General features: G+C 63.1%; 55 protein-coding genes, 3 tRNA genes and 2 pseudogenes (2 of these 60 running past the window's edge). 35 read left to right on the forward strand and 25 right to left on the reverse strand.

Annotated features, from left to right (window positions below; translation table 11 throughout):
- The 3 genes from BDD18_RS03110 to BDD18_RS03120 all read left to right on the forward strand — a co-directional run.
- On the forward strand, positions 1–139 hold the 3' portion of the coding sequence (locus BDD18_RS03110; RefSeq protein WP_066698259.1) for a DUF3297 family protein. The gene continues 110 nt to the left of window position 1, outside the view; only the last 139 of its 249 coding nucleotides appear in the window; its start codon lies beyond the left edge, outside the window; it ends in the stop codon at positions 137–139.
- A 31-nt stretch (positions 140–170) separates the two neighbouring features.
- Positions 171–671: a ribonuclease HI family protein gene (locus BDD18_RS03115; RefSeq protein ID WP_142081329.1), complete on the forward strand. Its 501-nt coding sequence runs from the start codon at positions 171–173 to the stop codon at positions 669–671.
- Between the two features lie 250 nt (positions 672–921).
- Complete coding sequence (locus tag BDD18_RS03120; RefSeq protein WP_142081331.1) at positions 922–1896, forward strand: PhnD/SsuA/transferrin family substrate-binding protein; 975 nt, start codon at positions 922–924, stop codon at positions 1894–1896.
- Between the two features lie 26 nt (positions 1897–1922).
- On the opposite strand, the gene BDD18_RS03125 is transcribed toward BDD18_RS03120, so the two are convergent.
- Positions 1923–2867: a cation diffusion facilitator family transporter gene (locus BDD18_RS03125; RefSeq protein ID WP_142081333.1), complete on the reverse strand. Its 945-nt coding sequence runs from the start codon at positions 2865–2867 to the stop codon at positions 1923–1925.
- Positions 2868–2970: 103 nt separating this feature from the next.
- On the opposite strand from BDD18_RS03125, the gene BDD18_RS03130 reads away from it, so the two are divergent.
- Complete coding sequence (locus BDD18_RS03130; RefSeq protein WP_142081336.1) at positions 2971–3336, forward strand: FlxA-like family protein; 366 nt, start codon at positions 2971–2973, stop codon at positions 3334–3336.
- 26 nt (positions 3337–3362) lie between these two features.
- Here the strand turns inward: BDD18_RS03130 and BDD18_RS03135 are convergent, their stop codons facing one another.
- From BDD18_RS03135 to BDD18_RS03160, 6 genes are all read right to left on the reverse strand, one after another.
- A complete protein-coding gene (locus BDD18_RS03135) occupies positions 3363–5006 on the reverse strand; it encodes an ABC transporter ATP-binding protein (RefSeq protein WP_142081338.1) in 1644 nt (547 codons plus the stop codon).
- Positions 5006–6082 (reverse strand): ABC transporter permease, encoded by a 1077-nt coding sequence (locus tag BDD18_RS03140; protein ID WP_142081340.1) that lies wholly within the window; start codon positions 6080–6082, stop codon positions 5006–5008. Before BDD18_RS03140 ends, BDD18_RS03135 begins: the two co-directional genes overlap by 1 nt.
- Before the next feature lie 29 nt (positions 6083–6111).
- The gene (gene hepT / locus BDD18_RS03145; RefSeq protein ID WP_066692162.1) at positions 6112–6528 is read right to left on the reverse strand and encodes a type VII toxin-antitoxin system HepT family RNase toxin; all 417 of its coding nucleotides are present in this window, start codon (positions 6526–6528) and stop codon (positions 6112–6114) included.
- Entirely contained in the window at positions 6518–6952 is a 435-nt protein-coding gene (mntA, locus tag BDD18_RS03150; protein WP_082758637.1) for a type VII toxin-antitoxin system MntA family adenylyltransferase antitoxin, read from the reverse strand. The genes hepT and mntA overlap by 11 nt, the downstream gene beginning before the upstream one ends.
- Before the next feature lie 10 nt (positions 6953–6962).
- Positions 6963–7997, reverse strand: coding sequence for a microcin C ABC transporter permease YejB (locus BDD18_RS03155; protein WP_066692157.1), 1035 nt, complete (start codon positions 7995–7997; stop codon positions 6963–6965).
- Between the two features lie 73 nt (positions 7998–8070).
- Positions 8071–9906: an extracellular solute-binding protein gene (locus BDD18_RS03160; protein ID WP_142081342.1), complete on the reverse strand. Its 1836-nt coding sequence runs from the start codon at positions 9904–9906 to the stop codon at positions 8071–8073.
- Between the two features lie 102 nt (positions 9907–10008).
- Here BDD18_RS03160 and fabI point away from each other — a divergent pair, with 102 nt between their 5' ends.
- Positions 10009–10809 (forward strand): enoyl-ACP reductase FabI, encoded by an 801-nt coding sequence (gene fabI, locus BDD18_RS03165; protein WP_142081344.1) that lies wholly within the window; start codon positions 10009–10011, stop codon positions 10807–10809.
- A gap of 98 nt (positions 10810–10907) precedes the next feature.
- On the forward strand, positions 10908–11804 hold the full coding sequence (locus BDD18_RS03170) for a DNA ligase (protein ID WP_082759166.1): 897 nt from the start codon (positions 10908–10910) through the stop codon (positions 11802–11804).
- Between the two features lie 69 nt (positions 11805–11873).
- On the opposite strand, the gene BDD18_RS03175 is transcribed toward BDD18_RS03170, so the two are convergent.
- Positions 11874–14243: an arginine/lysine/ornithine decarboxylase gene (locus BDD18_RS03175; protein WP_066787292.1), complete on the reverse strand. Its 2370-nt coding sequence runs from the start codon at positions 14241–14243 to the stop codon at positions 11874–11876.
- Positions 14244–14400: 157 nt separating this feature from the next.
- Between BDD18_RS03175 and BDD18_RS03180 the strand changes: the two genes are divergently transcribed.
- On the forward strand, positions 14401–14826 hold the full coding sequence (locus tag BDD18_RS03180) for an NfeD family protein (RefSeq protein WP_066698072.1): 426 nt from the start codon (positions 14401–14403) through the stop codon (positions 14824–14826).
- A 119-nt stretch (positions 14827–14945) separates the two neighbouring features.
- On the opposite strand, the gene BDD18_RS03185 is transcribed toward BDD18_RS03180, so the two are convergent.
- Positions 14946–16058, reverse strand: coding sequence for an IS5 family transposase (locus BDD18_RS03185; RefSeq protein ID WP_142081346.1), 1113 nt, complete (start codon positions 16056–16058; stop codon positions 14946–14948).
- Between the two features lie 148 nt (positions 16059–16206).
- Between BDD18_RS03185 and BDD18_RS03190 the strand changes: the two genes are divergently transcribed.
- The 3 genes from BDD18_RS03190 to BDD18_RS03200 all read left to right on the forward strand — a co-directional run bounded on the left by BDD18_RS03190 (position 16207) and on the right by BDD18_RS03200 (position 18756).
- Positions 16207–16449, forward strand: coding sequence for a transposase (locus tag BDD18_RS03190; protein WP_211360657.1), 243 nt, complete (start codon positions 16207–16209; stop codon positions 16447–16449).
- Between the two features lie 68 nt (positions 16450–16517).
- Positions 16518–17719 (forward strand): IS3 family transposase gene (locus BDD18_RS03195; RefSeq protein ID WP_142082499.1). Its coding sequence is split into 2 segments (ribosomal slippage): positions 16518–16785 and positions 16785–17719, totalling 1203 coding nucleotides; the frame shifts between segments, so codons are not numbered across the junction.
- A gap of 62 nt (positions 17720–17781) precedes the next feature.
- A complete protein-coding gene (locus tag BDD18_RS03200) occupies positions 17782–18756 on the forward strand; it encodes an IS5 family transposase (protein ID WP_142081348.1) in 975 nt (324 codons plus the stop codon).
- A gap of 279 nt (positions 18757–19035) precedes the next feature.
- Here the strand turns inward: BDD18_RS03200 and BDD18_RS03210 are convergent, their stop codons facing one another.
- Positions 19036–20124 (reverse strand): IS5 family transposase, encoded by a 1089-nt coding sequence (locus BDD18_RS03210; protein ID WP_142081350.1) that lies wholly within the window; start codon positions 20122–20124, stop codon positions 19036–19038.
- 140 nt (positions 20125–20264) lie between these two features.
- On the opposite strand from BDD18_RS03210, the gene BDD18_RS03215 reads away from it, so the two are divergent.
- The 3 genes from BDD18_RS03215 (at position 20265) to BDD18_RS03225 (ending at position 21893) form a co-directional block, all read left to right on the forward strand.
- The gene (locus BDD18_RS03215; RefSeq protein ID WP_142081353.1) at positions 20265–20750 is read left to right on the forward strand and encodes an IS5 family transposase; all 486 of its coding nucleotides are present in this window, start codon (positions 20265–20267) and stop codon (positions 20748–20750) included.
- A 58-nt stretch (positions 20751–20808) separates the two neighbouring features.
- Positions 20809–21726 carry an SPFH domain-containing protein gene (locus tag BDD18_RS03220; protein ID WP_142081355.1) on the forward strand — a complete coding sequence of 306 codons (918 nt, stop codon included), beginning with the start codon at positions 20809–20811 and terminating at the stop codon, positions 21724–21726.
- Positions 21727–21816: 90 nt separating this feature from the next.
- A tRNA-Ser gene (locus tag BDD18_RS03225) sits at positions 21817–21893 on the forward strand.
- Between the two features lie 278 nt (positions 21894–22171).
- Here the strand turns inward: BDD18_RS03225 and BDD18_RS03230 are convergent.
- Together BDD18_RS03230 and BDD18_RS03235 are read right to left on the reverse strand one after the other, a co-directional pair.
- Positions 22172–23076 (reverse strand): annotated as a pseudogene (locus BDD18_RS03230) (ribose-phosphate diphosphokinase).
- A gap of 2 nt (positions 23077–23078) precedes the next feature.
- Entirely contained in the window at positions 23079–24674 is a 1596-nt protein-coding gene (locus BDD18_RS03235; RefSeq protein WP_142081357.1) for a thymidine phosphorylase family protein, read from the reverse strand.
- Between the two features lie 115 nt (positions 24675–24789).
- On the opposite strand from BDD18_RS03235, the gene BDD18_RS03240 reads away from it, so the two are divergent.
- Positions 24790–24879, forward strand: a tRNA-Ser gene (locus tag BDD18_RS03240).
- A gap of 127 nt (positions 24880–25006) precedes the next feature.
- Positions 25007–26314 (forward strand): IS4 family transposase, encoded by a 1308-nt coding sequence (locus tag BDD18_RS03245; protein WP_142081358.1) that lies wholly within the window; start codon positions 25007–25009, stop codon positions 26312–26314.
- A 118-nt stretch (positions 26315–26432) separates the two neighbouring features.
- Here the strand turns inward: BDD18_RS03245 and BDD18_RS03250 are convergent, their stop codons facing one another.
- Positions 26433–26921 carry a hypothetical protein gene (locus BDD18_RS03250; RefSeq protein ID WP_142081360.1) on the reverse strand — a complete coding sequence of 163 codons (489 nt, stop codon included), beginning with the start codon at positions 26919–26921 and terminating at the stop codon, positions 26433–26435.
- Between the two features lie 195 nt (positions 26922–27116).
- On the opposite strand from BDD18_RS03250, the gene BDD18_RS03255 reads away from it, so the two are divergent.
- The gene (locus BDD18_RS03255) at positions 27117–27374 is read left to right on the forward strand and encodes a helix-turn-helix domain-containing protein (RefSeq protein ID WP_142081362.1); all 258 of its coding nucleotides are present in this window, start codon (positions 27117–27119) and stop codon (positions 27372–27374) included.
- Between the two features lie 4 nt (positions 27375–27378).
- Here BDD18_RS03255 and BDD18_RS03260 read toward each other — a convergent pair whose 3' ends face one another.
- A complete protein-coding gene (locus tag BDD18_RS03260; RefSeq protein WP_142081364.1) occupies positions 27379–27882 on the reverse strand; it encodes a hypothetical protein in 504 nt (167 codons plus the stop codon).
- Positions 27883–28061: 179 nt separating this feature from the next.
- Between BDD18_RS03260 and BDD18_RS03265 the strand changes: the two genes are divergently transcribed.
- From BDD18_RS03265 to BDD18_RS03275, 3 genes and pseudogenes are all read left to right on the forward strand, one after another.
- Positions 28062–28391: a helix-turn-helix domain-containing protein gene (locus tag BDD18_RS03265; RefSeq protein ID WP_142081366.1), complete on the forward strand. Its 330-nt coding sequence runs from the start codon at positions 28062–28064 to the stop codon at positions 28389–28391.
- Between the two features lie 44 nt (positions 28392–28435).
- A complete protein-coding gene (locus BDD18_RS03270) occupies positions 28436–29614 on the forward strand; it encodes a type II toxin-antitoxin system HipA family toxin (protein ID WP_244938971.1) in 1179 nt (392 codons plus the stop codon).
- A 66-nt stretch (positions 29615–29680) separates the two neighbouring features.
- Positions 29681–30655 (forward strand): annotated as a pseudogene (locus BDD18_RS03275) (IS5 family transposase).
- Between the two features lie 629 nt (positions 30656–31284).
- Here BDD18_RS03275 and BDD18_RS03290 read toward each other — a convergent pair.
- Positions 31285–32373, reverse strand: coding sequence for an IS5 family transposase (locus BDD18_RS03290; protein ID WP_142081327.1), 1089 nt, complete (start codon positions 32371–32373; stop codon positions 31285–31287).
- Here BDD18_RS03290 and BDD18_RS22035 point away from each other — a divergent pair.
- A complete protein-coding gene (locus tag BDD18_RS22035; protein WP_170207370.1) occupies positions 32363–32521 on the forward strand; it encodes a hypothetical protein in 159 nt (52 codons plus the stop codon). The genes BDD18_RS03290 and BDD18_RS22035 overlap by 11 nt on opposite strands.
- A 36-nt stretch (positions 32522–32557) precedes the next feature.
- Here the strand turns inward: BDD18_RS22035 and BDD18_RS03295 are convergent.
- Positions 32558–33759 (reverse strand): IS3 family transposase gene (locus tag BDD18_RS03295; protein ID WP_142082499.1). Its coding sequence is split into 2 segments (ribosomal slippage): positions 32558–33492 and positions 33492–33759, totalling 1203 coding nucleotides; the frame shifts between segments, so codons are not numbered across the junction.
- Positions 33760–34387: 628 nt separating this feature from the next.
- Here BDD18_RS03295 and BDD18_RS03300 point away from each other — a divergent pair.
- Positions 34388–37285 (forward strand): valine--tRNA ligase, encoded by a 2898-nt coding sequence (locus BDD18_RS03300; protein WP_066782446.1) that lies wholly within the window; start codon positions 34388–34390, stop codon positions 37283–37285.
- 97 nt (positions 37286–37382) lie between these two features.
- Positions 37383–38270, forward strand: a complete 888-nt coding sequence (gene galU / locus BDD18_RS03305; RefSeq protein ID WP_142081373.1) for a UTP--glucose-1-phosphate uridylyltransferase GalU — start codon at positions 37383–37385, stop codon at positions 38268–38270.
- A gap of 132 nt (positions 38271–38402) precedes the next feature.
- On the opposite strand, the gene BDD18_RS03310 is transcribed toward galU, so the two are convergent.
- The 3 genes from BDD18_RS03310 to cysM all read right to left on the reverse strand — a co-directional run bounded on the left by BDD18_RS03310 (position 38403) and on the right by cysM (position 40222).
- Positions 38403–38630 (reverse strand): sulfurtransferase TusA family protein, encoded by a 228-nt coding sequence (locus BDD18_RS03310; protein WP_044401862.1) that lies wholly within the window; start codon positions 38628–38630, stop codon positions 38403–38405.
- A gap of 5 nt (positions 38631–38635) precedes the next feature.
- Entirely contained in the window at positions 38636–39205 is a 570-nt protein-coding gene (locus BDD18_RS03315; protein ID WP_142081375.1) for an NUDIX hydrolase, read from the reverse strand.
- 114 nt (positions 39206–39319) lie between these two features.
- On the reverse strand, positions 39320–40222 hold the full coding sequence (gene cysM / locus BDD18_RS03320; RefSeq protein WP_044401809.1) for a cysteine synthase CysM: 903 nt from the start codon (positions 40220–40222) through the stop codon (positions 39320–39322).
- Positions 40223–40263: 41 nt separating this feature from the next.
- Here cysM and BDD18_RS03325 point away from each other — a divergent pair.
- The 4 genes from BDD18_RS03325 (at position 40264) to BDD18_RS03340 (ending at position 42697) form a co-directional block, all read left to right on the forward strand.
- Positions 40264–40348, forward strand: a tRNA-Leu gene (locus tag BDD18_RS03325).
- Positions 40349–40830: 482 nt separating this feature from the next.
- Positions 40831–41832 (forward strand): IS1595-like element ISCsp2 family transposase, encoded by a 1002-nt coding sequence (locus BDD18_RS03330; protein ID WP_142081377.1) that lies wholly within the window; start codon positions 40831–40833, stop codon positions 41830–41832.
- Between the two features lie 78 nt (positions 41833–41910).
- Positions 41911–42219, forward strand: a complete 309-nt coding sequence (locus BDD18_RS03335; RefSeq protein WP_142081379.1) for a 3-hydroxyacyl-CoA dehydrogenase family protein — start codon at positions 41911–41913, stop codon at positions 42217–42219.
- Between the two features lie 295 nt (positions 42220–42514).
- A complete protein-coding gene (locus BDD18_RS03340) occupies positions 42515–42697 on the forward strand; it encodes a hypothetical protein (RefSeq protein ID WP_082759319.1) in 183 nt (60 codons plus the stop codon).
- A 75-nt stretch (positions 42698–42772) separates the two neighbouring features.
- On the opposite strand, the gene BDD18_RS03345 is transcribed toward BDD18_RS03340, so the two are convergent.
- The 4 genes from BDD18_RS03345 to BDD18_RS03360 all read right to left on the reverse strand — a co-directional run bounded on the left by BDD18_RS03345 (position 42773) and on the right by BDD18_RS03360 (position 46080).
- Positions 42773–43360 carry a hypothetical protein gene (locus BDD18_RS03345; RefSeq protein WP_244938972.1) on the reverse strand — a complete coding sequence of 196 codons (588 nt, stop codon included), beginning with the start codon at positions 43358–43360 and terminating at the stop codon, positions 42773–42775.
- Between the two features lie 155 nt (positions 43361–43515).
- Positions 43516–44550 carry an MlaD family protein gene (locus BDD18_RS03350; protein ID WP_142081381.1) on the reverse strand — a complete coding sequence of 345 codons (1035 nt, stop codon included), beginning with the start codon at positions 44548–44550 and terminating at the stop codon, positions 43516–43518.
- 67 nt (positions 44551–44617) lie between these two features.
- Complete coding sequence (locus BDD18_RS03355) at positions 44618–45418, reverse strand: MlaE family ABC transporter permease (RefSeq protein ID WP_142081383.1); 801 nt, start codon at positions 45416–45418, stop codon at positions 44618–44620.
- A 194-nt stretch (positions 45419–45612) separates the two neighbouring features.
- Positions 45613–46080, reverse strand: coding sequence for a Cd(II)/Pb(II)-responsive transcriptional regulator (locus BDD18_RS03360; RefSeq protein WP_142081384.1), 468 nt, complete (start codon positions 46078–46080; stop codon positions 45613–45615).
- Positions 46081–46156: 76 nt separating this feature from the next.
- Between BDD18_RS03360 and BDD18_RS03365 the strand changes: the two genes are divergently transcribed.
- The 9 genes from BDD18_RS03365 (at position 46157) to BDD18_RS03405 (ending at position 52342) form a co-directional block, all read left to right on the forward strand.
- Positions 46157–46801 (forward strand): cation efflux transmembrane domain-containing protein, encoded by a 645-nt coding sequence (locus BDD18_RS03365; RefSeq protein WP_066698503.1) that lies wholly within the window; start codon positions 46157–46159, stop codon positions 46799–46801.
- 159 nt (positions 46802–46960) lie between these two features.
- Positions 46961–47596 carry a YitT family protein gene (locus BDD18_RS03370; RefSeq protein WP_142081386.1) on the forward strand — a complete coding sequence of 212 codons (636 nt, stop codon included), beginning with the start codon at positions 46961–46963 and terminating at the stop codon, positions 47594–47596.
- 82 nt (positions 47597–47678) lie between these two features.
- The gene (locus tag BDD18_RS03375; protein WP_142081389.1) at positions 47679–48071 is read left to right on the forward strand and encodes a hypothetical protein; all 393 of its coding nucleotides are present in this window, start codon (positions 47679–47681) and stop codon (positions 48069–48071) included.
- A 178-nt stretch (positions 48072–48249) separates the two neighbouring features.
- Complete coding sequence (locus tag BDD18_RS03380) at positions 48250–48456, forward strand: hypothetical protein (RefSeq protein WP_338071779.1); 207 nt, start codon at positions 48250–48252, stop codon at positions 48454–48456.
- A gap of 14 nt (positions 48457–48470) precedes the next feature.
- A complete protein-coding gene (locus tag BDD18_RS03385) occupies positions 48471–48968 on the forward strand; it encodes a cupredoxin domain-containing protein (protein WP_142081390.1) in 498 nt (165 codons plus the stop codon).
- A 20-nt stretch (positions 48969–48988) separates the two neighbouring features.
- Positions 48989–49522 carry a DUF411 domain-containing protein gene (locus BDD18_RS03390; RefSeq protein ID WP_142081392.1) on the forward strand — a complete coding sequence of 178 codons (534 nt, stop codon included), beginning with the start codon at positions 48989–48991 and terminating at the stop codon, positions 49520–49522.
- Entirely contained in the window at positions 49519–49884 is a 366-nt protein-coding gene (locus tag BDD18_RS03395; RefSeq protein WP_142081394.1) for a copper-binding protein, read from the forward strand. Before BDD18_RS03390 ends, BDD18_RS03395 begins: the two co-directional genes overlap by 4 nt.
- Before the next feature lie 53 nt (positions 49885–49937).
- Positions 49938–50945: a P1 family peptidase gene (locus tag BDD18_RS03400; RefSeq protein ID WP_142081396.1), complete on the forward strand. Its 1008-nt coding sequence runs from the start codon at positions 49938–49940 to the stop codon at positions 50943–50945.
- A gap of 74 nt (positions 50946–51019) precedes the next feature.
- Positions 51020–52342 (forward strand): TAXI family TRAP transporter solute-binding subunit, encoded by a 1323-nt coding sequence (locus tag BDD18_RS03405; RefSeq protein WP_142081398.1) that lies wholly within the window; start codon positions 51020–51022, stop codon positions 52340–52342.
- A 56-nt stretch (positions 52343–52398) separates the two neighbouring features.
- On the opposite strand, the gene BDD18_RS03410 is transcribed toward BDD18_RS03405, so the two are convergent.
- Positions 52399–54780 (reverse strand): DUF1631 family protein, encoded by a 2382-nt coding sequence (locus BDD18_RS03410; RefSeq protein ID WP_142081400.1) that lies wholly within the window; start codon positions 54778–54780, stop codon positions 52399–52401.
- Positions 54781–54843: 63 nt separating this feature from the next.
- On the reverse strand, positions 54844–55072 hold the final stretch of the coding sequence (gene ettA, locus BDD18_RS03415) for an energy-dependent translational throttle protein EttA (protein ID WP_044401746.1). The gene runs 1433 nt beyond the window's last position; the window shows 229 of its 1662 coding nt (coding positions 1434–1662); its start codon lies off the right edge, out of view; the stop codon is at positions 54844–54846.

Genomic DNA, 55072 nt, shown 5'->3' on the forward strand with positions numbered 1-55072 from the left:
TGGCAAGGAACGTTTTGACGTGCAGGAATACTGCGTCAGCGAAGGCTGGGTCAAAGTGCCCGCCGGCAAGACGGTGGACCGCAAGGGCCAGCCCCTGCTGATCAAGCTCAAGGGCACGGTCGAGGCGTTTTACCGCTGACCCCGCCCGGCGCTGCCGCCTTCACGCCTGCATGACCCGTACCGCCGCTTTGCCCGTGGCGCAGCCCGCGCCGCCGGGGCTGTGGGTCATCCACTGCGATGGCAGCGCCATTCCCAACCCTGGCCGCATGGGCCTGGGCGCTACGCTGCTGGCTCCCGATGGGCAGCAGCACACCCTGTCGCACACCAGCAGCCTGGTGGGCTGCAACAACGAAGCCGAGCTGCGCGCCTTGATGGCCGCACTGCAACAAGCCCACGCCCTGGGCGCACGCGCGATTGCCGTGCGCAGCGACAGCAGCCTTCTCCTCGAACAATTGCGGCCGCCGCAACCAGGCCAGCGCCCCGCTGCCCCGATTACCCGGCTGGCCGAGCTGTTTGACAGCGCACGCGCCTGGCTGGCGCGCTTTGACAGCGTGCAGTGGCAGTGGATTCCGCGCCACCGCAACAGCGCCGCCGACACCCTGGCCCGCGCTGCCCTGGGCGCCCCGGCCAAGGTGGCCCCACACCCCAGCCACAAGAAAAAGAAGCGCTGAACCTCTGTTCAAAGGCACCGCCTGCACCGTGGGCCAGCGTGGCGATGTCGCTCCTGCGTCATTGAAACGTCACAAAGTTGACGTTTTTGCAACAATTTCCCTGCATACTTTGCTGGTTTGGGCTCTTCTGCACGTATCCCGCCCCAGGGCGCGGTGATGGGTGCAGGCGGTCTATCGAAGGCTGTGCAGCAGATGCTCTGCTCCTGCCCGGGTCTTGGACCTGTTCTCACATCTTCAAGGAAGGAACGACATGCGACGTAATGCACGCTGGGTGGTGCTTTTGGCAGGCGCTGGCGCGGTGCTAGGCACTGCCGTGGCACAGAACAACAACGCAGCCGCCCAGGCGCGCGCTGCAGCCGCCAGCCCGGCCCCCAACTTTGCCAGCAGCCCCCGCGAAAAGCTCGTGGTGGCCATGCCCAAGACATATGCGCGGGCCGAGACCATGCTGCTGTGGGGCGACTACTTCAACCACCTGGCACGCTGCGGCAACCTGGACTTGCAGAACCAGCATGGGGAATCGCTGGAGCGCAGCTCCAACATCGACCTGCTGGGCGAGAAAGAGCTGATCGATGGCATCACGTCGGGCAAGGTGCAACTGGCCCAGGTCAACCCCGGATTGGTGCCGCAACTGGTGGCCGCAGGCCAGCCCACGCCGTTCGCTGTGCCGGGCAACAAGGCGTCGGGCAAGCGCAACTCTTACCACCTGATCCTGATTGCGCGGGTGGACAGCCCCTACAAGGAACCCAAGGACCTGATCGGCAAGAAGATTGCCCACTCCACACCCACCTCCAACTCGGGCAACCTGGCGCCGCGCGCGCTGTTCCCGGCCATTGGGCTGGTGCCGGACAAGAACTACGAAGTGGTTTTCTCCAACGGGCACGAACGCTCGGTAACGGGCGTGATGCACGGCTTTTACCCCGCAGCCGCCGTGGCCAGCGACCTGTACCAGCGCATGGTGCTCAAGGGCGACGTGAAGGGTTCGAGCATTCGCACGCTGTGGGAAAGCGCCCCCTTCATGACCGAGACCTGGACGCTGGGCAAATCGGCATCGCCCGATGTGCAAAACCGCGTGCAGAAATGCTCTTACGCCTACAGCTTCTCACCCAAGCTCAAGCAATTGCTGCCGGGCAACGACACCATGCTGCCCATCAATTTCGAGCGTGATTTCGCGACGGTGATGGAGGTCTACAAAAAGACGCAGCAAGCCCAGGCTGCTGCGAAGTAAAGCCCCCCCGCGCCGGGCCCGCTGCGCTACCTGGGCTGGACGGTGTGGTCCCGGTCTGGCTTGCGCCAGGGGTCCACATGGGTCATCAGGTTGAGCACCCGGTGGCGCTGCATCACGCGCTGGCGGGCCTCCACCGCAATGTCGTGACCCTCTTCCACGGTGATCTGGGCGTCCACCTCCAGGTGGGCGTCCACCACCACCATGTCGCCCATCTTGCGGGTGCGCACATCGTGCACGCCAGCCACGCCGGGGGTGTCCAGCAAGGTCTGGCGAATGGCCTGCACCTCCTGCTCATCCACCGCGCGGTCCATCAGGTCGTGCATGGCGTCCCAGCCAAACTCCCAGCCCATCTTGCCCACCATGAAACCCACGATCAGCGCGGCTATCGGGTCCAGGATGGGGTAGCCCGCCAGGTTGCCCGCAATGCCCACGCCCACCACCAGCGACGAGGCCGCATCCGAGCGCGCATGCCACGCGTTGGCCACCAGCATGCTCGACTTGACCTTTTTGGCCACCGCCAGCATGTAGCGAAAGAGCAGTTCCTTGCCCACCAGCGCGCCCCCGGCCACCCACAGCGCCACCGAGTGCACCTGGGGCACGGATTCGGGGTTTTCGAGCTTCACCACCGCAGACCAGACCATGCCCACGCCCACGGCGAGCAGCAGCAAGCCCAGCACCAAAGATGCGGCGGTCTCAAACCGCTGGTGGCCATAGGGATGGTCTTCGTCGGCGTCTTTTTGCGAGTGGTGGTTGGCAAACAGCACCACAAAATCCGCCACCAGATCGGACAGGGAGTGGATGCCATCGGCAATCAGGCTCTGCGATTTGGCCCACACCCCCACCACGATCTGCACGGTGGACAGCACCAGGTTGACTACCACGCTGACCCAGGTGCTGCGCGAGGCGGCAGCGGCGCGCTCTTGCGGCGAGTGCTCGGTGTCTTCGGTGTCGTCCAGTTCGTTGAAATTCATGGGCTCTGATTCAAATTCAGTGAGGCCCCACAGGCTACACGCCCAGTCTTAAGAATGCATTGAGGCCCGTTCAGTTTTGCGCGAATATGCCGATAACCCTGCCATGCAAGTCTCTATCGCCTCCTCCGCCAGCAGCGCATCGGGCGCCCAGTCCTCCAGCGAAAGCGCCAAACTGCAAAAGCAACTGCGCCAGTTGACCGACGAACTCAAAAGCGTGGCCACCTCTGACCTGGACGCCAAGGCCAAGAAGCAAAGGGTAGAGGCCCTGCAAGCGCAGATCCAGATGGTGCAAGCGCAAATTGAGGCCATTCAGCGCCAGAACCAGCAAGCGCAGATCGAAAAGCAAAAGCAGGCCGAGCTTGCCAAGGCGCAAAAAGCCGCCGAAACCCAGACCAAGCAAAACAACAGCGCCACGCCCGGCCGCCAACGCACGCCCGGCCTGGGCGACAACGTAGACACCTTCGCCTGACTCGCCGCCCGACCGCGGGCCGCGAACTACGTTGGCACAGCGGTCACCGTGGCTGCCGCCACCAACTTTTGCGTGTAAGGGTGTGCAGGGCGGTTCAGCACCGCGTCCACCGTCCCGCATTCCACGATGGCGCCGTCCTTCATCACCAGCACGTCGTGCGCCATGGCGCGGATGACCTCCACATCGTGCGTGATGAGCAGGTAGCTCAGGCCCTTCTCTCGTTGCAGGCGCTGCAGCAAGGCCAGCACCTGTTGCTGGATGGTGACATCGAGGGCGCTGGTGGGCTCGTCCAGCACCAGCACCTGGGGCTGCACGATGAGGGCGCGGGCCACGGCCAGGCGCTGGCGCTGGCCGCCTGAAAATTCATGCGGGTAGCGCGCGAGCAGGCCAGGGAACTGCGCCTCCGTCAGGCCCACCTCGGCCAGGGCGGCTTCCACGCGGGTGCGGCGCTCGGCAGTGTGGATGCCAGGTTCATGCACCAGCAGCCCCTCGCCCACGATTTCTTCGACCGTGAGGCGCGGCGAGAGCGACGAGAACGGGTCCTGGAACACCACCTGCACCCGCTTGCGCAGTGCCTGGTTGGCGGGTGTGTTGCGGGTGGCTGGCTGCTGCCAGGCCTGGCTGTTGACCTGCAGATCGCCCTGCGACGGCAGCAGGCCCAGGATGGCCTGCGCCAGGGTGGACTTGCCCGAGCCCGATTCGCCCACCACGCCCAGCGTCTGCCCCGGCAGCAATTGCAGATCGGCCCCCTGCACGGCCACGAACTCGCCCCTCTTGAACCAGCCGCGCACGCCCGGCAGCGGCGTGGGGTACGCCACGCGCAACTGGCGCGCTTGCACTACGGGCGGTGTACCTGCGGGCGGGGCCGCCTCCACCACATCGCGCCGGGGCTGGCTGGTGATCAGGCGGCGCGTGTAGGGGTGCTGTGGGTTCGCAAACACCTCGGCCACAGCGCCCTGCTCTACCAGCACGCCCTGCTCCATCACCGCCACGCGGTCGGCAAAGCGGCGCACCAGGTTCAAATCGTGCGTGATGAGCAGCACGGCCATGCCGGTCTGGCGTTGCAGGTCAGAGAGCAAATCCAGAATCTGCCCGCGCAGCGTCACATCCAGCGCGGTGGTGGGCTCGTCGGCCAGCAGCAGCTGGGGTTCGCTGGCCAGGGCCATGGCAATCATGGCGCGCTGGCGCTGCCCGCCCGAAAGCTGGTGCGGAAAGCTGCCCGCGCGCCTGGCAGGCTCAGGAATGCCGGTTTTTGCTAGCAATTCAATAGCTGCTTGCGCACATTCTGCGCCGGTCAAACCCTTTTTTAGCATCAAGATCTCGGCGATCTGCTGGCCGATGGTCATGAGCGGGTTGAGCGCGGTCATGGGCTCCTGGAAGACCATGGCAATGTCTCCACCGCGCACGCCGCGCATTTCACGCTCGGAAAGCTGCAGCAGGTCGCGCCCGGCAAACAGGGCCTGGCCCTCCACCGCTGCATCACCCAGCAGGCGCAGCAGGCTGAGCGCGGTGATCGTCTTGCCCGAGCCAGACTCGCCCACCAGCGCCAGCTTTTCGCCCCGTGCAATCTCGAAGCCCACGCCACGTACCACCGACTTGGCGCCAAAGCGAACCTGCAGGTCACGCACCTGCAGCAAAGGGGTGGCGGGGGTTGTGCTGTGTGCCTGCATCACTTGTCGGCCTTTCGTGGATCCAGAGCATCGCGCAAGGCATCGCCCATGAAGGTCAGCAGCAGCAAGGTGACCACCAGCACCGCAAAGGTGGAGAGCGAAATCCACCAGGCGTCGATGCTGTTCTTGCCCTGGCTCAGCAGCTCGCCCAGGCTGGGGGTGCCGGGTGGCACGCCTAGGCCCAGAAAGTCGAGCGAGGTGAGCGCGAGGATGGCCGCGCTCATGCGAAACGGCAGGAAGGTGACCACCGGCGTGAGGCTGTTGGGCAGGATGTGGCGCCAGATGATGTGCCAGTTGCCCACGCCCAGTGCGCGGGCCGCCTTCACGTAGTCCAGCTGGCGGTTGCGCAGAAATTCGGCACGCACATAGTCCGACAGGCCCATCCAGCCAAACAGGCTCAGCAAAATCAGCAGCAGCGCAATGCTGGGCGCAAACACCGCGCTGAAGATGATGAGCAGATACAGCTCGGGCATGGAGCCCCAGATTTCAATAAAGCGCTGAAAGGCCAGGTCCGTCTTGCCCCCAAAAAAGCCCTGAATGGCACCGGTGACCACGCCCAGCACCACGCCCGTGGCCGTGAGCGCGAGCCCGAACAGCACGCTCACCCGAAAACCATAGAGCAATTGCGCCAGCAGGTCCCGCCCCCGGTCGTCGGTGCCCAGCCAGTTGTCGGCCGTGGGGGCCGAGGGGTTGGGCGACTTGGCAAAGTAGTTGAGCGTGTTGGGACCGTAGCGGTTGAGGGTGTAGAGCGCCCAGTTGCCATCAGCACTCAGCCGCTGCTGGATGAAGGGGTCGAGGTAATCGGTGGGCGTGTCAAAGTCGCCCCCGAAGGTTTTTTCGGAATAGTCCCGCAGCATGGGGAAGTAGGTTTGCCCCTCGTAGCGCACGATCAGGGGCTTGTCGTTGCTGACCAGTTCGGCACACAGGCTGACCAGTACCAGTGCGCAAAACAGCCACAGGCTCCAGTAACCCTGCCGGTTGCGCTTGAAACGCAGCCAGGCGCGGCGGGAGGGCGACAGTGAAGCGGATGCAGCGCTGTCAGATGCAGCGGGTAAAGAAGGTGTGGTGGAACCCATGGTGCGGATGGTTGCTTCGTCTTCCAAAGTCACACAGCGTCGTGCAGCAAGAGGGCCTTGCTGTACTGCAAAAATTCGTCCAGGTGCTTTTCAATGATGGCGACAGTGATGGGCAGTTGCAGGCTCTGGTAATCGTGCACCGCAATGTTGCGAAAGCCCACCATGCGCTGCAAGCCTGCAGCCAGCTCCTGTTCAATCCGGCCTGCACGGGCCAGCAGAGCAAACACATCCCGCGCACTTTGCGGAACGCCCAACCGGTCACGCCGGATCAGGTGCTGCCCCATGTCCAACGCGGCCTCACAGGCGCGTTGGATGTTCAAAATTGCGGCGTCCTGGCGGCTGAAATTGGTGGCAAAACTGGCGGGGTCACTGAAATACTCTTCGCGCGCGCGCTGCACGCAGCGCTCAATCGTTGCGGCCTTGTTAATCAGAACGTCATCCACCATACACGCTCCCACGCTGTTGAATGTCCGCCAGCAAGCCAGTCCGTGCAGCATCCAGCTCAGTCTTATCACTCAGGACAGCGCTCTCAAAAATAGCCGCCTGGGCATCTCTGGCCCACCAGCGCACGCCCTGCGTGATGACCTGGTACTGCATCACGGTGGAAGCAGCACGCAAATCCAGCAAATCGACAGGACAACCGGCCACATCAGCCAACTCGCCCGACAAGCTCCACAGCTGGTGCACATCGGCGTAACCAGCCACCAGGACTGCCAAGTCCAAATCACTCTGGGGCGTTGCCACACCGTGCACCCGGCTGCCAAAGGCATACACCGCCAACAGCCCAGGCAATTGAGCTTGTAGCAGGTGCACGGTGCGCTCTATCCCCTCAAGGGACAAAGGTGCGGGGAGCGTGTGCGTCGAGGGCATTACGAGTCTTTCAATCAAACTTCACGCGGGGGTCTACCCACACGTAGCACAGGTCGCTCACCAGCTTGGTCACCAAGCCGATCAGCGTGAACAAATACAGCGTGCCCAGCACCACCGGGTAGTCGCGGCGGATCACGCTTTCGTAGCTGAGCAGGCCCAGGCCGTCGAGGGAATACAGCGTCTCGATCAGCAGCGACCCGGTGAAGAACGCGCCAATGAACGCCGCCGGAAAGCCGGTGATGATGGGAATGAGCGCATTGCGCAGCACATGCTTCCACAGCACCTGCCGGTCGCTCAGCCCCTTGGCACGGGCGGTGAGCACGTATTGCTTGCGGATCTCTTCCAAAAAGGCATTTTTGGTAAGCATGGTGGTGACGGCAAAGCTGCCCAGTACCATGGACGTGATGGGCAAGGCGATGTGCCAGAGGTAGTCCGTCACCTTGCCCCACATCGACAGTTCTTCCCAGTTGGCCGAGGTGAGCCCGCGCAGCGGAAACCACTGCAACTGCCCGCCAAACACCACCAGCAGCGCCACGCCCAGCACAAAGCCCGGAATGGCATAGCCCACCAGCACCAGCAAGGTGGTGACCAGGTCAAACCGCGAGCCCGCCCGCACCGCCTTGGCCACGCCCAGCGGCACGGCCACCAGGTAGCTGATGAAGAAGGTCCACAGGCCCAGACTGATGGAGACCGGCAGCTTCTCTTTCACCAGTTGCCACACATCCTTGTTCTGGAAGAAGCTGCGGCCCAGGTCAAACCGTGCGAACTGGCCCAGCATTTGAAAGAAGCGCTCGTGCGCAGGTTTGTCGAAGCCGTACAGCGCCTTGATCTGCTCCAGCCGCTTGGGATCCACCCCCTGCGCGCCGCGGTAGCCCATGCCGCCGCCTTCGGCACCGCCGCCGCCCGCCATCCCGGCCTTGGCTTCGGCCATGTACTGCTCCACCGGGCCGCCGGGCACGAACTGCACCACCACAAAAGTGAGCAGCAGCACGCCCAGCAGGGTGGGAAACATCAGCAAAAAACGTTTGAGGATGTAGGCAAACATGGGCTGGTTGGGTGAAGTCCGAGCGTTGGGCTGTGGGGCAAGAAGGCGCTGGAGGCAAACGCTGCGCTGCTTCTCACTTCTTGTCAGGCGCCGTCTGCGGCGGGTTGCGCGCCCACCACGTGTCGATCGCCCAGCCCTCGCCACTGGCGTAGGGCGGCATGGCGTCCGGCCGCGCCAGCCGCCATGCGTTGTAGGCCATGCGGTGCGTGCCCGCCGTCCACTGCGGAATCAGGTAGTGGCTGTGGGCAATGATGCGTTCGAGCGCATGGCAGGCGGGCAGCAGTTGCGCCTCGGTCTTGGCCGAAGTCATGGCCTTGATCATCGCGTCCACCGCAGGGTTCTTCACGCCGGGGAAGTTGCCGGAGTCTTCCATGTCGGCCGCCGCGCTGCCAAACATGTCAGCAAACTCCTGGCCCGGGTTGTTGGTGCCCTGGTAGGCCATGGAGGTAATGTCGAAGTCAAACTTCTGCAGCCGCTGCTGGTACAGGGCAAAGTCCACCGAGCGGAACTTGAGCGTGATGCCGAGCTTCTCCAGCGCGCGCATCCAGGGCGTGACGGTGCGCACGCCGCCTTCGTTGCTGTCCATATACTCCAGCACCATGGCCTGACCCTGGGCGTTGCGCAGGGCACCATCGCGCACCTCCCAGCCCGCTTCCTTGAGCAAGGCCTGGGCCCGGCGAAGGTTGGCGCGCAGTGACGAGTCGCCATCGGTGCGGGGTGGCACCGTCATGGGGCCGAAAGCGGCTGCGGGGATGTGCTTGCGCCAGGGTTCCATCAGCGCCAGTTCTTCAGGCGACGGGGTGCCCCGGGTTTCGCAGGCCGTGTTGCCAAACAGGCCGTTCACCCGCTGGTAGGCACCGTAGAACAGCTGGCGGTTCATCCATTCATAGTCCACCGCCAGGCCCAGCGCCTCGCGCACGCGCACGTCCTGCAGGAAGGGGCGGCGGGTGTTGAGCACGTAGCTTTGAAACCCTGCGGGCAGCTTGTGCTTGAACTCGCCCTTGACCAGCTCGCCGGTATCGAACTTCTTGCCGTTCACGCGCCGGGCCCAGTCGCCCGCGCTGAAAAAGCGCATCAGGTCAAACTCGCCCGCTTTCAGGGCCTCGAGCCGTGCCGTGCTGTCTTTGTAGATCTTGACCAGGATGCGGTCAAAGTTGGCCGTGCCTTTGCGCACATTCAAATCGCGCGCCCAGTATTGCGGGTCACGCACGTAGGTGATGTCTTTGCCAAACTGCACCGGGCCGATCTTGTAAGGGCCGCTGCCAATTGGGATGTCCGTCACCACCTGATCGAACGGCTTGGCCTTGCCGTTTTCTACCCCCCAGTCGCGGCTGAACACCGGCAGGCCACCCACGGTGAGGGGCAACTCGCGGTTGGGCAGCTTGAAGCTGTAGCGCACAGTGCGGTCGTCCACCACGTCCACCCCGGCCACCTCGGCCAGCAAGGTTTTGTAGGCGGGCGAGGTAAAGGGGCCCACCAAAGTGTCGAAGCTGTGCTTCACATCCTGCGCCAGCACCGGCTTGCCGTGGTGAAAACGCGCTTCAGGCCGCAGGCGGAAGGTCGCCGACAGGCCATCTGCAGCCACGTCCACATCTTCGGCCAGCAGACCGTAGCCGGTGGCAGTTTCGTCTTGCGCCCCCACCAGTAGCGAGTCGAACATCAGCGACGACAGGTAGGCCGGCGCATTGCCTTTGATGGTGAAGGGGTTGTACTTGTCGAACGTGGACACGCGCAGGTTGCTCACCAAACGCAGCTCACCGCCCTTGGGGGCGGCGGGGTTCACGTAGGCAAAGTGATCAAACCCGGCAGGGTATTTGGGCTCGCCCCACAGGGCGTAAGCGTGCGCCGCCCAGGCAGGGGCCGCGCCCCCGACACATCCCGCCAGCAAAAAAGTAAGCCAAAACCGCATGCGACAATTCTGCACTACGTTCATTGGCCACCGCACCGCTTGGCGCATTCCCCTATGCGCTAAGCCCGTGGGCCCCACCCCCATCCCCGAAGGAGAAGAAACATGGGTTTTCTGACCGGCAAGAAACTGCTCATCACCGGCGTGCTGTCCAACCGTTCCATCGCCTATGGCATTGCCAAGGCCTGCCACGAACAGGGTGCCGAGCTGGCTTTCAGCTACGTGGGTGAGCGCTTCAAGGACCGCATCACCGAGTTCGCTGCCGAGTTCAATTCCAAGCTGGTGTTTGACTGCGATGTAGCCAGCGACGAGCAGATTGCCCGCATGTTTGCCGACCTGAGCCAGGTCTGGCCCAAATTCGACGGCTTTGTGCACAGCATTGGCTTTGCCCCTCGCGAAGCCATTGCTGGCAACTTCCTGGACGGCCTCTCGCGCGAGAACTTCCGCATTGCGCATGACATCAGCGCCTACAGCTTCCCTGCCATGGCCAAGGCTGCCCTGCCTTACCTGAACGACAAGTCGTCGTTGCTGACGCTGTCTTACCTGGGCGCGTTGCGCTCCATCCCCAACTACAACACCATGGGCCTGGCCAAGGCCAGCCTGGAAGCCAGCGTGCGCTACCTGGCCGAAGCCGTGGGCCGCACCGAAGACGGCCGCAGCATCCGCGCCAACGGCATCAGCGCCGGCCCCATCAAGACCCTGGCCGCCAGCGGCATCAAGGACTTTGGCAAGCTGCTCAGCCGCGTGGCCGACGCCTCGCCCCTGCGCCGCAACGTGACCATTGAAGACGTGGGCAATGTGGCCGCCTTCCTGCTGTCCGACCTGGCCAGCGGCATGACGGCCGAAATCACCTATGTGGACGGCGGCTTCAGCCAGACCGCAGGCCTGAGCGCAGACCAGGTGTAAAACTGCGCAGGGCTGAACAGGCTCCACATCAAATTGGCTGCTAGCGTTTATTTAACAAGCGCTAGCAGCTATTTTTTTGATAGCAACACACTTCCACGATGCACCGCAGACGCTGCCTGACCTGGCTGGGCCTGATGCCCCTGAGCCCTCTCACCCCCCTGCTCCCGCTGACTACCCCTGCAGCTTGGGCAGCCGATGCACCCGCCCTGCTGCTGGCCAACGTGTACCGCCCCGGAATGCCATTGGCCGACTACTGGGTGAGCGAGAAATACGACGGCGTGCGCGGCTATTGGGATGGGCACACCTTGCGCACGCGCGGCGGCGAAACCGTGGTGGCCCCCGCGTGGTTTACCGCAGGCTGGCCCACCACGCCCATGGACGGCGAGCTGTGGGCCGGGCGTGGCCGCTTTGCCCATGCCCAGTCCACCACCCGGCAACAGCAACCTGACGATGCCGCGTGGCGACAGATGCGCTTCATGGTGTTTGACCTGCCCGCCCACGGCGGTGTGTTTGACGAACGCCTGGCTGCCTTGAAAACGCTGGTCGCATCCATCCAGCAAGACTGGGTGCAGGCCGTGCCACAGCAACGTGTGGCCACCGATGCCGCCTTGCAGGCCCTGTTGCAACGCACGGTGCGATCGGGTGGCGAGGGGCTGATGCTGCACAAAGGCAGCTCGCTGTACCGATCAGGCCGCAGCGATGACCTCATCAAGCTGAAGACGCATGACGACGCGGAGGCCCTGGTCGTAGGCCACCTGCCCGGCAAAGGCAAGCACGCCGGGCGGCTGGGCGCCCTGTTGGTAGAGATGCCCACAGGCCAGCGCTTCAAGCTCGGGGCCGGGCTGACCGACGCAGACCGCGACCAGCCGCCGCCGCTGGGCAGCTGGGTGACTTACCGCTATCGAGGCACACACGACGGGGGCCTGCCCCGGTTTGCGAGCTTTGTGCGGGTGCGGCTGGACATGCCCCCTGCCTCGCCTCAAAACCCCCAATAAAAAACGCTCCGAGGCACGCCAGGGAGCGTTTGCAGCGGCTGGCGCGCTCACCGCGCCACGCTGTTCGTCTCAGATGGTGCGGCCGTAAGGGCCGTCGTCTCCCCGCTGCACGATGTTGTCGGCCGTGACACGCGGAGTCTTCGCTGCCCTGGATGGCTTGTCTTCGGCGGCCACACAGTCGGCATAGAAGCGCACCTGGCCGTTCTCGTCTTCCACTTCCACCAGACCGTGGATGTCGGTTTCAAAGCCGGGGCACAGCTTGGCGAATTCGCGGGCGAACTTGAGGTAGTCCACGATCTTCTTGTTGAACACTTCGCCAGGAATGAGCAGCGGAATGCCGGGTGGGTAAGGCGTGACCAGACCCACGGTGATGCGGCCTTCCAGATGGTCGATTTCCACACGCTCGGTCTTGCGCTGGGCAATGTGTGCGTATGCGTCCGAAGGCTTCATGGCCGGCGTCAGGTCCGACAGGTACATCTCCGTCGTCAGGCGGGCAATGTCGTACTTGGCGTACATCTCGTGCACGTGCTGGCACAGGTCGCGCAAGCCCATGCGCTCGTAGCGCTTGTGCTGCTGGCAGAACTCGGGAAGGATGCGCCACATGGGCTGGTTCTTCTCGTAGTCGTCCTTGAACTGTTGCAGCGCCGTCAGCAGCGTGTTCCAGCGGCCCTTGGTGATGCCGATGGTGAACATCACAAAGAAGCTGTACAGGCCCGTCTTTTCCACCACCACGCCGTGCTCGGCCAGGTACTTGGTGACGATGGACGCAGGAATGCCGGTCTTGTCGAACTTGCCATCCAGGCTCAGGCCGGGCGTGACGATGGTGGACTTGATCGGGTCCAGCATGTTGAAGCCGTCGGCCAGTTGGCCAAAGCCGTGCCACTTGCTGCCCTTCTTGCCCTTGGCGTCGCTGCGGATGATCCAGTCCTCCGCACGGCCCATGCCTTCATCCACGAGCTTTTCAGGGCCCCAGACCTTGAACCACCAGTCGTTCTTGCCGAAGTCTTCTTCCACCTGGCGCATGGCGCGGCGGAAGTCGAGGGCTTCCAGAATGCTTTCTTCCACCAGCGCGGTGCCACCGGGCGGCTCCATCATGGCGGCAGCCACGTCGCAGCTGGCAATGATGCTGTACTGCGGGCTGGTCGAGGTGTGCATCAGGTAGGCCTCGTTGAACAGGGGCCGGTCGAGCTTCACCGTTTGCGAGTCCTGCACCAGCACATGCGATGCCTGGCTGATACCCGCCAGCAGCTTGTGGATGGACTGCGTGGCGTACACCACTGAGTGCTTGGGGCGCGCGCGCTTCTTGCCCATGGCGTGGTAGCTGCCATAGAACGGGTGGAAGGCCGCGTGGGGCAACCAGGCCTCGTCAAAATGCAGGTTGTCCACGTAGCCGTCGAGCATGCCCTTGATGGTTTCGGTGTTGTAGAGCACGCCGTCATAGGTGGATTGCGTGAGCGTCAGCACGCGGGGCTTCACCTTCTTGGCATCCACGCCCTTGAGCAGCGGGTTGGCCTTGATCTTGGCCTGGATGGCTGCGGGCTCGAACTCGCTTTGCGGGATCGGGCCGATGATGCCGAAGTGGTTGCGCGTGGGCTTCAGGAACACCGGGATGGCCCCGGTCATGATGATGCTGTGCAGGATGGACTTGTGGCAGTTGCGGTCCACCACCACCACATCACCGGGCGCCACGGTGTGGTGCCACACCATCTTGTTCGATGTGGACGTGCCGTTGGTCACGAAGAAGCAGTGGTCGGCATTGAAGATGCGCGCCGCATTCCGTTCAGATTCGCCAATGGCCCCGTTGTGATCCAGCAGCTGGCCCAGTTCTTCCACCGCGTTGCACACGTCGGCGCGCAGCATGTTCTCGCCGTAGAACTGGTGGTACATCTGGCCCACAGGGCTCTTCAAGAACGCCACGCCGCCCGAGTGACCGGGACAGTGCCAGCTGTAGGAGCCGTCTTCGGCGTAGTCCAGCAGCGCCTTGAAGAACGGAGGCTGCACGCTTTCGAGGTAGCTCTTGGCCTCACGGATGATGTGCTTGGCCACGAATTCGGGGGTGTCCTCGAACATGTGGATGAAGCCATGCAGCTCGCGCAGGATGTCGTTGGGCAGGTGGCGGCTGGTTTTGGTTTCGCCGTGCACGTAAATGGGCACTTCGGAGTTCTTGCGACGCACTTCACCGATGAAGTGGCGCAGGTTCAGCACGATGGGGTCCAGCTCATCGCCGCCCGTGAATTCCTCGTCGTCAATCGACAAGATGAACGCGCTGGCGCGGCTTTGCTGCTGCGCAAACTGAGACAGGTCACCATAGCTGGTCACCCCCACCACCTCAAAGCCCTCGGCCTCGATGGCCTGCGCCAAAGCGCGGATGCCGAGACCCGAAGTGTTCTCGGAACGATAGTCCTCATCGATGATGATGATGGGAAAGCGAAACTTCATGCGCAGCCTCCGTGAAACCGTGCCCTGCCCGGCCAAAAAACAAAATAGGCGCGAAGTGTACGGAATAACGGTGTCCTGCCTTTGAAGCGCCATCCTTTTGACCCAGAATGTGGTGCACTAAACACATCACACAGACGCATCTGCGCAAGGAGGCTCCATGGAGGAATCCACCATCTGGTGGTTGCTGGCGGGAGGGCTGGTGGTAGCAGAACTGCTCACCGGCACTTTTTATCTGCTCATGCTGGCCGTGGGCGTGGGAGCGGCGGGCATTGCAGCCCATCTGGGCGCATCGACCACCGCACAAATCCTCACGGCGGCTCTGGTCGGCGGTGGCTCGGTGGTGGGCTGGCATCTCCTGCGGCGCAAGCGCCCCGGCGATCCATCTGCCAGGGCCGACCGCAGCGTGAACCTGGACGTGGGCGAAACCGTCATGATCGAAAGCTGGAATGCGGACGGCACCAGTTCGGTCAAATACCGGGGCGCCAACTGGGTGGCCATCCACCGGCAAGGCGTACAGCCATCGACCGGCCCACACCGCGTTGCCGAGCTGGTGGGCAACCGTCTGCTGGTCGATCCGCTCTAGCAGGCTGCTGAAATACTCCCCGCCGCAGCCCAGCCCACCTCCCCGCTTTTGACGGAACCGCCTGATTTTTCAGCAGTCTGGGCCTGTTTTGCTCGTTTTTGAGCCCTTTTCTTCGCCCTTTACACCCCGCTGGCACCCTGCAGACGCACCTGTCCCAAGGTGCGCATGCGCGTGAGGTTGTACGCAGCCATGTTCAGCACAAACAACTGGTCGACCTTTTGCAGTCCGCGCACCATCACTTGCCGGATGCTGCCGATCATCTTGGCCCAGCCAAAGCCTTGTTCGATCAGCTTTCTCTTTTGCTGGGAGATGGCGTAGCCTTCGCTGCCCGCGATCCTGTCAGGCACCGCCGATTGACGCCCTGATTTGTTCTGCGCCACATGGGGCAGCACGTTCATCGCTTGCAGGGCTTCAATGAATTCCTTGGCGTCGTAGCCTTTGTCCGCGCCCAGCGTGATAGTGATGGGCTCATCGCCCGGTAGTGCCTGCCGCGCATCGTTGATCATGGCCTTGGCCGCTTCGCGCTCTGCATATCCGTCGGCCTGTGTGACCACGGCGCTGACCACCAGCCCGTGGCGGTTGTCGGTGAGTGTGTGGCCCATGAAGCGCAACTCGCTGGCTGTCTTGCCTTTGCGGTACAGCCTTGCATCCGCGTCCGTTGTGGACTCGTGGGTGTCGTTGCTGCGCTTTTGGTCTTTGAAGTTCCCCGCGTCGGTATCGTCGTCGCCCTGGCGGTCTTTGCGCACAAAACTCTTGTGGCCCGCCCAGGCCTGGATCAGGGTGCCATCCACGCTGAAGTGCTCGCCCGAGAGCAGTTCCTGCTCCTGGGCTTGTTGCACGATCTGATTGAAGAACTCGATGACCGCATCGTGCTCGATCAGGCGTTCGCGGTTCTTGCTGAAGACGGTGGGCACCCAAACGGCATCGTCCATGGCCAGGCCAATGAACCAGCGAAACAGAAGGTTGTACTGGGTCTGCTCCATGAGCTGGCGCTCCGAGCGCACGCTGTAGAGCACCTGGATGAGCATGGCGCGCAGCAGCTTCTCGGGGGCAATGCTGGGGCGTCCGCCCTTGATGTCGGCCGCATACATCTGGGCAAACAGATCGTCCATCTTCTGCAGGGCCTTGTTGACCATGATGCGGATCACCCTCAGGGTGTGGTCGGCGGGCACGAAGTCATCGAGATGGCGCATCGTGAACAGGCTCTCGGTGAAGGTGTCGGCTCCGCGCATGGATGGCTCGTCTGTCTGGTCAGTAGGGGGCTTGATTGTCGCGGCTGGGCGGCTGTCGCGGACTGTCGGTGGGGAGTATTTCAGCAGCCTGCTAGGGGCTGTTGAGAATCAAGCACAACGGCTCGGAGGGCTGTGATGCAATAGGCGCATGAGCATTCGATGGGTACTGACAGACGAGCAATGGGCCAAGATGGAGCCTCAATGCCTTGGCAAGCCAAGTGATCCTGGACGCAGCGGCACAGACAACCGCCGCTTCGTTGAGGCAGTGCTGTGGATTGCCCGCACAGGCAGCCCCTGGCGAGACCTGCCGCCAGAGTTCGGCAAGTGGAACACGGTGTTCAAACGCTTTAGAGACTGGGTTAAGGCAACGCTGATTAAGGTCCACCGTTGAGGGGTGAGGTTGCCCCCGAAAAGTGGAGTTCTTAGCTCATGACCACAATGCTGGAAAGGAGCGAAGAAATGGTCGACAAGCAGGTACGTGGCAAGTACACCCTGGAGTACAAACTGGAGGCTGTCAGGCAGGTCAAGGCCGGGCAGTCTGGGGCGGTGGTGGCCAAGGTGCTGGGCATCCCGTCATCAAATGTGTCCAACTGGGTTCGCCTGGATGCCAAGGGGCAATTGGGCGGTGTTGTGCCGAGCCAGAAGGCCCCGGTGGTCACAGCCGAACAGATGGAGCTTGCGCGTTTGAGGGCCGAGGTGGCTCGCCTGAAGATGGAGCGCGACATCGCAAAAAAAGCCGCAGCGTACTTTGCGCAGGATGTGCTGCAAAGTACGCTTGGGTCCGGCAAATGAGCGGCAAGGCATGGCCTGTGAGCCTGATGTGCGAGGTGCTGGAGATCAGCACCAGCGGGTACTTCAACTGGAAGCGAGGTCAGGGTGAACCTGATCATTGCCCCAGCCGGTTTCAGAGCGACGAAGCCTTGCTGGCGCACATACGTGCCATTCACGCGGAGATCAAAGGCGAGTACGGTTGGCCCCGCATGCACAAGGAGCTGTTGGCCAGGGGCATCCGCGTGGGCAAAGAGCGTGTGCGCGTGCTGATGCAGCGCCACGGGATCAAGGCGCGCACCAAGAAGAAGTTCGTCGTTACCACCGACAGCAAGCACCACCTGCCGGTGGCTCCGGATCTCGTGCAGCGGCGCTTCAACCCCGAGGCGCCCAATCTGCTGTGGAGCGGCGACATCACTTACATCCCCACCGATGAGGGGTGGCTGTACCTGGCTGCGGTGCTTGACCTGCACAGCCGCCAGGTGGTGGGCTGGAGCATGCAGCCGCACATGCAGACCAGCCTGGTCAAAGACGCGCTGCTGATGGCCTGCTGGCGCCGCAGGCCAGCCAAGGGGCTGATCTTCCACAGCGACCGCGGCAGCCAGTACTGCAGCCATGAGTTCCAGACCACGATGAAGGCCTGGGGTATCAGTTCATCCATGAGCCGCAAGGGCAACTGCTGGGACAACGCGCCCACGGAGAGCTTCTGGGGCCATCTGAAGGTGGCTTGCGTGCTGGGGCAAAGGTTTGCCACCCGAGAGCAGGCCAGGACAGCCATTCTGAACTGGATGGCCTTCTACAATCACTCTCGTCTGCATTCGGCGCTGGGCTATCTCAGCCCCATGCAATACGAGCAACGCTGGCTGGCGGCTCAGCGCAAGAACGCCGCATGAAACCCGGGCTAAGCGCTCCGAAATTCAGGGGCAACCTCAGGGGGGTCAAACGTTATCCGCAGATGAAGCAGCAGACCCTGGCAATGGCCGCAGATCAAGACAACGGATTCGAGCATTCGCGCAAACCCACCCGACGCGAAGAGTTCTTGCGGACCATGCAGACAATAGTGCCATGGGCCGCTCTGTGTCAGGTGATAGAGCCGCACTACCCCAAGGCAGGCAACGGCCGCCCGCCCATTGGCCTAGAGCGCATGCTGCGCATCCACTTCCTGCAGCACTGGTTCAACCTGGCCGATCTGGCGTGCGAGGAGGCTCTGTATGACAGTGCCAGTCTGCGCCGCTTTGTGGGGATTGACCTGGGCCGCGAACGCGTGCCCGACGCCACCACGCTGCTGAAGTTTCGCAAACTGCTCCATGAGCACAAACTGGGCGAAGCCCTGTTTGCCAAGGTAGGCCAGCAATTGCAGGAGCGCGGCTTCAAGGTCAACACCGGCACCATCGTGGATGCCACCATCATCGCCGCGCCCAGTTCTACCAAGAACGCCGACAAGGCGCGCGACCCCGACATGCACCAGACCCGCAAAGGCCAGCAATGGTATTTCGGCATGAAGCTGCACATTGGGGTGGACAGCCAAAGCGGGCTGGCGCACAGCGCCGTGGTGACGGCGGCCAACGTGCACGACAAACACCCACTGCCCGATCTGCTGCATGGCAATGAGCGACGCGTGTACGGCGACTCGGCCTATGCCAGCCAGAAAACACTGATAGCGAGCAAAGCCCCCAGGGCCAAGGACTTCACCAACCAGCGCACCCGCCGTGCGGGCGAGGTGGACGAAGTTCAGCGGGCCAAGAACCGCAACAAGTCACGGGTGCGCGCTCGGGTCGAGCATGTCTTTGCGGTGGTAAAGCGCCTGTGGGGATTCACCAAGGTGCGCTATCGCGGGCTGCAAAAGAACGCCACGCGTGCGTTCACGGCCTTGGCGCTGGCCAACATCTACCTTGCCCGAGGGCGCCTGCAGGGACAGGTGCGCCCGTAAGGGTGGAAATCGGGCCTCAAGGCCCTGCGAACGGCCCAAATGGGCGGCGCAAGAGGCCACAAAATCCAAAAAATGGCGTCTTCCGCGTTCGCGCGGGAAATTTCGAGGGCTTGTTCAGCGTAGCCTTAACAGGCCGTTGAAAAAGTGGGCATCGAACGCATCAGGGACGCTGTTTTCGAAGAAACGAGTGGCCCAGACGCGTCTGCGCAGCGATTGCACCGGCCAATCTGGCCTGTTTGCAGGCCATCTCGCCCATTTCGGGCGCACGTATCCCCGGGCTCACGCATGATGCGCGTCCCACCAGCCGCCGATGCTGCCCATGCGCACCAGGTTGTAGGTGGCAAAGCACAGCAGCGCCTGACCCGTGAGCTTGGCCTGACCGATGAGCTTGGTCTTGGCCAGACCACCCACGGTCTTGATCCAGCCAAAGGCCTCCTCAATGCGCTTGCGCACCTTCTGACTGGTCTTGTAGCCCTCGTGTCGGGTGATCCGGGCATCCACCGCCGAGTGCTTGTCCTTGGCCGCCACGTGCGGCGTGACCTTGAGCTTTCGGCAGCCCTTGATGAAGGCCTTGCTGTCGTAGCCCTTGTCGGCCCCGACCGTAGCCCGCTTGTTCTTGTTGTCCCGACGCTTCAACATGGCCAGCGCCGCCTCGCGCTCGGCGGTGCCGCTGGCATGGGTGATCTCCACGTCCACGATCAACCCGTTGCGGTTTTCCATCAGGATGTGGCCCATGTGGCACAGGCGGGACTTGTCGCCCTGGCTCTTCTTGAACAGGCGGGCATCGGGGTCCGTGGTACTGGCGTGGGTGTCGTTGCAGCGCTGCTGTCCTTTGAAGTCCACCTCGGGATTGCGCCCCTCAGTCGGGGTTTGGTCGTCGTCCCGGCGCTTGAAACTTTTGTGCGAGGCCCAGGCCTCGATCAGCGTGCCGTCCACGCTGAAGTGTTCGTCGCTGGTCAACTTCGCCCAATCGGCGGTGTGCTTGACCCGCTCGAAGAAGGCGCGGGCCAAGTCTTCGTTGAAGAGCCGCTCGCGGTTGGCGCTGAAGGTGGAGTGGTCCCAGACCTTGTCCTCGATGTTCAGGCCCACGAACCAGCGGTACAGCAGGTTGTAGTTGACCGCTTCGACCAACTGGCGCTCGCTGCGGATGGAGAACAGGATCTGCAGCAGCAGGGCCTTGAGCAGCATCTCCGGCGGCACCGAGGGGCGGCCCCGGCGGGCGTACACCGCGTCGAACTCGCGGTTCATCGTCGCCAGCAGCGCATCGACTGCGGCGCGCAGTTTGCGCAGCGGGTGTGTCTGCGGCACGCGCTCTTCAAGGCTGATGTAGCTGAACATCGCCCCCTGGAAGTCTTGGTTGCCTCTCATCGTCCTCGTCTGGGTTGTTCGCCGATGGCTTCAGATCGTACTGGCCGACGCCAGCGTCGGCGGGGGATTTTTCAACGGCCTGTTAAGGCCGATGTGTTCCAACGTCTGTTCGATGCAGTGAGCGAGCAGCCGGACATGGAATATGCGATGGTGGATGCCACGATTGTGAAAGTGCATCGGCACGGCCAGGGGGCAAAAGGGGGACTTCGGGCCAGGCCATAGGCCACTCGAGGGGCGGCATGACCACGAAGATACTGGCGCTGACGGATGCATTGGGCAATCTGGTGAAGTTCGTCTTGATGCCAGGGCAGCGCCACGACACCAAAGGGGTCAGAGAGCTGATTGCCGATGTGCGCTTTGATGCCTTGCTTGCCGACAAGGCCTTCGATGTGAATTGGCTGATCCAGGAGTTGGGTAAGCGCGGGGCGCAGGTGGTGATCTCACAGATGCCCCGCAGGAGAGCGCCACTGGAGATTGACCTGGAGGTCTACAAATGGCGCCACTTGATCGAGAACTTCTTTTGCAAGCTCAAGGAGTTCAAACGTATCGCAATGCGCAGCGACAAGACGGATAGCAGCTTCGCAGCGATGATCTATCTCGCAGCTGGGGTTATCAACTCTCGCTGATTCTCAACACGTCCTAGTCACCCCTTTGTTTTTCACATCGCAACCGAAAGGCGCATCCATGGAAATTGCCATCGTCATCCTGATGATCGCGGTCATCTTCATCGCCCGATCCGTCAAGGTCGTTCCACAACAGAACGCCTGGGTCAAAGAACGTCTGGGCAAATACGCTGGCACCCTCACCCCTGGCCTCAACTTTCTGGTGCCGTTTGTGGACCGCGTGGCCTATCGGCACAGCCTCAAGGAAATCCCGCTCGACGTGCCCAGCCAAATTTGCATCACCAAAGACAACACACAGTTGCAGGTGGACGGCATCCTGTACTTTCAGGTCACAGACCCCATGCGCGCCAGCTACGGCTCCAGCAACTACATCATGGCGGTGACCCAGCTGGCACAAACCTCGCTGCGCTCGGTGATCGGCAAGCTGGAGCTGGACAAGACCTTTGAAGAGCGCGACATCATCAACGCCCAGGTGGTGCAGGCGATTGACGAAGCCGCCTTGAACTGGGGTGTAAAGGTGCTGCGTTACGAAATCAAGGACTTGACGCCCCCGAAGGAAATCCTGCACGCCATGCAGCAGCAGATCACGGCCGAGCGCGAGAAGCGCGCGCTGATCGCCGCCTCCGAGGGCCGCCGCCAGGAGCAAATCAACATCGCCACCGGCGAGCGCGAGGCCTTCATCGCCCGCTCTGAAGGTGAAAAGCAGGCCGTCATCAACAAGGCCCAGGGCGAAGCCGAATCCATCAAGGCCGTGGCCGAGGCCACCGCACAGGCCATTGAACGCGTGGCTGCGGCCATCCGCCAGCCAGGGGGAGAGCAAGCCGTACAGCTCAAGGTCGCAGAAAAAGCCGTGGATGCCTACAGCCAGGTGGCCGCTGACGCAGCCACCACACTCATCGTGCCGAGCAACATGACCGAAGTGTCCGCCCTGATCGGATCGGCCATGAAGATGGTGCAGACGACACAACGCGCTTCTTGAGCGCAGCGCATGCGTGAAGAAATTCTGCGGGATGCGCCATCTGCACCAACAGCAATGTTGTAGCAGTGGGCTGCGGAGATGCGGATGAGCGGACGAGCGGTTTAAGTCGCACGCCTGGAAAGCGTGTGTGGGCTAATCCCCAGCGCGGGATCGAATCCCGCCCTCCACTTCAAGCATTCATGACTAACGGGCCCTTGTGGCCCGTTTTGCATTTCCACCTCTCAGCCCACCTGTTGGGTGCGTCTACCACCCTTGGACGCTGTGCGAGCAGTTTTTCCTCCCTTGAAAGCTACACGCCAACCTACGCATTGCCCCGGCCCTTTGTAAACTATCGAACGCGTGGCTGCGGGTGCAGCAAAGGGCGGGCTGAGTCGTTTGAAGCAAAATATGGCACCAGCCCTTACGGGGCAAGCGCCAGCAGCTATCAAAAAAGGAGTTTCCCAGATCACTCCAGCGCGGCAGCCACCTGCGCCAGAGCCTCGGCCAGGGCCGGTGCCATGGCTACGGCATTGCTGGCATGGGCCACGCAGTCGGTGCTCCAGAAGCTGCCCACGCCTGCCTCGTGCAGCGCGGCAAGCGCGTCGGGCGCGATGAGGGCATGGGTCACCGCCACATCGACCGAGGCGGCGCCCGCCTGCAGCAGCAGGCGCGTGGCCTGCGCCAGGGTATGGCCAGTGCTGGCCATATCGTCGAGCAGCACCACGGCCCGGCCCTGCACGTCCAGCGGCGGCAGTGCGATGGTGACGCTGCGGTCGCCATGGCGCTCTTTGGTGCACACGGCATGCTGCAGCCCGTGGCGCTGTGCGGCCTGGGCCACCCACTGGGCCGATTCGCCATCAGGGCCCACCAGCAGCGCGCCGGGACGCTGCTGCACGATCCAGTCGGCCAGCAGCGGTGCACCGCTGACCACCACGGCCTGGGCCGCGGGTACGGCCTCGGGCAGCGTGGCAACGCGGTGCAGGTGCGGATCGACGGTGACCACAGCGTCAAACAGGCTGGCCAGGAACGGACCAACGATGCGCTGGCTCACGGCTTCGCCTGGATGGAAGGCGATGTCCTGGCGCATGTAGGCCAAATACGGCGCCACCAGCGTGAGGTGGCGCACGCCCAGGGCGCGGGCGGCCAGCAGCAGTTCGACCAGCTTGTCGTTGGGCTGGTAGAGGCTGCGGCGCGCACGGGCAATTGGCCCGCCCCGTCCACCGGCAAAGTCAGTTTGAGCTCGCCATCCGGAAAGCGATGGCGCTGCACGGGCCGCAGGGCCAGGCCGCTGGCGGCGGCCAGACGCTCGGCAGCAGGGCGTTCGTCGTCGAAGTACAGCAGACAGGTTTGGGCTGCAGGCGATCCGGTCATGTTCAAAACTCCACAAAAACGCGCGGCACCTCGTCGGCGGTGCCCAGGCGATAGCCGCTGCCCTGCGCGCAGGCCTGGCGGGCGAATTCCAGATCAGCCGGGAAGTCGGCATACACGCGGTACAACGGCTGGCCGCTGACCACGGCATCGCCCAGCTTGCACAGCAAATCGACGCCCGCGCCCTGCACCTTGGGCGCGCCAGCCAGGCGGGCGATGCGGGCAATCTGCTGGTTGTCAATGCCTGCCACCACACCGTCAGCCGGGGCGCAAACTTCAAAATGCAGCGCACCCAGACGCGGGTGGTTGTGGTCAAACGCCTTGCCGCCCTGGGCGGCGATGATGGCCTGCATGCGCGCCAAGGCGCGGCCGGAGTCAAGAATGTCGCGTGCGATGGCGTAGCCGTCGCCGCCGCGCACGTCTGGGTCGCATTCGATCAGGCGGCCTGCCAGGCGCAGGGATTTCTGGCGCAGATCATTGGGCGCGCGCGGATCGTTTTCCAGCACCCGCATCACGTCGCGCGCTTCCAGCACCGGGCCAATGCCGTTGCCGATGGGCTGACGCCCGTCGGTAATGACCACGTCGAGCGACAGGCCCAGGCGCCGCGCCACGTACTCAAACAGGCGGCGCAGGCGCTGCGCTTCAGGCATGGAGCGCACTTTGGCCGTGGGGCCGATAGGAATGTCGAGCACCAGATGGGTGGAGCCTGCGGCGATCTTCTTCGACAGGATGGACGCCACCATCTGCCCCGGCGAGTCGATGGACAGCGGGCGCTCGACAGAGATCAGCACATCGTCGGCGGGCGAGAGCTGGGCCGTGCCCCCCCAGGCCAAGCAGCCGCGGTGGTCGCGCACGATGCGCTGCAGGTCTTGCAGCGGCAGCTCGACATTGGCCAGCACCTCCATGGTGTCGGCTGTGCCCGCCGGCGATGTGATGGCACGCGACGACGTCTTGGGACACAGCATGCCGTGCGCCGCCACGATGGGCACGACCAGCATGGAGGTACGGTTGCCCGGGATGCCGCCGATGCAGTGCTTGTCCACCACCAAGCCTTCGTGCCAATCGAGCCGCTGGCCCGTGGCCACCATGGCGTCGGAGAGGAAGAACACTTCTTCGCGGTCCAACTCGTCGCGGTTGCACGCGACAACGAAGGCCGTGAGCTCAATCTTGGAATAGCGGTGCTCGGCGATATCACGCACGATGGCACGCAGGTCCTCGCGCCGCAGGCGCTCCCCCGCGATCTTGCGGAACAGCGCCCCCATGGATTCGGGAGGCTCGGCCTGCGCTACCGCCACCTTGTAGCCAGCCTCCACCCCCAGAAGGGCAAAGGCGTCTTCGGACAGCCCCAGCTCATCGCACGCAACGATGCCGAGGTCATCCACCACGTTCACCGTGGCCAGAATGCGCCGGCCATTGGCGCGCACCTCAATCTTGGACAACGCCTGGAAACCCTCCGCACGGTACACAGCACAGTCACGGTGCAGGTAAGCAACGTTCTCGCGCCAGGTGTCGATGGCCACACGGCGCACCGCCAAACGCGAGACGGGAGCACCGCCTTCAGAAGGCGCCTGTGAAAGAGTAGGAATGATGGAAGTGGTCATGCAAGCAGCCTACACCCAATCATTCCCAGGGCGACCCTCGACCGCAGCGCGTGCGCAAAGAAATTCTGTGGGCTGCGCCATCCGATCCAAAAGCAATGTTATAGTAGCGGGCTTCGGAGAGGTGGATGAGCGGTTTAAGTCGCACGCCTGGAAAGCGTGTGTGGGCTAATCCCCACCGCGGGTTCGAATCCCGCCCTCTCCGCCAGAAATATTTTCTAAGCTGTTGATTTAGAAAGAAAAAAGCCACCGCAAGGTCAATGCCAGTCAGTTAAGCCCGCAGGCGGCTTGATCCAGTAAAAGGGAGCGTGTTCAACACGTTCCCTTTTTTCTTGATGAGCCTGCTTGCAAACGCCTTGCGCCAGACCCTGCCCCGAGTACCTGATCGCCTCGAGCAGCTCAGCGCGTTGATAGACCCTGCCTGGATCGCACAGGCGCTGGGGACCAGCGGCAAGGCCTCCATCCGCCGGCGCAAGCTGCCTGCCGAGCATGCCGTGTGGCTTGTGATCGGTTTGGCGCTGTTTCGAGATCGGCCACTGTGGCAGGTGGTGCAGCAGCTGGATTTGAGCCTGGATGGACAAGCGCCGCCTGCACCGAGTGTCAGCGTGCAAGCCCGCCAGCGCCTGGGCGAGGAGCCTTTGGCCGAGCTGTTCGGCCTGTTGACCCAAGCCTGGAGCCGTCCTGCGGTGAATGTGCGCCAGCCACTGCGCGTGCTGGCTGTGGATGGTGTGGTCTGGTCGGCGCCGGACACCCCTGAGAATCGAGTCGAACTGGGCAGCTGCAGCAACCAGCATGGCCTCTCGCCCTGGCCGCAGATCCGCGCCACTTGCCTGATGGACACACACAGCCACGAGATGCTTGATGCCAAGCTCGGCGCCATGGACTGCGGCGAATTGAGCCTGGCAGCGCAGTTGCGCGGCGAGGATCACTCGGTGACCCTGTTCGACCGGGCGTACTTCTCGGCCGCGTTCCTGTTGGACTGGCAGGCTGCGGGTACGCAGCGCCACTGGTTGATGCGCGCGCGGGACAATCTGCGCCATGAGATCGTCCAGCAACTGGCGTGCGGCGATGCGCTGATCCGCATGCCGGTGTCCCCACAAGCGCGCAAGGCACACCCGCATCTGCCCAGCCACTGGCAGGCACGCCTGATCGAGGTGAGCGTGGGTGGACGGCTGCGCCGCTTCATCACATCCTTGCTGTGTCCCCGCACGCATCCGGCGCAGGAGCTGGCCGAGCTCTACCACCAGCGCTGGGAGATCGAGTTGGGGTTCCGGGAGATCAAGCAGACCCTGCAGGAGGGTGAGCCGGTGCTGCGCAGCAAGCAGCCCGCGCTGGTGCGCCAGGAGCTGTGGGGTGTGCTAATCGCCTACACGCTGCTGCGCCGCTGGATGCGCGAGATGGCAGCGCACGTCCAGGTCGAGCCCCAGCGCATCAGCTTCCACACAGCCAGCTACGCCATCGTGAACTTACTGGCGGTCCCCAGCCTGGACTCTGCCGGCACCTTGCCCAAGCAGTTGGCAGCCCTGTTGGCGCAATCGCGACACTTCGTGCTGCCGCCACGCCGCACTGGGCGCAGCTTCCCAAGGGTCGTCAAAAAACGCGCTTCCAAATTCCCAACGAAAAAAATGCCAGTCAGCTCTTAACTGACTGGCATTGACCGCAAGGTGGCTTTTTTGTTTTCAAGCCATATTTCTAACCATACTTGAAAGCAGGCTTTGGATGGGCTCCCCCGCACCCTGCTGGATTGATAGCCCGGCGTGCTCACTCATCGTCCATCAACGCGTTAATCCGCGCCCGCCACTGTTCCAAGTCCGCAGTGTGATGAAAGTGCACACGGAAGTTCGGGTTGTCTAGGTCACGTGTCGAGACATCGAGGTAGTACACGATTTCGCGAACCTTGCGATCCTTGTCCGACCAGTCGGGGCGGACCGTACGACTCGACTTGCCTGCCTTGCATTTGACGATGTCGTCCCCCGACAGAATTCGCATGCTTCCATGGTCGTTGATAGCGAGGCGGCGCGTTTGGGTGTCAATGGCAATGTCGGTCCCGTCGAACTCATAGCTATCACTGACAGTGAACCCTTCCTGTGCAAAAAGCTCTTTTTGCGCTTTGCGTCGCTTGTGCCCCGAGTAAGCGAACCAGCCAACGACGGGCAGATAGATGTACAGCGGCCATGTGTAGCCTTGTATGAGGGATATCAGCACAAACATGGTTGCACCTGCCCAAAAAATTGCAACGCCTTCTCTCATCGGTTTTTCTCCTTCAAAAGTGATTCGGTAGTTCTGGTATGCGACGTCGGGATCGTCAGTTGGGCGGCGAACACCCGGTGCGCAAAGACAACCCAGCCATGGGGTCGTAGTTACGTAACAAACATTTTGCAGCATATATGCGGCAATTTATGGAGCTGTCTCCGCGAACCTTGCTCAACTTATTGAGCAAGTCATTTGGAACCGGATCACGCACTCGGGCAGGCACTTCGAAACCTGCGCACCAAACGCAAGTGGAGTCAGACTGACTTGGCACTGCGTGCGGACGTGGACCGCAACTACATTTCGCTGATTGAGTTGGGGCGCAACAGCCCGAGCGTGCGCCTACTCTTCAAGCTGTGCGATGCGCTGGACATTCCCGCATCCGACTTTCTGCAAGACGTCGAGCGACGAATCAAGCGGCAATCAACAGCTTCCTCATCTGCTGCACCGTAAAAGCTCAGGTGCCCTCTCCCCTTGGAGGAGTTTCCTGTGCCCCATCCAAATACGACTGAATGGTGTCGCCCATCCAGGCCAGGCATTCGGTCATGTCAATGCTCCCTTCACCATCCTCGCTGGCATCCAACCCACGGGATTCAATAGCCGTTTCTATTCGGTCATCATTGCTTGCGTCCTTAGCCAGCGCATCTGAGACCAGGACCTCCGAACCGGGCGGTGTTGCACGAGCATTGAAGGCTTTGTGTGCGTTTTCAGCGCCTTCAAAGAGCTCATACAAGCCATCGATGGCTTCGACTACCGTCGAGGCCACCTCTGAGGCCCAGGCTTGCAGCTCCGAAACCAATGTAATGGGCGGAATCAACAAGTTGTCCTCCACCCCTGTGGTGAATGTGAGCACGGAAGCATTGCTGACCTTCCATCCCTTGGCGGTCATCTGTGGAGCCAGTCGCTCGAAACACTCGGCGGTCAATGCCTGGTCGGTCGTTGCCGTCAGTGACAACACCATGCCCTCGTACCAGGCCGACTGCTCAAGCCGATGCCTTGGCCTATGGCCGATTTATGCAACAAAGCCATTTCAAGGGCAAACCTCTCATGCAAAACGACGTTGAAGACAAGACCAACACAGGTGATTCAAAGAGCCACTAAATTGACCATTAGTTGGTATTTAGTGATTTAATAGCCAATATGATAGACTTTGCATTCTCCACCAGCGATGAAATAACCGCAGAGTTGGGCCTGCGGCTCAAAGCAGTGCGCCTGTCGCAGTCGCTGACGCAGGCCGACCTGGCCGAGCGAGCCGGGATTTCGGTTGGCACGGTCAAGTCCCTCGAAAGAACCGGCCAGTCCTCTGTGGCGTCGCTGGTCCGCGTCGTGCAGGCCTTGGGGCTGACCGACCAGCTGCAATCGCTGTTTGTGCTCAAGGTGCAGTCGATTGCCGAGATGGAGCAAGCCCAGCTGGCCCAACGTCAGCGGGCACCGCGCAAGACCCGGGTTCCCCTGCGGAGTCGGCCATGAAGAAGCTGCAGGTGTTCTACGAAGGCTGGGGCGAGCGTTGGCCAATGGCCACCCTGGCCGATGATGGCCGACACCTGCTGTTTGAATACAGCGCGGAAGCGCTTGAACAGGGACTGGAGCTTTCGCCCAGGCACCTGGTCCTCAGAGCCCAAGCCTACGGCGGTTTTCCGGAACACCAGATGCGCTTACCTGGCCTGGTGGCCGATGCCCTGCCCGATGGCTGGGGGCTGATGCTGATGGACCGGCTATTTCGCAAAGCTGGGCGCCAGTCATCTGAGTTGTCGCCGCTGGACCGGCTGGCGTTCATCGGCACCAGGGCCATGGGAGCATTGACGTTCGAGCCCGCTGACCCGTTGGCCCTGTCAGGCGAGGATGTCCAGCTGTTGGCGCTGGCCCAGCAGGCGCAGGCGGTCATTGCTGGCCAGGATAGCGTCGCGTTGAAAGCCCTGGCGCTGATGGGCGGCTCACCGCATGGTGCGCGTCCCAAGGTGCTGGTCTTTCACGACCCGCACACTGGTCACATGAGCAACCAACCGTTTGCAGGCGGCGGGGCTTGGCTGGTCAAGTTCCAGGCGCAGGCGGAACACAAAGAGGTCTGCGCCATCGAAAACCTGTACGCCGATTTGGCGCGCGCTTTTGGGTTGGACATTCCGGCCACCCGTTACTTTGACCTGGACAAAAAGCTGGCTGGCTTTGGCATCGAGCGCTTTGACGTGGAGCGCGGCATGCGTGTGCCAGTGCACACGCTTGCGGGCCTGTTGCATGCCAATTTCCGACTGCCGTCGGCAGTGGACTACACAACCTTCCTCAGAGCCACCCGATTCCTGACCCGCAGTCAGGTTGAGGTGAACAAGGCGTATGAGCGAGCAGTGTTCAACGTGGTGTTCAACAACCGTGACGACCACGCCAAGAACATTTCATTCCGACTGTCACAGGACCGGACCTGGCACCTTTCCCCCGCTTACGACCTGACGTATTGCGAAGGTCCAGGGGGTGAACACCAGATGGATGTCTGTGGCGAGGGACGCTCCATCACACGAAACCACATGATGGACCTGGCCAGGCAAGGGGATGTGCCCGTGGCATTCGCTCAGGACAGCTTGGAGCGAGCCCTCAGCCTGGTCGATGCGTTCCCTACGATGGCGAAGAACCACCCCATCCGGCAGGCCTCATTGCGCATCATTACGTCAGCTGTCGAGGGAAGTCGGGAGCGGCTTCGCTGAGGCGAAGAAATTTAGGGCAACGCTGATTAAGGTCCACCGTTGAGGGGGGTCAAACGTTATCCGCAGATGAAGCAGCAGACCCTGGCAATGGCCGCAGATCAAGACAACGGATTCGAGCATTCGCGCAAACCCACCCGACGCGAAGAGTTCTTGCGGACCATGGAGACAATAGTGCCATGGGCCGCTCTGTGCCAGGTGATAGAGCCGCACTACCCCAAAGCAGGCAACGGCCGCCCGCCCATTGGCCTTGAGCGCATGCTGCGCATCCATTTTCTTCAGCACTGGTTCAACCTGGCCGATCTGGCGTGCGAGGAGGCTCTGTATGACAGTGCCAGTCTGCGCCGCTTTGTGGGGATTGACCTGGGCCGCGAACGCGTGCCCGACGCCACCACGCTGCTGAAGTTTCGCAAACTGCTCCATGAGCACAAACTGGGCGAAGCCCTGTTTGCCAAGGTAGGCCAGCAATTGCAGGAGCGCGGCTTCAAGGTCAACACCGGCACCATCGTGGATGCCACCATCATCGCCGCGCCCAGTTCTACCAAGAACGCCGACAAGGCGCGCGACCCCGACATGCACCAGACCCGCAAAGGCCAGCAATGGTATTTCGGCATGAAGCTGCACATTGGGGTGGACAGCCAAAGCGGGCTGGCGCACAGCGCCGTGGTGACGGCGGCCAACGTGCACGACAAACACCCACTGCCCGATCTGCTGCATGGCAATGAGCGACGCGTGTACGGCGACTCGGCCTATGCCAGCCAGAAAACACTGATAGCGAGCTAAGCCCCCAGGGCCAAGGACTTCACCAACCAGCGCACCCGCCGTGCGGGCGAGGTGGACGAAGTTCAGCGGGCCAAGAACCGCAACAAGTCACGGGTGCGCGCTCGGGTCGAGCATGTCTTTGCGGTGGTAAAGCGCCTGTGGGGATTCACCAAGGTGCGCTATCGCGGGCTGCAAAAGAACGCCACGCGTGCGTTCACGGCCTTGGCGCTGGCCAACATCTACCTCGCCCGCGGGCGCTTGCTGGGACAGGTGCGCCCGTAAGGGTGGAAATCGGGCCTCAAGGCCCTGCGAACGGCCCAAATGGGCGGCGCAAGAGGCCACAAAATCCAAAAAATGGCGTCTTCCGCGTTCGCGCGGGAAATTTCGAGGGCTTGTTCAGCGTAGCCCTAAGTTCAAGATGAGACCTGCAGCAGTGCTCAGAGGGGCAAATCACCGCCCGGTGGCGGTTCTCAAGCGCAATCGCGTCGCCTTTTACGTGCTCGAGCCACGTCTGTTCGAAGCAATGATGGATGAACTCGCCGACCAAGAGCTCTACTGCAGGGCATCGAGTCGCTTGGTCAATCAGCTCCGCGCCATCGAGGTAGATATTGACGAGCTCTGAGCAAGCGAGGGTGAGGCTAGCCCCGGGATGGTTTAGTCAACTAAACGTTTTGGCGCCAATGGCCCGTCTGGCAGCTGACAGGCGGCACTTGCCTCCCTGGCGAGTTCAAGCTCATACTTGCCAATACAGGAGTACTTAACAGGCCGTTGAAAAAGTGGGCATCGAACGCATCAGGGACACTGTTTTCGAAGAAACGAGTGGCCCAGACGCGTCTGCGCAGCGATTGCACCGGCCAATCTGGCCTGTTTGCAGGCCATCTCGCCCATTTCGGGCGCACGTATCCCCGGGCTCACGCATGATGCGCGTCCCACCAGCCGCCGATGCTGCCCATGCGCACCAGGTTGTAGGTGGCAAAGCACAGCAGCGCCTGACCCGTGAGCTTGGCCTGACCGATGAGCTTGGTCTTGGCCAGACCACCCACGGTCTTGATCCAGCCAAAGGCCTCCTCAATGCGCTTGCGCACCTTCTGACTGGTCTTGTAGCCCTCGTGTCGGGTGATCCGGGCATCCACCGCCGAGTGCTTGTCCTTGGCCGCCACGTGCGGCGTGACCTTGAGCTTTCGGCAGCCCTTGATGAAGGCCTTGCTGTCGTAGCCCTTGTCGGCCCCGACCGTAGCCCGCTTGTTCTTGTTGTCCCGGCGCCCAAGCATCGCGAGCGCCGCCTCGCGCTCGGCGGTGCCGCTGGCATGGGTGATCTCCACGTCCACGATCAGACCGTTGCGGTTTTCCATGAGGATGTGCGCCATGTGGCACAGGCGAGCCTTGTCGCCCGCGCTCTTCTTGAACAGCCGGGCATCGGGGTCCGTGGTACTGGCGTGGGTGTCGTTGCAGCGCTGCTGTCCTTTGAAGTCCACCTCGGGATTGCGCCCCTCAGTCGGGGTTTGGTCGTCGTCCCGGCGCTTGAAACTTTTGTGCGAGGCCCAGGCCTCGATCAGCGTGCCGTCCACGCTGAAGTGTTCGTCGCTGGTCAACTTCGCCCAATCGGCGGTGTGCTTGACCCGCTCGAAGAAGGCGCGGGCCAAGTCTTCGTTGAAGAGCCGCTCGCGGTTGGCGCTGAAGGTGGAGTGGTCCCAGACCTTGTCCTCGATGTTCAGGCCCACGAACCAGCGGTACAGCAGGTTGTAGTTGACCGCTTCGACCAACTGGCGCTCGCTGCGGATGGAGAACAGGATCTGCAGCAGCAGGGCCTTGAGCAGCATCTCCGGCGGCACCGAGGGGCGGCCCCGGCGGGCGTACACCGCGTCGAACTCGCGGTTCATCGTCGCCAGCAGCGCATCGACTGCGGCGCGCAGTTTGCGCAGCGGGTGTGTCTGCGGCACGCGCTCTTCAAGGCTGATGTAGCTGAACATCGCCCCCTGGAAGTCTTGGTTGCCTCTCATCGTCCTCGTCTGGGTTGTTCGCCGATGGCTTCAGATCGTACTGGCCGACGCCAGCGTCGGCGGGGGATTTTTCAACGGCCTGTTAATGGTTGTTGGCGCACGTAAACATTTCGACCACGCCTTGCTTGAGCTCAAGCAAGCGAGCTGAGGTTGCCCCTGAATTTCGGAGCGCTTAGCCCGGGTTTCATGCGGCGTTCTTGCGCTGAGCCGCCAGCCAGCGTTGCTCGTATTGCATGGGGCTGAGATAGCCCAGCGCCGAATGCAGACGAGAGTGATTGTAGAAGGCCATCCAGTTCAGAATGGCTGTCCTGGCCTGCTCTCGGGTGGCAAACCTTTGCCCCAGCACGCAAGCCACCTTCAGATGGCCCCAGAAGCTCTCCGTGGGCGCGTTGTCCCAGCAGTTGCCCTTGCGGCTCATGGATGAACTGATACCCCAGGCCTTCATCGTGGTCTGGAACTCATGGCTGCAGTACTGGCTGCCGCGGTCGCTGTGGAAGATCAGCCCCTTGGCTGGCCTGCGGCGCCAGCAGGCCATCAGCAGCGCGTCTTTGACCAGGCTGGTCTGCATGTGCGGCTGCATGCTCCAGCCCACCACCTGGCGGCTGTGCAGGTCAAGCACCGCAGCCAGGTACAGCCACCCCTCATCGGTGGGGATGTAAGTGATGTCGCCGCTCCACAGCAGATTGGGCGCCTCGGGGTTGAAGCGCCGCTGCACGAGATCCGGAGCCACCGGCAGGTGGTGCTTGCTGTCGGTGGTAACGACGAACTTCTTCTTGGTGCGCGCCTTGATCCCGTGGCGCTGCATCAGCACGCGCACACGCTCTTTGCCCACGCGGATGCCCCTGGCCAACAGCTCCTTGTGCATGCGGGGCCAACCGTACTCGCCTTTGATCTCCGCGTGAATGGCACGTATGTGCGCCAGCAAGGCTTCGTCGCTCTGAAACCGGCTGGGGCAATGATCAGGTTCACCCTGACCTCGCTTCCAGTTGAAGTACCCGCTGGTGCTGATCTCCAGCACCTCGCACATCAGGCTCACAGGCCATGCCTTGCCGCTCATTTGCCGGACCCAAGCGTACTTTGCAGCACATCCTGCGCAAAGTACGCTGCGGCTTTTTTTGCGATGTCGCGCTCCATCTTCAGGCGAGCCACCTCGGCCCTCAAACGCGCAAGCTCCATCTGTTCGGCTGTGACCACCGGGGCCTTCTGGCTCGGCACAACACCGCCCAATTGCCCCTTGGCATCCAGGCGAACCCAGTTGGACACATTTGATGACGGGATGCCCAGCACCTTGGCCACCACCGCCCCAGACTGCCCGGCCTTGACCTGCCTGACAGCCTCCAGTTTGTACTCCAGGGTGTACTTGCCACGTACCTGCTTGTCGACCATTTCTTCGCTCCTTTCCAGCATTGTGGTCATGAGCTAAGAACTCCACTTTTCGGGGGCAACCTCAGGCGTTGGTCATATGCTCGTGCAGGCCAATGTCCTGCATCAGCAGGGGATGCTGCGTAAGGTGGTTGTTCGGCTTCCGTCACCATTGCCCCTGTCGACGACCGCTGTCGCTACTGGGCAAAAATCTGCCGCGCTGAGCAAGCGCTGCCTCACCCCACCAACGCGCTCCGCGCCGAAGACCTGCCAGGGCGCTACCTGCTGCGTGGCCAGGACGAATTGCTGCCAGGTGATGTGCTGTTTGAAGGCGAGGCCAGCTCACCTCGCGCCTTCAACGCTGCGTTGTAAGCCTTCCAGTTCGTTGTGCGGTACTTAACCCGACCCCAGCTCGTCTCTCTCATCTCCCGAGCCTACATCAGCTGCGACCGGCATTTGTGCAACAACGCCGTCGAGCGTTATCGAGCGCGCTTGCGAAGTCGTCGCCGCCCGCGTCGGCAAATCCTCCCGCCACGCCGCAGCTCCACGCACGCATCAGCGAAGCCGTGGCAGCCCTGCCTTAAAATGGCCGGCTAACCTTCCTGTCTCTGGACTCGGCCAACCAGGCCCTTTCCTGCACCAACTACCACCCATGAGCACGCCCCTGCAACAACCCGGCCTCGAAAGCCTGTCCAAGTCGTTTGAACCTGCTGCATTGGAAGCCCACTGGGGCCCTGAATGGGAAAAACGTGGATACGGCGCGGCGGGCCACCGCGGCACGGGCGCGCCAGTGGCGGGCGAGCCCGCTTTCTCCATCCAGCTGCCGCCCCCCAACGTGACGGGCACGCTGCACATGGGCCATGCGTTCAACCAGACGATCATGGACAGCCTCACGCGCTACCACCGCATGCGCGGCTTCAACACGGTGTGGGTGCCGGGCACTGACCACGCGGGCATCGCCACGCAGATCGTGGTGGAGCGCCAGCTGCAGGAGCAGGGCATCAGCCGCTACGACATGGGCCCCACCCCGCCCGAGGCGCGCAAGAACTTCGTGAGCAAGGTATGGGAGTGGAAGGAAAAGTCCGGCAACACCATCACCACGCAGATGCGCCGCATGGGCGACAGCGTGGACTGGAGCCGCGAATACTTCACCATGGACGACAAGCTGAGCGCCGTGGTGACCGACACCTTCGTGAAGCTGTACGAGCAGGGCCTGATCTACCGCGGCAAGCGCCTGGTGAACTGGGACCCGAAGCTGCAGTCCGCCGTGTCTGACCTGGAAGTGGAGAGCGAAGAAAAAGACGGCTCGCTGTGGCACATCGCCTACCCCCTGGCCGATGGATCGGGCAGCCTGACGGTAGCCACCACCCGGCCTGAGACCATGCTGGGCGACGTGGCGCTGATGGTGCACCCGGAGGACGCGCGTTACACGCACCTCATCGGCAAGATGGTCAACCTGCCGCTGTGTGACCGTCAGATCCCGGTGATTGCCGACGAGTACGTGGACAAGGAATTCGGCACCGGCGTGGTCAAGGTCACCCCCGCGCACGACCAGAACGACTACGCCGTGGGCCAGCGCCACAAGCTGCCCATGATCGTGGTGCTGACGCTGCAAGCCACCATCAACGAGAACGCGCCCGCAAAGTACCAGGGCATGGACCGCTTCGTGGCCCGCAAGGCCATCGTGGCCGACCTTGAAGCCATCGGTGCGCTGGTCGAGGTGAAGAAGCACAAGCTCATGGTGCCGATTTGCACCCGCACCGGCCAGGTCATCGAGCCCATGCTGACGGACCAATGGTTCGTGGCCATGAGCAAGGTGGGCGAAGGCGATGCCACCGGCAAGAGCATTGCGCAAAAGGCCATCGATGCGGTGGCCAGTGGCGAGGTGACCTTTGTGCCCGAAAACTGGGTGAACACGTACAACCAGTGGATGAACAACATCCAGGACTGGTGCATCAGCCGCCAGCTGTGGTGGGGCCACCAGATCCCGGCCTGGTACGACGAAGACGGCAACGTGATCGTGGCCCGCAACGAAGCCGAGGCCCAGGCCAAGGCGCCCGGCAAGACGCTGCGCCGCGATGAAGACGTGCTCGACACCTGGTACTCATCCGCCCTCGTGCCCTTCAGCACCATGGGCTGGCCCAACCAGGGCGACAGCGCCACCGACGACTTCAATCTGTACCTGCCCAGCAGCGTGCTGGTCACGGGCTACGACATCATCTTCTTCTGGGTCGCCCGGATGATCATGATGACCACGCACTTCACGGGCCGCGTGCCGTTCAAGCACGTGTACATCCACGGCCTGGTGCGCGACGCGCAGGGCAAGAAGATGTCCAAGTCCGAAGGCAACGTGCTCGACCCGGTGGACCTGATCGACGGCATTGCGCTGGAGCCGCTGCTGGACAAGCGCACCACCGGCCTGCGCAAGCCCGAGACTGCGCCCACCGTGCGCAAGAACACGCAAAAGGAATTCCCCGACGGCATTCCGGCCTATGGCGCCGATGCGTTGCGCTTTACGTTTGCCGCGCTGGCATCACTGGGCCGCAGCATCAACTTCGACAGCAAGCGCTGCGAGGGCTACCGCAACTTCTGCAACAAGCTCTGGAACGCCAGCCGCTTTGTGCTGATGAACTGCGAAGGCCAGGACTGCGGCCTGAAAGAGCACACCAAGGAAGAATGCCAGCCAGGTGGCCCCGCCCACGGCTACATGCAGTTCAGTCAGGCCGACCGCTGGATCACCTCGCTGCTGCAAAAGACCGAGGCCGAGGTGGCCAAGGGCTTTGAAGAGTACCGCCTGGACAACGTGGCCAACACGATCTATGACTTTGTCTGGAACGAGTACTGCGACTGGTACCTGGAAATTGCCAAGGTGCAGATCCAGAACGGCACCGAAGCGCAGCAGCGTGCCACGCGCCGCACGCTGATCCGCACGCTCGAAGCCATCCTGCGCCTGGCCCACCCCATCATCCCGTTCATCACCGAAGCCCTGTGGCAGGTGGTGGCGCCTGTGGCCGGCATCCCGGGCGAGTCGGTCAGCATTGCGCGCTACCCCCAGGCCCAGCCCGAGAAGATCGACGAGGCCGCGATTGCCCACATGGGCCGCGTGAAGGGCCTGGTGGACGCTTGCCGCGCATTGCGTGGCGAAATGAACGTGTCCCCGTCCACCCGCCTGCCGCTGTACACCGTGGGCGACACCGACCTCATGCGCGGCGTAGGCCCGGTGCTGCAGGCACTGGCCAAGCTCAGCGAGGTCAAGGTGTTTGACGACGAGGCCGCCTGGGCCGCTGCCGCGCAGGCAGCGCCTGTGGCCGTGGTGGGCGAAGCTCGGCTGGCGCTGTACATGGAGATTGACGTGGCCGCCGAGAAGGCCCGCTTGTCCAAGGAAATCGCCCGCATCGAAGGCGAAGTCGCCAAGGCCAACAACAAGCTCTCGAACGAAGCCTTTGTGGCCAAGGCCCCACCGGCCGTGATCGACCAGGAAAAGAAGCGCATCGCTGACTTCGGCGCCACGCTGACCCGCCTGCGCGACCAGCTGGGTCGCCTGGGCTGACAGAACAAAAGTGAAGGGCCGGGCAGCTCTGGCCTGACACTTGCATATCCACGACGACCACAACACCCCGAATCCCTGTCTTCACTCAAGGAGTCTCATGACTGTTGCCACCACCGTTCGCAAAGCCGTATTTCCCGTCGCTGGCCTGGGCACCCGTTTTCTGCCTGCCACCAAGGCGTCTCCGAAGGAAATGCTGCCCGTGGTTGACAAGCCGCTGATCCAGTACGCCGTGGGAGAGGCTTATGCCGCTGGCATCCGCCACATGATCTTTGTGACCGGCCGCAGCAAGCGCGCCATCGAAGACCATTTCGACACGGCATATGAGCTGGAGGCCGAACTCGAAGCCGCCGGCAAGAAGGAACTGCTGGCGCTGGTGCGCTCCATCCAGCCCGACGACATGGACTGCGCGTTCGTGCGCCAGCCCCGCTCGCTGGGCCTGGGCCACGCCGTGTTGTGCGCCGAGCCGCTGGTGGGCAAGGAACCCTTTGCCGTGCTGCTGGCCGACGACCTGATGGTGGGCCCCCCAGGCGGCCAGCCTGTGCTGGCCCAGATGGCCACCGCCTTCCGCCAGCAAGGCCGCTCGGTCATCGCAGTGCAGGAAGTGCCGGAAGACCAGGTCCACAAATACGGCATCGTGGCCGGCGAGCCCGCTGGCGGCCCGCTGATCCGCATTGAACGCATCGTGGAAAAGCCCAAGGCCGATGTCGCCCCCTCGCGCATGGGCGTGGCCGGCCGCTACATCCTCACGCCCGGCGTTTTCGACGAGATCCGCAACCAGCCACGCGGCGTGGGCGGCGAGATCCAGCTCACGGATGGCATTGCCCGCCTGATGCAGCACGAAGCCGTGTACGCCTTCCAGTACGAAGGCAAGCGCTACGACTGCGGCAGCAAAGAAGGCTTTCTGGAGGCCACGGTGGAACTGGCGTTGCAGCACCCACAAGTGGGCGCGACGTTCCGCAAATACCTCAAAGGGCTGAGCCTCTGAAGCTGAGCGCACGCCGTACGCGCATGACCAGCGTGCACGGCGAGCTATTCAATTGCGTTGGCCGGGGATGGGCTTCCCGGCGCCCAACGCACGGTTCGGAACTGCAGGCGCAACCGTGCACCGCACCCACCCTTAGCGGCGGCGCAGAACGTGGATGAACTCTTCACCCACGGTTTGCTGCTCCACCAGCTCATTGCCCGTTTGCTTGGCAAACGCCTGGAAGTCGCGCACCGACCCCACATCGGTGGCCAATACCTTCAAGAGCTGGCCGCTGGCCATTTCTGCCAAGGCCTTTTTGGCTTTGAGAATGGGCAAAGGGCAGTTCAAGCCCCGGGTGTCGATTTCTTTGTGTGTTTCCATGGTCATCAATCCTTGCTCGGCAGGCCCAGCCCACGGCGCCGCTCTGCATTTTCTTCTTCGGTAAAAAACACTGGCTCGTGCCCTCGGGCGCGCAGCCAGTCGGCCAATGCGTAGCCTGTGCCAGCGGGCCAGCATTTGAGTTTGTCCAGATCGTACAGGCGATAGTCCACCAGTTCAGGGGACAGCTTCACCTGGCCTGTTGCCACGACATGGTAGGCAATGATCACTTGGTTCATGCGCAAAAACTCGTAGGCTCCCACAAGTTTGGCACTCTGAACATCCAGGTTGGTTTCTTCCTTCACCTCGCGGGCAATGCCTTCCTGCGGCGACTCACCTGCCTCCATGAAGCCGGTGATCAATGCATACATTTTCTCTTGCCAGGCCGCATTGCGCGCCAGCAGGACCTGGCCATTCACCTCCACGATGGCAGCCAACACGGGCGTGGGGTTGTTCCAGTGCGTCCACCCGCAAGCAGGGCAGCGCAAGCGCGCCTTGTCACCCCCGTCTTCCAACTGGGTGATCCAGGCAAGGGCCGTGCCACAGTGGGTGCAGTAGCGGGTTTCATACTGGGTCATGGGTGCTTCCAAAAAGATAGCTGACTGCGCTTATCCATCAAGCGCCAGAGCCATATTTCATTCAAAATTCAAACCCCAGCGCACCAGGCCATATCAAGATGGCCTGAGCCTGCTTCAGGCAGGAAACACCCCTGTAGAGAGGTAGCGATCGCCCCGGTCACACACCACAAAGACGATGGTGGCGTCTTGCTCACGCAGCGCGATCTGCTGGGCTACCCAGCAAGCGCCAGCGGCAGAAATCCCCGCGAAAATGCCTTCCTCACGGGCCAGGCGGCGGCACATTTCCTCGGCATCGTCCTGGCTCACGTACACCAGCTCGTCCACCGCACGCGGGTCGTAAATCTTGGGCAGGTATTCCTGCGGCCACTTGCGAATGCCCGGAATGCGCGAGCCTTCCTGAGGCTGGGCTCCGATGATCTGGATGCCCGGATTTTTCTCCTTGAGGTAACGCGACACCCCCGAGATGGTTCCAGTGGTTCCCATCGCACTCACAAAGTGCGTGACGCGTCCGCCCGTCTGCTCCCAAATTTCAGGTCCCGTCGTTTCGTAGTGGATGCGGGGGTTGTCCTCATTGCCGAACTGGTCCAGCACCTTGCCCTCTCCGCGCTTTTGCATGGCCTCAGCCAAGTCGCGGGCGTGCTCCATGCCACCACTCTTGGGGGTCAGCACCAGCTCGGCACCAAAGGCCTTCATGGTCTGGGCCCGCTCAATCGACAAATCCTCAGGCATCACCAGCACCATGCGGTAGCCCTTAATGGCAGCAGCCATGGCCAGCGCAATGCCGGTGTTGCCCGACGTCGCTTCGATCAGCGTATCGCCCGGCCGAATGTCACCACGCTCCTCCGCACGGCGGATCATGGACAGCGCAGGCCGGTCCTTCACCGAGCCCGCAGGGTTGTTGCCTTCCAACTTGCCCAAAACCACATTGCCACGCGCCGCGTTTTCCTGCGCACCAATGCGCTGCAAGGCCACCAGTGGCGTGTTGCCAACCGCTTGTTCGATAGTTTGGTAATTCATGGTCACTACTGTGCCATAATTTGCGTCTTCACAAATTACCCGCCCGGGTGGTGAAATTGGTAGACGCAGGGGACTCAAAATCCCCCGCCGCAAGGCGTGCCGGTTCGATTCCGGCCCCGGGCACCATAGATAAGGCCGGAAGCTTCCACGAGCTTCCGGCCTTTTTCTTTTTCCGCGGCGAAATGGGCTTTGGATGGCACGCGACTGTGGTGCGCGAGTGTCAGGGGCACCACCACCTGAGGGCTTTGGCGCTGCCTCTCCCATCACCGTGCAGATCGGCGGCGCCCAACAGCCATACCCATCTGGTCACAAAGGTCAATGGCTCCAAGGCGGGTCCACTCCGCCGCCCAACAAGCTTCAGACATCGTGCTTTCAGCCACCTCGCCATGTGGCAGAGCGTAGCGAAAGCTGCGCCATGCCCATGCATCACACGGGTCTGTGCGAGGAAACTTCTGCCCAGATGGCAAAGCGCACCCATGGTGAGCGAGGCGATGAAACTGCTCACCCGGAGCGACGGAATAACTCACCCAGTGTGATTGAACTTTCATCAAAATACTGTATATTTAAAAGGGGTATCTATTTAGCTCCAGTGGCATCAGAATAGCTGGATGGAAACCCAGATGCTAACGCCAACTCCTGGACGGGACTACCCCCGCACCTGGAACGAATTTCTTGACTGGTTTGCCACCGAAGAGGCTTGCCAGGCGTTCCTGGAGAAGCTTCGGTGGCCCCAAGGCTTCGTCTGCCCGCGTTGCGGCAACGCTGGCGATGTGTACCGCGCCAGCCGCACCCGCCTGATGTGCCGCTCATGCCAGTACCAAGGCACAGTGACATCTGGAACCATCTTTGACAAGACGCGCACACCGCTGCGTGTCTGGCTGGCTGCAGCTTGGTACCTGACCAATCAGAAACAAGGCGTGAGCGCCCTGGGGCTGCAGCGCGTATTGGGTTTGGGGAGCTACCAGACCGCCTGGACCATGCTGCACCGGTTTCGACGTGCCATGGTCCGCCCGGGTCGGGACAAGCTCAAGGGGCTTGTGGAGGTGGATGAAACGTACCTGTCCATCACGGATCGCAAGAATCCCGCCACCCCTGCAGGGCGCAAGAGCAGTACCACCAAAGTGTTGATGGTCATGGCGGTGGAGATCGTGGAGCCCAAGGGGTTTGGGCGCATCCGGTTACGCCGCATTGACCGAGACGCCGCCACCCACGTAATCCCCTTTGTGCAGGAGGTGGTCGAGCCTGGAGCCCAGGTACGCACGGATGGTTCGGCGGCATACCGCGCTCTGGGAGAACTGGGTTACACCCACCAGCGCACCGTCATGCTCGGCTCAGGCGTACCTGCCCATGTCTCCATGGCGGGAGTGCACCGGGTCGCCTCACTGGTACAGCGCTGGGTGCTGGGAACACATCATGGCTCTGTACAGCCAGACCACCTGGACGCCTATCTCGATGAATTCGTGTTCCGTTTCAACCGGCGCACATCCAACTCACGCGGGATGCTGTTTTACCGCTTGCTGCAGCAAGCGGTGGTTACGCCGCCAGTGACGTATGGGGATGTCGTGAGCAAGAACACCGGGGAGAGCCAATCGGATACCATTGCTGGATGAAATCACAGTATCAACGGGGCTGCTGGAGCTAAATAGATACCCCTTATATTTAAACAGTATTTATCAAGGAGTTCGACCATGGAAGTGATTGATACGCTGTACACCGTCACCCTGCAAGACTGCCCCGATGAGGTGCCAGAGCGGGCGCGCGCGCAAGCCGAGGCACGTTATGCCAAGGCCTTGGAGCAGGCGCTTGGAGGTCCGGAAGAAGTGGCTGCCGCGCTGGACACGATGTCGGGGCTGGAGGGTGCTGCCGACGAAGATATTTCGCAAGCAGACCTGGAACTGGCAGCACGCTGGGCCAAGGCTTGCACCGCTGCGAGGCAGGCGGGATTTCGCGACCTGGGTGAAGCAGAGTGCATGTACTTTGATGTGCGCCTGTCCTGACGCGTGACATGGGCATGAAGGGTCTTGAGGAATGCGTTGCCGCTCCTGCAAGCCCCTTCCAGCGGGTCCATTCACCAACGGTGGGGGATGAACAGTAAGCAGGTGCGCATCCAGCCGCAGAGCTCAGATACAAATCGCGACAACGCGATGCCCCGATGCGAACTTGTCTGACACATGGAACTGCGGGCTTTTGGTGGAATCTCACCCACTGGCTATTGAGGCCAGAGTGGGATGGACCATTGAGGCCCCCGCGTCCCCAATCAACGGTGTTCACACCCTTTGAAGGAGCAACGCCATGACATCCAGTCACCTCTCTTCGCAAGCCGTTGCTTTGCTGGCATTTGTTGCCACGGTGACTTTGGCACTCGTGGCAGCCCTGGTGGGCTCCGCGCCCGATTGGGTTGTGCAGTCGGCAGACTCTCTGCCGCTGCTCCCTGGGCAACTGGACATGCTTTTACCTGTAGAACCTGCACGCTGAGTGGCTAACACAGCGCTGTGCAGACCACCGCTTACACGCTGAGCTGAAGCCGCAGATCCCCTGGGCTTGATGCCTTCAAGGAGCCATCAGAGCCAATCGCCTGCGGGCTTGCGCTGCGGCTTCTGCGTCCCCTGCGACCTGGGCCAGATCAGCCTGCACGGTCAGCCATGCCATCAGGGGGCGTCGCCAGCCCTGGGCTGAAGCGGTGTCTACGGCCACGGCAGCCACTTCGCGCCCGGCCTGCCCTGCACGGAACAAGGTGCCAGCGGCCACCAGGCGCGAGAGGGGATCTTCCACCCCCTTGAGCACGGCCGCAGCGTTGGCAGCACTCGACTGCGCCAAGGCGGTAGCCACCGGGCGCTGCGCAGGCGGCAACAAAGCCAGTTCATCAGCTGCCAAGGGGCGGCCCAGCAGGTAATTGGCATAGGCTTTTTCAGGGCCTGCGGCATCCTGCTGCAGGGCCTCAAAGGGCGGGCAAGCTTGCGTCAGCGCCAAGCTGGCTGCCTGCGCCGCACAGCGCAACAGTTCTGCCCGGGCCACCAGGTCCAGCCGGCCAGTGCTGGCGAGCTCTCGGCGTACACGTGTCCATTCCTGCCCCTCTACCCGGCTGTTGCCTGTCAGGTAGGCCTGCAAGGCCTTTTCGGTGGAGCCGTGCGCATTCATCTGCCAGTCTGGGATGGCGGGCTTGCTGGAACAAGCTGCCAGGGCAGTGCATACCAGCAGCGGGGCCCAAACGGTGCGCAGGCGGGGCGCAGACGGGCTGGAAGGCGGGCATATCCAGCGGGGCCAGGCAGTCAGAAAAAAACAAGTGCGCTGTGTCATGGCAGTCGGATTTCGGTGTCGCGCGCAAAAGGCCATTTGCGCTGGATTTCGTTCACCAGGCTTTCCACCTTGCGCAGGTTGCTTTCCACATCGGCGCGCAAGGCGCCCAGGTCGGTGGTGGCTTCGCGGGTGTTGGCGCCGATGGCCTGAGCCTCCACCAGCACCGCATCCACCTTCTTGAGGCTGTTGCGCGTCTCGGCCAGCAAGGCATTGAGCTGCCCGACCGAGGCCCGCAGGTCAGGCACCAGCGCGTCTTTGCCGTTTTCACCAAACACCTGGCGATCGGCCTGCTTGGCCAGGCCATCCAGGCGCGCCAGCAGGGTGTTGGTGCGCTCCAGCGTGGTGATGATTTTTCGGGCATCGGCTTCGTTGCCCATCAGCACGCCCAGGGCGCCACCGGGGCCGTTCAGCCGCTGGGTCAGGGCCTGCACGTTGGTCAAGCTGCTGCCCAGGGCCGCGTCTTGCGCGGTGAGGGCATTGAGGTTGCCCAACAGTTCACGGGCAGATGCCATCAACTGCGGAATCTCGGCCGTGGCATCACCGCGCAGCACGGGGCGCACGGCACCGGCAGGCAGCGGTGGGTCGGTCAGGATGCCGCTGTACGCGCGGATGTTGGTGCCCCCCACCACGCCGCGCACCAGCGTGAACACGCTGGACTCGCGCAGCCAGTGCGCATCTTTCTGGGCCACATCCACCACGATGCGGGCGTTGCCGGTTTCGGCCAGTTCAATGCGGCGCACGCGGCCGATGGGAAAGCCCGAGAACGTCATGTCCATGCCCACCACCACGCCTTCGGAATCATCGGCAGTGAGCACCAGGGTTTGCGTGGGCTCGAACGCGCCCCGCGCATACAGCAGGTACAGGCCGGACCCCACGATCAACGCCAGCGTGAACAGCAGCAGCATCGCGGCCTTCAGCTCCAGATAGGCCACGGGGCGCAGGGATTCCACATGCGCAGCATCGGCAGCGATGGGCGTGCCCGCCGGATCGGGTGGTGCAGCAGAGGGGGGCGGGGGTACGGAAGGGTTCATGGCAAACAATCTGTACGGCCCCAACGGGCCGGGGATGGTGGGGGCATGGTCTGGTTCAGGGGCCGCATCAGTAGTAGTTCCCCACCAGCGAGCCGATTTCGATCAGCAGCAACACAGCAAACATGCGCGCCAGCCCGCCCAGCTCTGAATCGGGCTGGGTGCGCTCGCCCGTGTCGTACAACCCGGCGGCCATGGGGATGAGCGCCACCGCCAGGCTGAACAGCACGGTTTTGATGACGAAGACCAGCGTGACCGCAGGCGCAAACACATGCCCAAACATGCGCGTGTAGCTGGGCAGGCCCGCCAGGCTGAAGCCATACACGCCGAGGTAAGCCAACACCAGGGCGACCACGCAGCTCAACGCCGCCAGGGTGATACAGGCAAACACGCCCGCTACGGCGCGGGGCAGCAGTTCCACACGAATGGGGTCAGCCCCCGCATTGCTCAGGCGGGCCAGGTGGCCAGACTGGCGCAGCAGCGCCAGCTGCGTGCCGTTGGGTATGGTGCAGCGCATGGCAACGAACAGCGCAGCCGTCAAAGGGATCAGCTCCAGCACCAGCACGCGGATCACCATCTCCAGCGCGTAGCGCGACAAGCCATAGCTGATGGCCGTGACGACCACGATGCGCGTGAGCACCAGGCTGATGAGCGCTGCCAGCACGGTAAAACCCAGCAGCACGGGGGCAGTGTCCAGGTACAGATGGCGTGCCAGAGCGCGCCGGGTGACCTTGCCATAACTGGACGGCGACAGCACCAGCACACACACCACGGCACCCAGGTACAAGATGCGCCACCAGGCCAGCGCCCAGCGCCGCACCACGCCCCAGGCGAGTTCGGGCAGGGAAAGGCCGGGCAAGCGCGAAATCATGGCTGGATCATAGCGGTGCACCGGGCCACACCGTGTTTCAGGCAGGGGGCGATGACATCAAACGTTTTTGGCCTCCAGCGCTTACCCATCAAGCGCTCCCAGCTATCAAAACAGAAGCACACAAAGCACTTTGAAACATGCGCATGGCGCGCCGCCTGCCCTGGCTGTTGGCAAAGTTGCCGTCACGCCTCGCATCACACATGGCGCTTGCCAGCCGCGGGCCCCGGCGCAATGGGTGCATTGCTTTGCGCATCGGCCCGCTGGTGCAGGGCTTCGATGATGTGGCACTGCGCGTCCGAACCATCACAGCGGCTGCGCAGGGCCATCAGATCAGCCTCCAGCGCCTGCAACTCTGCCAGGCGTGCGCGCACATGCCGCAGGTGCTCGTCCAGGGTGTCGCAGGCGGCGTGGCAGTCTTCCTTGCGCGTCAGGTCCAGCGCCAGCAGGGTGCGCACCTCGTCCAGCGACATGTCCATGGCGCGGCACAGGCGCACAAAGCGCAGCCGGTGCACATCGGCGGCGCTGTAAAGTCGGTAACTGTTGTCACCCCGGGCGCCGGGCGGCAGCAGGCCCTCTTTTTCGTAGTAACGGATGTTGGCGGGCGACACGCCCGACTGCCGGGCGGCCTCGCCAATGCGGTGCACTGCAACGTCATCAATCATGGGGCTTGACCTTCAAGTGGCTTCAAGGTTTCCAATGATGCCATTGCAACCCGAACCTCTGTTCAGAAAGACCACCATGTCTGCCCAGTGCACCGACCATTGCCACACCCCCACCGCCAGCGCAGACCCGCGCTACCGGCGCATTCTGTGGATCGCCCTGCTCGTCAACGCCGCCATGTTTGTGGTGGAGCTGGGCGCGGGGCTGAGTTCAGGCTCCGCCTCCCTGCTGGCCGACGCCATCGATTTTCTCGGCGATGCGGCCAACTACGGCGTATCGCTCCTAGTGCTGGCCATGGCGCTGCAGTGGCGCGCCCGGGCAGCGCTGCTCAAAGGCGCCAGCATGCTGGCCTTCGGGGTGTTTGTGATTGGCCGGGTGGCCTGGGGCGCATGGCAGGGCATCACGCCCGAGGCGCTCACCATGGGCTCGGTCGGCCTGCTGGCACTGGCTGCCAACGTGGGCGTGGCCCTGCTGCTGTACGCCTGGCGCGATGGCGACGCCAACATGCGCGGCGTGTGGCTGTGCACCCGCAACGATGCGTTGAGCAACGTGGCCGTGATGCTGGCCGCGCTGGGGGTGTTTGGCACGGGCCGCAGCTGGCCCGACCTGGTGGTGGCCGGTGTGATGGCGGCCCTGGCCATCTCTGGCGGGTGGAGCGTGGTGCGCCAGGCCCGCCAGGAGCTGGCCCATGCTTCGAAGGAAAATCAGCCGCAGGCGCTTTAACCACAAGCGCAAGAAGCTATAAAATCAATAGCAAATAAGCATTGAATCAGCAAGCTGCCCAGGTGGCACACAGCGCCTGCTTGCTGGTTTTTTGACGCACCACAAGCCCAGGCATGGGGCTTGCATGGTTCAATCCGCCCTCGTTTCCCGCTTTCAGCCATGTCCCGCACCTCCGCCGCCCCCGCTGTTCCGCCCCCCGTGGCGGTGCCCCACACCCTCACTGAAGACGCCGTGGCGATCTTCACCGGGGTGCTGCTGATTTCGGTGGGCGTGGCGTTTTTCACCAATGCGGGCTTGCTGACCGGCGGCACGGCGGGGCTGGCGTTCTTGCTGCACTACGCCACGGGCATCGGCTTCGGCAAGATTTTCTTCGTGCTGAACCTGCCCTTTTACTGGCTGGCGCTGCGCAAGCTGGGCCGGGCCTTCACGCTCAAAACCTTCATCGCCGTGCTGCTGCTGTCGGTGCTGACGGAGGCGCAATCGCAGTTCCTGCAGTTCGCGCAGTTGCAGCCGGTGTATGCCGCCGTGGCGGGCGGGCTCATCACCGGCACGGGGTTTCTGGTGCTGTTTCGCCACCGTTGCAGCCTGGGGGGCGTGGGCATTCTGGCGCTGTACCTGCAAGACCGCTACGGCTGGCGCGCTGGCAAGGTGCAGATGGCGTTGGACTGCGCCATCGTGCTGCTGGCACTGTGGACGGTGGAGCCCCTGCGCGTGGCATGGTCGGTAGCCGGTGCCGTGGCGCTGAACCTGGTGCTGGCCATGAACCACCGCCCTGGGCGCTACATGGCGGTGTAAGAACCTTTGGCAGCCTTGCAAGGCCAGGCACTGAATTCCCCAGCGCGGGAACCTTAGCCCACCTGGCCGTATCATTCCCGGCATGCGTCGCGGCCTGTTTTTCGTCCTCATGGTGGTGCTGGTCCTTCGGGGCCTCACGGGCACCGCCATGGCTGCGGGGGTGCTACCGCCCCTGGCGCTGACGCAAGCCACCGCAGCGCACCAGCACGAAGCTGCTCAGCACAAGACCCACGACGACGCCAGCCACCACAGCACCGCTGCAGACCTGGGCAACCATTGCGCAGACGCATCTGCCGAATGCCACCCGCACGAGCACGCCACCTGCTCGGCCTGTGAGATTTGCCATTCAGCCATGCTCGCCGCGCCTGGCGTTTCCCCGAATGTGCCCCGGCTGCCCGGCGCGCACCTGCGCCATACCCCCGCGCCCTTGCACAACGCCCCTGCGGCGTTGCTGATCAAACCGCCCATCGCCTGATCTCCGACGCCCGAAGTGCGTCTGCCGTGGCCCTGCTGTCAGCCAGCCGGGCTTGCTTCGCAGCGCCAATGCCTTTGTTCGTTGTCTGGAGACCGCCATGCGCGCCCCTGATTTATCGCCTCTTTTTGCGCCAGCCCTGCCGCGCATTTCGCCCCCACTGCGCCGATGGACTGCCTGCATGTTCACCACCCTCAAGGTGCGCGCCAACCAGCCGGCGGGCGACTACCGCGACCCCGGCGACTACGCCCAGCCCGCAGGCACACAGGCCTACGAATGGCAAGGCGCCCCCGCCCACACCCCACGCCCCGCGCGTGCCGACACCCCCGGCACAGTGCCCGGCGCGGCCACCGCCCGCAAGCCCGCTGCCAGCAGCCACCAACATTGAACCCTGAACACACCATGAAAACTATCAAATTAATAGCTGCCTGCGCTTTATTCATGGGCGCTACAGCCACTTTTGGCCATGAAAATATGCCCCATGCCGCCAAACCAGCGGACGTGGTGAAAGAGCAAAAAGCGTGGGGCATTGCCGGCGACGCCAAGGCCGTGACCCGCACCATCACCCTGCGCATGGGCGACGACATGCGCTTTGCCCCAAGCCATATCGAAGTGCGCGAGGGCGAAACCGTGCGCCTGCGGGCCCAGAACCAGGGCAAGGTGATGCACGAAATCGTCATCGGCACCAAGGCCGAGCTGGACCAGCACGCCGAGATGATGGCGAAGCACCCTGGCATGGAGCACGACGAGCCGTACATGGCCCACGTCAAACCCGGCCAGCGCGGCGACATCGTGTGGCACTTCAACCGCCCAGGCACTTTTGACTTTGCCTGCCTGATCGCGGGCCACTACCAGGCGGGCATGACCGGCACCATCACCGTGCTGCCCCGCGCCCATTGAATAATCCCCCGGAGATCCTCATGCAACCCATCAGTACCCCCTCCCGCACTGCTCCTACCCTCAGCCGCCGCCAGTGGCTGACCACCGCGCTGACGCTGCTCGGCGCAGGCGCGGTGGCGGCCCTGGCCCCATCCCTGGCACGCGCTGCCGGGTCTGCCCCCACACCGGTCGAAGTGTGGAAAGACCCCAACTGCGGCTGCTGCAAGGATTGGGTGGACCACATGCAGGCCAATGGATTCAAGGTGACCGTGCACGAAACCGGTAACAACGCCGTGCGCGCACGGCTGGGCCTGCCGCAAAAGCTGGGCTCGTGCCACACCGCCCTGGTGGGCGGCTACGTGGTGGAAGGCCATGTGCCCGCCAGCGATGTGCGCGCCCTGCTGCAGCAAAAGCCCAAGGCTCTGGGCATTACCGTGCCCGGCATGCCCGTAGGCTCGCCCGGCATGGACGGCGCCGTGTATGGCGACCGCCGCGACCCCTACGACGTGCTGCTGGTGGCGCACGACGGCAGCACCCGTGTTTTCAAGAGCTACAACAAAAAGGCGTCCACATGACCTCCTTCCCCAAATCCCTCCCGCAGTGGTTTGCACTGTTTGCCGCAGCCCTGCTCACCAGCGCCCCCGCATGGGCACAGGCTCCCGCCTCTGACAGCCACGCGGCGCATCACACAGCTGCCGCCAACGCACAGCAGGCCGACTTGAGCGAAGGCGAGGTCACCCGGGTAGACGTTGCCGCCCTCAAAGTCACGCTGCGCCATGGCGAGCTCAAGAACCTCAACATGCCGCCCATGACCATGGTGTTCCGTGTGCAGGACGCCGCCCTGCTCGCGCCGCTCAAGGCGGGCGACAAGGTGCGCTTTCGGGCAGAGCAGGTCAAGGGCGCTTACTACGCCACACGCATCGAAAAGGCCCAGTGAATGGCTGCGGCGGTAAGGTGCAGGTAGAAACGGGGCCACCATAATCAGGCCCCATGAACGCCCCCTTCCCCGCTGGCGACGCCGGCAGCATCACCCGCGTGGCTGGCATTGAAGTCGGCCATTTCACCGACACCCGCCGGCCCACCGGCTGCACCGTGGTCATGGCGCGCGAGGGCGCTGTGGCCGGGGTGGACGTGCGCGGCGCCGCTCCCGGCACACGCGAAACCGACCTGCTGCACCCCTCCAACCTGGTGGACAAGGTGCACGCCATCATGCTCGCTGGCGGCAGCGCCTGGGGCCTGGAAGCCGCCACGGGTGCGGTGCGCTGGCTGGAAGAGCGCGGTGTGGGCCTGGATGTGGCCGTGGGCCGCCTGCCCATCGTGCCTGCGGCGGTGCTGTTTGACCTGCTGGTGGGCGACATGCGCATTCGCCCCGATGCCGCAGCGGGCTACGCCGCGTGCGCCGCAGCGTCTGGCGCCGACCCCACCGAAGGCAATGTGGGCGCTGGGGCAGGTGCCGTGGTGGGCAAGGTCTTTGGCATCCAGCACGCCATGAAGGGCGGCGTGGGCACTGCGTCCATCACGGTGGACGGGGTCACGGTGGGAGCCTTGATCGCCTGCAACGCCCTGGGCGATGTGATCGACCCCGACACCGGCCATGTGATGGCCGGCGCACGCACCGACGATGGCCAGGGAATGCGCGACACGCGCCGCGCCCTGCTGCGCGGCCAGCCACCCCAGCCCTTGCTGGCGGGCACCAACACCACCATCGGCGTCGTGGCCACCGATGCCATCCTGACCAAAGTGCAGGCGCACCGTCTGGCCATTGCCGCGCACGACGGGCTGGCACGCAGCATCAACCCCGTGCACACCATGTCGGACGGCGACACCCTGTTCAGCCTGGGCACGGGCCGTGCGGGCAAAAGTCTGGGCATGATGGTGCTGGCCACCATGGCGGCCGAAGCCACCGCACGCGCCACCGTCCGGGCAGTGCAGGCGGCACGTTCTGTCACCACCGCAGACGGCCTGTACCTGCCAGCCATGGCAGACTTGCGCAGCTGATTCTGCGGCGGGCACCAGCCGGTGCACCGCCTGCTTTCTTTTTTCCATGGGTGCCCCCCGTTATGTCCCCCCGCATGTCCAAGGCACTGCGCTCTGCGTTGCTGTCGTTTCGTGATCTGGTCCTGTCTGCTGGGCCCCTGGCCTTCCTGGCGGTGGGCCTGTTGGTGCTGGCCTATTGGTGGCTCAACCCCACCCCGCCCAAATCGGTCACGCTGGCCACCGGCCCGGCCCAAAGCGCCTACGAAGAATTTGGCAAGCGCTACCAGAAAGCGCTGGCGGCCGAGGGCATCGAAGTGCGGTTGCTGCCCAGCGATGGCTCGTCGGCCAATCTGCAGTTGCTGCGAGATGGCCAGGCAGACCTGGCATTTGTGCAAGGCGGCACGGCCGAGCTGCTGCCGGACGACCCGGAAAACCTGGTGTCACTGGGCAGCCTATTTGTGGAGCCGGTGTGGGTGTTCTACCGCACCGAAGCCGCCCAGCGCATGCACGAGCGCCCCCGGCTGGACGGGCTGCGGCAATTGCGCGGGATGCGGGTGAATGTGGGTTCGGAAGGCAGTGGCGTACCTTGGCTCATGAACCAGTTGCTGGAAGCCAACCGGCTGGAGGCGGGTGCCGTGACCATGACCCGGCTGGACGAAACGCCTGCCACTGTCGCCTTCCTAGCGGGCAAGCTGGACGCACTGGTGTTTGCCTCGGCCCCCGAATCGCTGATGGTGCAGATGCTGCTGCAAACCCCCGGCGTGCAGTTGCTCGACATTGCCCAGCACGAGGCCTACGCGCGGCGGTTCCCCTTCCTCTCCCCGGTCACCCTGCCCCGGGGGGTGGTGGACCTGGCCAGCAACGTGCCAGCGCGGGACGTGCGCATGGTGGCATCCACCACCTCGCTGCTGGCGCGGGAATCCACACACCCGGCCTTGCTCACGCTGTTTGCGCAGCGCGCCCAGCAGGTGCACAGCACCGCGGGCTGGTTCAACCGTGCGCGTGAGTTTCCCAACATGCGCAACAGCGAACTTCCCATCGCCAAAGAGGGCGAGCGGGCCATGAACGAACCGGTGCCCATGCTGCAGCGCTACCTGCCGTTCTGGCTGGCCAATCTGATCGAGCGGATGTGGCTGGTGCTGGGGATTTTGCTGGCAGCCCTGCTGCCCCTGTCCCGGGTCGTGCCGCCGCTGTACCAGTTCCGGGTGCGCTCGCGCATTTTCCGCTGGTACGGCCGCCTGCGCGAGATCGAAGACACGGTGGAGTCTGAGCCAGACAAGGCCCCGCAAATGCTGCAGGCGCTCGATGCGCTGGAAGCCCAGGTTGAAAAGGTGACCGTGCCGCTGTCATACGCCGACGAGTTGTACGCCTTGCGCAACCACATTCACCTGATCCGCAAGAAGCTCATGCGGCCCTGAGGGCTTGGCCTGACTCCAAGCCCCCTGCGACTGGCGTGCCTTGCGGCCCGGTTGAATCAGCGGCCTTTGGAAACCTTGGGGGGAGTGCGGGACAGGTCAGCCGGTGCCGAATTGGCACTGCGAGACGAGGGCTTGTAGCGAATCACGCGCAGCGTGCCTTCGCTGGCGAGTTTGTCGCGCATGCGGCGCGTCATCGACTGCGTGCTGCCATCGGGCGAGGTGAAAAGGAACAGCGTTCCGTTGGGACTGGTCCAGGTGAGCTGCGTGCGCACCGGGCGCTGGTTGGAGATCAATTCCACCCACGCACCCACCACAAAATTGGCAAATGGGTCTTCAGCCAAAGCTGCAGCCTGGCTGGCGGTGGGCTGCAGCAGCGCCTGGCTGCTGTCCTCTTCCGGCGGAAGTTCCGAGCCCATGCTGTCGCCAGGCTCGGCTACTGCATCGCCCTGTGGCAATGGAATCGAGATGCCAGGCGCTGGGGGAGCTTCAAAGGCCGCCTGGTGCAATGCCACCAGCCTGGCAATGAAAGCGCTGGCCTTGTCCGCCGGGTAATCAATGGAGCGCAGACCTTGGCGCAACTTCGCCAGCATGTCAGGGATGGCGTGGGTCAAGCGCTCCGGCTCCAGCCGGGTCAGTTCGGGCTGGGCACTCCAAAGAAGCAATGGCACCAGCGCCAGGTATCCCGAGGGGTCATCTTGCTGCCCTTCGGCGCTCACCTGCGCCAGAGACACCACGTCTGCCCAAGGGCCCGCAGCAAAATCCAGAATATCGGCAGGCACATTGCCTATGTCGTGCAGCTTGCGAATATCGGCCGCCACACGTTCAGCCAGCATGGCCCGTTGCTCAGCCCGCTGACGTGCCTGCTGCCCTGCCGCTTCCTGGGCCTTCTTGCGCTGCTCCTGGGTGTCCCACGCGGAGTACAGTGCCCGCAGAACGGTCTCGAAAGGCGTGGAGTCTTTGATCTGGCTGGCCGCCAAATGGGCCACGCCTTCATTCACCAAGCGCACAAACTGGGCAAAGCCCGGCGCATCTTCGGTAGTGAACGCCAGACTACGCTGCGTGATCTCATCCAGCAGGCGCCGCGCCGGATGGCCTGCATCCGTAAAGAAACGCGGGTCAAAGCGCACCAATTGTTTGAGCGGCTCCTCCAGCTTCTTTACGGCGAGCTGCATGGGTGGCAGCAGCCGCGCGTCTTGCGCCAGCGTCGCCATCATGTTGGCCACCACGTCGGCCGCCACCGCAGGGGATTCCGTAGGCGCCACAAAAGGAACCGTGTAGATGGGTTGTGCCAACTGCACTGGCGCACGCCAGGCGGACAACGGCGCCGCCGCCTGGGCCCCGCCCGCCAGGCGGTTTACCAGCCGTTCCAGCTGGGCCATGTCTTCCATGGCGTCAACGGCCACGGCAGGAATTGCTGCGTAAGCAGATCCCAATGGGCCAGGAACGCTGGGCACGGCAGCCGGGGCATCCTGCCAGCGACTGCCTGGTTGCGCGATCATCTGGGGGGCAACATCCCCGTAACCGGGCGGATTGAACGGGTCGGCTCCAGCCAGCATCTGGCGCAGCATGCCCACGGTCAGAATGGCTTCCTCCGCCTCTGCCGCCAAGGGGGACTGCTGGGAATCGCCCTGCCACCCGGTAGGTGCACCCATGCCACGGTTGTTGTACCCGGAAGCCCCACCGTATCCGCTGGTGTGCCCGTAGCCCGTGGCATAGCCACCGCCGTAACCCGTGGCCACAGGCTGGGGAGCGCCGTAGCCTGATCGGCCCACCGCACCGCCGGGAATGCCCAGCACCGCGTATCCCACAGGCTGCACGCCCTGGTCACGCAGCATTTTGGCCATGCGCTGGTACTCACCCTCCAGCAACTTGCCCAAAAGGCCTCGCATGTGCTGCATCCAGAGCTGGCGCACCTCAGACGTGGCGCCCGTTTCAGACACAACCCGCTGCAATGCACGGATGTAATTTTCGGGACGCAAGGGGTTGCGCTCGGGCTGCACGCTGCGCAAGCCCTGCGCGGAGCTGACCAGCGTATTGAGTTCTGACAGTACACCTTCGGTCGCATGGGCCGCCAGTTGTTGCGCGCGAGCCAGTTCCACCTGGTCTTGCACTTCGCTGTCGTCCATCAGCGATAGCTCGCCGAAGTCCATACCAGAGGCATCTGCCGGGCGAACCTTGGCGTTGGCAGGCCCCTCCGCAAAGATCTCCAGCAGCGCCATGGGGTAGCCCTTGAGCAAGGCTGCCTCATGCTGCTTGAGCGCATTCAGCGCATCACTCAGATTGTTGCGCTGCTGGATATTGCGAACCGAGGACTCTTCCTGGGTCAACGCATTGCGCGTGACCTCCACCAGTTTGCCCATGAGCGACTCGCCTTCACGCACCGCACTGACAACGCAGGCGCGGAAGACGGTTCTCAGATCGAGCGCTGCCTGGGACATGGTGAGTGAAAGAAAGAGAAGTTTTCGGATGCAATCCTACTTGACCTGCGGGCGTTGGGGCGCTTACTTGAGCGCCTTGTAACGCATGCGCTTGGGCTTCGCACCTTCTTCGCCCAGGCGCTTTTTCTTGTCGGCTTCGTACTCTTGGTAATTGCCGTCAAAAAACGTCCATTGGCTGTCACCTTCGGCGGCCAGAATGTGCGTGGCAATGCGGTCCAGGAACCAGCGATCGTGGCTGATGACCAACACCGTACCCGCGTATTCCAGCAGGGCATCTTCCAGGGCACGCAGG

The sequence above is a fragment of the Acidovorax temperans genome (assembly GCF_006716905.1).
In the GTDB taxonomy this organism is placed as follows: Bacteria; Pseudomonadota; Gammaproteobacteria; order Burkholderiales; family Burkholderiaceae_C; genus Acidovorax; species Acidovorax temperans.

What these genes read in the sequence shown, in the direction of transcription:
- BDD18_RS03200 (WP_142081348.1), top strand. Translation starts at nt 17,782, where the DNA reads ATGAAGCAGCAGACCCTGGCAATGGCCGCAGATCAAGACAACGGATTC.
- BDD18_RS03335 (WP_142081379.1), top strand. Translation starts at nt 41,911, where the DNA reads ATGGAAGTGATTGATACGCTGTACACCGTCACCCTGCAAGACTGCCCC.
- BDD18_RS03355 (WP_142081383.1), bottom strand. Translation starts at nt 45,418, where the DNA reads ATGATTTCGCGCTTGCCCGGCCTTTCCCTGCCCGAACTCGCCTGGGGC.
- BDD18_RS03160 (WP_142081342.1), bottom strand. Translation starts at nt 9,906, where the DNA reads ATGCGGTTTTGGCTTACTTTTTTGCTGGCGGGATGTGTCGGGGGCGCG.
- BDD18_RS03235 (WP_142081357.1), bottom strand. Translation starts at nt 24,674, where the DNA reads ATGACCACTTCCATCATTCCTACTCTTTCACAGGCGCCTTCTGAAGGC.
- BDD18_RS03130 (WP_142081336.1), top strand. Translation starts at nt 2,971, where the DNA reads ATGCAAGTCTCTATCGCCTCCTCCGCCAGCAGCGCATCGGGCGCCCAG.
- BDD18_RS03345 (WP_244938972.1), bottom strand. Translation starts at nt 43,360, where the DNA reads ATGAATGCGCACGGCTCCACCGAAAAGGCCTTGCAGGCCTACCTGACA.
- BDD18_RS03410 (WP_142081400.1), bottom strand. Translation starts at nt 54,780, where the DNA reads ATGTCCCAGGCAGCGCTCGATCTGAGAACCGTCTTCCGCGCCTGCGTT.
- BDD18_RS03135 (WP_142081338.1), bottom strand. Translation starts at nt 5,006, where the DNA reads ATGCAGGCACACAGCACAACCCCCGCCACCCCTTTGCTGCAGGTGCGT.
- BDD18_RS03315 (WP_142081375.1), bottom strand. Translation starts at nt 39,205, where the DNA reads ATGACCCAGTATGAAACCCGCTACTGCACCCACTGTGGCACGGCCCTT.
- cysM (WP_044401809.1), bottom strand. Translation starts at nt 40,222, where the DNA reads ATGAATTACCAAACTATCGAACAAGCGGTTGGCAACACGCCACTGGTG.
- BDD18_RS03340 (WP_082759319.1), top strand. Translation starts at nt 42,515, where the DNA reads ATGACATCCAGTCACCTCTCTTCGCAAGCCGTTGCTTTGCTGGCATTT.
- BDD18_RS03270 (WP_244938971.1), top strand. Translation starts at nt 28,436, where the DNA reads ATGGCCACCCTGGCCGATGATGGCCGACACCTGCTGTTTGAATACAGC.
- BDD18_RS03125 (WP_142081333.1), bottom strand. Translation starts at nt 2,867, where the DNA reads ATGAATTTCAACGAACTGGACGACACCGAAGACACCGAGCACTCGCCG.
- BDD18_RS03365 (WP_066698503.1), top strand. Translation starts at nt 46,157, where the DNA reads ATGTCTGCCCAGTGCACCGACCATTGCCACACCCCCACCGCCAGCGCA.
- BDD18_RS03370 (WP_142081386.1), top strand. Translation starts at nt 46,961, where the DNA reads ATGTCCCGCACCTCCGCCGCCCCCGCTGTTCCGCCCCCCGTGGCGGTG.
- fabI (WP_142081344.1), top strand. Translation starts at nt 10,009, where the DNA reads ATGGGTTTTCTGACCGGCAAGAAACTGCTCATCACCGGCGTGCTGTCC.
- mntA (WP_082758637.1), bottom strand. Translation starts at nt 6,952, where the DNA reads ATGCCCTCGACGCACACGCTCCCCGCACCTTTGTCCCTTGAGGGGATA.
- BDD18_RS03290 (WP_142081327.1), bottom strand. Translation starts at nt 32,373, where the DNA reads ATGAGAGGCAACCAAGACTTCCAGGGGGCGATGTTCAGCTACATCAGC.
- BDD18_RS03380 (WP_338071779.1), top strand. Translation starts at nt 48,250, where the DNA reads ATGTTCACCACCCTCAAGGTGCGCGCCAACCAGCCGGCGGGCGACTAC.
- BDD18_RS03155 (WP_066692157.1), bottom strand. Translation starts at nt 7,997, where the DNA reads ATGTTTGCCTACATCCTCAAACGTTTTTTGCTGATGTTTCCCACCCTG.
- BDD18_RS03175 (WP_066787292.1), bottom strand. Translation starts at nt 14,243, where the DNA reads ATGAAGTTTCGCTTTCCCATCATCATCATCGATGAGGACTATCGTTCC.
- BDD18_RS03170 (WP_082759166.1), top strand. Translation starts at nt 10,908, where the DNA reads ATGCACCGCAGACGCTGCCTGACCTGGCTGGGCCTGATGCCCCTGAGC.
- BDD18_RS03390 (WP_142081392.1), top strand. Translation starts at nt 48,989, where the DNA reads ATGCAACCCATCAGTACCCCCTCCCGCACTGCTCCTACCCTCAGCCGC.
- BDD18_RS03250 (WP_142081360.1), bottom strand. Translation starts at nt 26,921, where the DNA reads ATGAGAGAAGGCGTTGCAATTTTTTGGGCAGGTGCAACCATGTTTGTG.
- BDD18_RS03265 (WP_142081366.1), top strand. Translation starts at nt 28,062, where the DNA reads ATGATAGACTTTGCATTCTCCACCAGCGATGAAATAACCGCAGAGTTG.
- BDD18_RS03245 (WP_142081358.1), top strand. Translation starts at nt 25,007, where the DNA reads ATGAGCCTGCTTGCAAACGCCTTGCGCCAGACCCTGCCCCGAGTACCT.
- BDD18_RS03310 (WP_044401862.1), bottom strand. Translation starts at nt 38,630, where the DNA reads ATGGAAACACACAAAGAAATCGACACCCGGGGCTTGAACTGCCCTTTG.
- BDD18_RS03260 (WP_142081364.1), bottom strand. Translation starts at nt 27,882, where the DNA reads ATGGTGTTGTCACTGACGGCAACGACCGACCAGGCATTGACCGCCGAG.
- BDD18_RS03330 (WP_142081377.1), top strand. Translation starts at nt 40,831, where the DNA reads ATGGAAACCCAGATGCTAACGCCAACTCCTGGACGGGACTACCCCCGC.
- BDD18_RS03210 (WP_142081350.1), bottom strand. Translation starts at nt 20,124, where the DNA reads ATGAGAGGCAACCAAGACTTCCAGGGGGCGATGTTCAGCTACATCAGC.
- BDD18_RS03140 (WP_142081340.1), bottom strand. Translation starts at nt 6,082, where the DNA reads ATGGGTTCCACCACACCTTCTTTACCCGCTGCATCTGACAGCGCTGCA.
- BDD18_RS03180 (WP_066698072.1), top strand. Translation starts at nt 14,401, where the DNA reads ATGGAGGAATCCACCATCTGGTGGTTGCTGGCGGGAGGGCTGGTGGTA.
- BDD18_RS03115 (WP_142081329.1), top strand. Translation starts at nt 171, where the DNA reads ATGACCCGTACCGCCGCTTTGCCCGTGGCGCAGCCCGCGCCGCCGGGG.
- BDD18_RS03185 (WP_142081346.1), bottom strand. Translation starts at nt 16,058, where the DNA reads ATGCGCGGAGCCGACACCTTCACCGAGAGCCTGTTCACGATGCGCCAT.
- BDD18_RS03360 (WP_142081384.1), bottom strand. Translation starts at nt 46,080, where the DNA reads ATGATTGATGACGTTGCAGTGCACCGCATTGGCGAGGCCGCCCGGCAG.
- hepT (WP_066692162.1), bottom strand. Translation starts at nt 6,528, where the DNA reads ATGGTGGATGACGTTCTGATTAACAAGGCCGCAACGATTGAGCGCTGC.
- BDD18_RS03190 (WP_211360657.1), top strand. Translation starts at nt 16,207, where the DNA reads ATGAGCATTCGATGGGTACTGACAGACGAGCAATGGGCCAAGATGGAG.
- BDD18_RS03400 (WP_142081396.1), top strand. Translation starts at nt 49,938, where the DNA reads ATGAACGCCCCCTTCCCCGCTGGCGACGCCGGCAGCATCACCCGCGTG.
- BDD18_RS03220 (WP_142081355.1), top strand. Translation starts at nt 20,809, where the DNA reads ATGGAAATTGCCATCGTCATCCTGATGATCGCGGTCATCTTCATCGCC.
- BDD18_RS03405 (WP_142081398.1), top strand. Translation starts at nt 51,020, where the DNA reads ATGTCCAAGGCACTGCGCTCTGCGTTGCTGTCGTTTCGTGATCTGGTC.
- BDD18_RS03350 (WP_142081381.1), bottom strand. Translation starts at nt 44,550, where the DNA reads ATGAACCCTTCCGTACCCCCGCCCCCCTCTGCTGCACCACCCGATCCG.
- galU (WP_142081373.1), top strand. Translation starts at nt 37,383, where the DNA reads ATGACTGTTGCCACCACCGTTCGCAAAGCCGTATTTCCCGTCGCTGGC.
- BDD18_RS03300 (WP_066782446.1), top strand. Translation starts at nt 34,388, where the DNA reads ATGAGCACGCCCCTGCAACAACCCGGCCTCGAAAGCCTGTCCAAGTCG.
- BDD18_RS03375 (WP_142081389.1), top strand. Translation starts at nt 47,679, where the DNA reads ATGCGTCGCGGCCTGTTTTTCGTCCTCATGGTGGTGCTGGTCCTTCGG.
- BDD18_RS03395 (WP_142081394.1), top strand. Translation starts at nt 49,519, where the DNA reads ATGACCTCCTTCCCCAAATCCCTCCCGCAGTGGTTTGCACTGTTTGCC.
- BDD18_RS03120 (WP_142081331.1), top strand. Translation starts at nt 922, where the DNA reads ATGCGACGTAATGCACGCTGGGTGGTGCTTTTGGCAGGCGCTGGCGCG.
- BDD18_RS03385 (WP_142081390.1), top strand. Translation starts at nt 48,471, where the DNA reads ATGAAAACTATCAAATTAATAGCTGCCTGCGCTTTATTCATGGGCGCT.